Origin of the sequence: Limnohabitans sp. (assembly GCF_040400975.1) — a bacterium.
Lineage (GTDB): Bacteria > Pseudomonadota > Gammaproteobacteria > Burkholderiales > Burkholderiaceae_C > Limnohabitans_A.
In genome coordinates this window covers 1-56,982 of record NZ_JBBAPF010000010.1, presented here as the reverse complement: position 1 = coordinate 56,982, position 56,982 = coordinate 1, and the positions used below count along the sequence as shown (strand labels likewise).

Annotated in this window: 49 protein-coding genes, 1 tRNA gene and 1 pseudogene (1 of these 51 only partly in view); 30 read left to right on the top strand and 21 right to left on the bottom strand. The window is 58.7% G+C overall.

Annotated elements, in window-relative coordinates; genetic code table 11:
* Both ABWQ00_RS07995 and ABWQ00_RS07990 read left to right on the top strand, forming a co-directional pair.
* A protein-coding gene (locus ABWQ00_RS07995) for a flagellin N-terminal helical domain-containing protein (protein ID WP_353238141.1) crosses the window boundary here: on the top strand, nucleotides 1-690 show its 3' portion. 120 nt of this gene lie to the left of the window's left edge; only the last 690 of its 810 coding nucleotides appear in the window; the start codon falls outside the window, past its left edge; it ends in the stop codon at nucleotides 688-690.
* 129 nt (nucleotides 691-819) lie between these two features.
* Nucleotides 820-1,656, top strand: coding sequence for a flagellin N-terminal helical domain-containing protein (locus ABWQ00_RS07990; RefSeq protein ID WP_353238140.1), 837 nt, complete (start codon nucleotides 820-822; stop codon nucleotides 1,654-1,656).
* A gap of 43 nt (nucleotides 1,657-1,699) precedes the next feature.
* On the opposite strand, the gene fliB is transcribed toward ABWQ00_RS07990, so the two are convergent.
* Nucleotides 1,700-3,112 carry a flagellin lysine-N-methylase gene (fliB, locus tag ABWQ00_RS07985; protein ID WP_353238139.1) on the bottom strand — a complete coding sequence of 471 codons (1,413 nt, stop codon included), beginning with the start codon at nucleotides 3,110-3,112 and terminating at the stop codon, nucleotides 1,700-1,702.
* Between fliB and ABWQ00_RS07980 the strand changes: the two genes are divergently transcribed.
* On the top strand, nucleotides 3,104-3,562 hold the full coding sequence (locus ABWQ00_RS07980; protein WP_353238138.1) for a hypothetical protein: 459 nt from the start codon (nucleotides 3,104-3,106) through the stop codon (nucleotides 3,560-3,562). The genes fliB and ABWQ00_RS07980 overlap by 9 nt on opposite strands.
* Nucleotides 3,563-3,710: 148 nt before the next feature.
* Here ABWQ00_RS07980 and ABWQ00_RS07975 read toward each other — a convergent pair whose 3' ends face one another.
* On the bottom strand, nucleotides 3,711-4,043 hold the full coding sequence (locus tag ABWQ00_RS07975; RefSeq protein ID WP_353238192.1) for a helix-turn-helix domain-containing protein: 333 nt from the start codon (nucleotides 4,041-4,043) through the stop codon (nucleotides 3,711-3,713).
* Entirely contained in the window at nucleotides 4,040-4,375 is a 336-nt protein-coding gene (locus tag ABWQ00_RS07970; protein WP_353238137.1) for a type II toxin-antitoxin system RelE/ParE family toxin, read from the bottom strand. The genes ABWQ00_RS07975 and ABWQ00_RS07970 overlap by 4 nt, the downstream gene beginning before the upstream one ends.
* Before the next feature lie 185 nt (nucleotides 4,376-4,560).
* Between ABWQ00_RS07970 and ABWQ00_RS07965 the strand changes: the two genes are divergently transcribed.
* The 15 genes from ABWQ00_RS07965 (at nucleotide 4,561) to ABWQ00_RS07895 (ending at nucleotide 19,164) form a co-directional block, all read left to right on the top strand.
* Complete coding sequence (locus tag ABWQ00_RS07965) at nucleotides 4,561-5,037, top strand: tetratricopeptide repeat protein (RefSeq protein ID WP_353238136.1); 477 nt, start codon at nucleotides 4,561-4,563, stop codon at nucleotides 5,035-5,037.
* A 57-nt stretch (nucleotides 5,038-5,094) separates the two neighbouring features.
* Nucleotides 5,095-6,318, top strand: coding sequence for a flagellin N-terminal helical domain-containing protein (locus ABWQ00_RS07960; protein WP_353238135.1), 1,224 nt, complete (start codon nucleotides 5,095-5,097; stop codon nucleotides 6,316-6,318).
* 105 nt (nucleotides 6,319-6,423) lie between these two features.
* A complete protein-coding gene (locus ABWQ00_RS07955; RefSeq protein WP_353238134.1) occupies nucleotides 6,424-6,624 on the top strand; it encodes a hypothetical protein in 201 nt (66 codons plus the stop codon).
* 172 nt (nucleotides 6,625-6,796) lie between these two features.
* Nucleotides 6,797-8,272 carry a sigma-54 interaction domain-containing protein gene (locus ABWQ00_RS07950; protein WP_353238133.1) on the top strand — a complete coding sequence of 492 codons (1,476 nt, stop codon included), beginning with the start codon at nucleotides 6,797-6,799 and terminating at the stop codon, nucleotides 8,270-8,272.
* Between the two features lie 11 nt (nucleotides 8,273-8,283).
* Entirely contained in the window at nucleotides 8,284-8,628 is a 345-nt protein-coding gene (gene fliE / locus ABWQ00_RS07945) for a flagellar hook-basal body complex protein FliE (protein ID WP_353238132.1), read from the top strand.
* A gap of 21 nt (nucleotides 8,629-8,649) precedes the next feature.
* Nucleotides 8,650-10,509 (top strand): flagellar basal-body MS-ring/collar protein FliF, encoded by a 1,860-nt coding sequence (gene fliF, locus ABWQ00_RS07940; RefSeq protein WP_353238131.1) that lies wholly within the window; start codon nucleotides 8,650-8,652, stop codon nucleotides 10,507-10,509.
* A 20-nt stretch (nucleotides 10,510-10,529) separates the two neighbouring features.
* Entirely contained in the window at nucleotides 10,530-11,645 is a 1,116-nt protein-coding gene (fliG, locus tag ABWQ00_RS07935; protein WP_353238130.1) for a flagellar motor switch protein FliG, read from the top strand.
* Nucleotides 11,646-11,772: 127 nt separating this feature from the next.
* The gene (locus tag ABWQ00_RS07930) at nucleotides 11,773-12,564 is read left to right on the top strand and encodes a FliH/SctL family protein (RefSeq protein ID WP_353238129.1); all 792 of its coding nucleotides are present in this window, start codon (nucleotides 11,773-11,775) and stop codon (nucleotides 12,562-12,564) included.
* On the top strand, nucleotides 12,561-13,880 hold the full coding sequence (locus ABWQ00_RS07925) for a FliI/YscN family ATPase (protein ID WP_353238128.1): 1,320 nt from the start codon (nucleotides 12,561-12,563) through the stop codon (nucleotides 13,878-13,880). The genes ABWQ00_RS07930 and ABWQ00_RS07925 overlap by 4 nt, the downstream gene beginning before the upstream one ends.
* 19 nt (nucleotides 13,881-13,899) lie before the next feature.
* Nucleotides 13,900-14,349: a flagellar export protein FliJ gene (fliJ, locus tag ABWQ00_RS07920; RefSeq protein ID WP_353238127.1), complete on the top strand. Its 450-nt coding sequence runs from the start codon at nucleotides 13,900-13,902 to the stop codon at nucleotides 14,347-14,349.
* A gap of 132 nt (nucleotides 14,350-14,481) precedes the next feature.
* Nucleotides 14,482-15,675 (top strand): ABC transporter substrate-binding protein, encoded by a 1,194-nt coding sequence (locus ABWQ00_RS07915; protein WP_353238126.1) that lies wholly within the window; start codon nucleotides 14,482-14,484, stop codon nucleotides 15,673-15,675.
* A gap of 105 nt (nucleotides 15,676-15,780) precedes the next feature.
* Nucleotides 15,781-16,644: a branched-chain amino acid ABC transporter permease gene (locus ABWQ00_RS07910; protein ID WP_353238125.1), complete on the top strand. Its 864-nt coding sequence runs from the start codon at nucleotides 15,781-15,783 to the stop codon at nucleotides 16,642-16,644.
* A 16-nt stretch (nucleotides 16,645-16,660) separates the two neighbouring features.
* Nucleotides 16,661-17,689, top strand: a complete 1,029-nt coding sequence (locus ABWQ00_RS07905) for a branched-chain amino acid ABC transporter permease (protein ID WP_353238124.1) — start codon at nucleotides 16,661-16,663, stop codon at nucleotides 17,687-17,689.
* Nucleotides 17,682-18,449 (top strand): ABC transporter ATP-binding protein, encoded by a 768-nt coding sequence (locus ABWQ00_RS07900; RefSeq protein ID WP_353238123.1) that lies wholly within the window; start codon nucleotides 17,682-17,684, stop codon nucleotides 18,447-18,449. The genes ABWQ00_RS07905 and ABWQ00_RS07900 overlap by 8 nt, the downstream gene beginning before the upstream one ends.
* A 1-nt stretch (nucleotide 18,450) precedes the next feature.
* Nucleotides 18,451-19,164 carry an ABC transporter ATP-binding protein gene (locus ABWQ00_RS07895; RefSeq protein ID WP_353238122.1) on the top strand — a complete coding sequence of 238 codons (714 nt, stop codon included), beginning with the start codon at nucleotides 18,451-18,453 and terminating at the stop codon, nucleotides 19,162-19,164.
* A 6-nt stretch (nucleotides 19,165-19,170) separates the two neighbouring features.
* Here the strand turns inward: ABWQ00_RS07895 and ABWQ00_RS07890 are convergent, their stop codons facing one another.
* Nucleotides 19,171-19,941, bottom strand: a complete 771-nt coding sequence (locus tag ABWQ00_RS07890; protein ID WP_353238121.1) for an IclR family transcriptional regulator domain-containing protein — start codon at nucleotides 19,939-19,941, stop codon at nucleotides 19,171-19,173.
* A gap of 180 nt (nucleotides 19,942-20,121) precedes the next feature.
* On the opposite strand from ABWQ00_RS07890, the pseudogene pobA reads away from it, so the two are divergent.
* From pobA to ABWQ00_RS07875, 3 genes and pseudogenes are all read left to right on the top strand, one after another.
* Nucleotides 20,122-21,315 (top strand): annotated as a pseudogene (pobA, locus tag ABWQ00_RS07885) (4-hydroxybenzoate 3-monooxygenase).
* A 99-nt stretch (nucleotides 21,316-21,414) separates the two neighbouring features.
* The gene (locus tag ABWQ00_RS07880; RefSeq protein WP_353238120.1) at nucleotides 21,415-22,284 is read left to right on the top strand and encodes a CoA transferase; all 870 of its coding nucleotides are present in this window, start codon (nucleotides 21,415-21,417) and stop codon (nucleotides 22,282-22,284) included.
* Nucleotides 22,285-22,469: 185 nt separating this feature from the next.
* The gene (locus tag ABWQ00_RS07875) at nucleotides 22,470-23,048 is read left to right on the top strand and encodes an HPF/RaiA family ribosome-associated protein (RefSeq protein ID WP_353238119.1); all 579 of its coding nucleotides are present in this window, start codon (nucleotides 22,470-22,472) and stop codon (nucleotides 23,046-23,048) included.
* 62 nt (nucleotides 23,049-23,110) lie between these two features.
* Here ABWQ00_RS07875 and ABWQ00_RS07870 read toward each other — a convergent pair whose 3' ends face one another.
* The 3 genes from ABWQ00_RS07870 to hrpA form a co-directional block, all read right to left on the bottom strand.
* Nucleotides 23,111-23,545: an Hsp20/alpha crystallin family protein gene (locus ABWQ00_RS07870; protein ID WP_353238118.1), complete on the bottom strand. Its 435-nt coding sequence runs from the start codon at nucleotides 23,543-23,545 to the stop codon at nucleotides 23,111-23,113.
* Between the two features lie 168 nt (nucleotides 23,546-23,713).
* Nucleotides 23,714-25,924, bottom strand: a complete 2,211-nt coding sequence (locus ABWQ00_RS07865; protein WP_353238117.1) for an OsmC domain/YcaO domain-containing protein — start codon at nucleotides 25,922-25,924, stop codon at nucleotides 23,714-23,716.
* An 84-nt stretch (nucleotides 25,925-26,008) separates the two neighbouring features.
* Entirely contained in the window at nucleotides 26,009-29,926 is a 3,918-nt protein-coding gene (hrpA, locus tag ABWQ00_RS07860; RefSeq protein ID WP_502908101.1) for an ATP-dependent RNA helicase HrpA, read from the bottom strand.
* A gap of 154 nt (nucleotides 29,927-30,080) precedes the next feature.
* Between hrpA and ABWQ00_RS07855 the strand changes: the two genes are divergently transcribed.
* From ABWQ00_RS07855 to argA, 3 genes are read left to right on the top strand one after another with little or no spacing between them, the layout of a single operon-like run.
* Complete coding sequence (locus ABWQ00_RS07855) at nucleotides 30,081-30,341, top strand: ribbon-helix-helix protein, CopG family (protein WP_353238115.1); 261 nt, start codon at nucleotides 30,081-30,083, stop codon at nucleotides 30,339-30,341.
* A complete protein-coding gene (locus ABWQ00_RS07850) occupies nucleotides 30,338-30,781 on the top strand; it encodes a PIN domain-containing protein (protein ID WP_353238114.1) in 444 nt (147 codons plus the stop codon). The genes ABWQ00_RS07855 and ABWQ00_RS07850 overlap by 4 nt, the downstream gene beginning before the upstream one ends.
* Before the next feature lie 3 nt (nucleotides 30,782-30,784).
* Nucleotides 30,785-32,131, top strand: coding sequence for an amino-acid N-acetyltransferase (argA, locus tag ABWQ00_RS07845; RefSeq protein WP_353238113.1), 1,347 nt, complete (start codon nucleotides 30,785-30,787; stop codon nucleotides 32,129-32,131).
* A gap of 3 nt (nucleotides 32,132-32,134) precedes the next feature.
* On the opposite strand, the gene ABWQ00_RS07840 is transcribed toward argA, so the two are convergent.
* A complete protein-coding gene (locus ABWQ00_RS07840; RefSeq protein WP_353238112.1) occupies nucleotides 32,135-32,632 on the bottom strand; it encodes a disulfide bond formation protein B in 498 nt (165 codons plus the stop codon).
* Nucleotides 32,633-32,717: 85 nt separating this feature from the next.
* The gene (locus tag ABWQ00_RS07835; protein WP_353238111.1) at nucleotides 32,718-33,494 is read right to left on the bottom strand and encodes a ferredoxin--NADP reductase; all 777 of its coding nucleotides are present in this window, start codon (nucleotides 33,492-33,494) and stop codon (nucleotides 32,718-32,720) included.
* A 202-nt stretch (nucleotides 33,495-33,696) separates the two neighbouring features.
* Here ABWQ00_RS07835 and ABWQ00_RS07830 point away from each other — a divergent pair, with 202 nt between their 5' ends.
* The 3 genes from ABWQ00_RS07830 (at nucleotide 33,697) to ABWQ00_RS07820 (ending at nucleotide 36,859) form a co-directional block, all read left to right on the top strand.
* A complete protein-coding gene (locus ABWQ00_RS07830; RefSeq protein ID WP_019426046.1) occupies nucleotides 33,697-33,972 on the top strand; it encodes an oxidative damage protection protein in 276 nt (91 codons plus the stop codon).
* A 36-nt stretch (nucleotides 33,973-34,008) separates the two neighbouring features.
* Complete coding sequence (mnmC1, locus tag ABWQ00_RS07825; RefSeq protein WP_353238110.1) at nucleotides 34,009-35,181, top strand: FAD-dependent 5-carboxymethylaminomethyl-2-thiouridine(34) oxidoreductase MnmC1; 1,173 nt, start codon at nucleotides 34,009-34,011, stop codon at nucleotides 35,179-35,181.
* 76 nt (nucleotides 35,182-35,257) lie between these two features.
* A complete protein-coding gene (locus ABWQ00_RS07820) occupies nucleotides 35,258-36,859 on the top strand; it encodes an FMN-binding glutamate synthase family protein (protein WP_353238109.1) in 1,602 nt (533 codons plus the stop codon).
* 22 nt (nucleotides 36,860-36,881) lie between these two features.
* Here the strand turns inward: ABWQ00_RS07820 and ABWQ00_RS07815 are convergent, their stop codons facing one another.
* Both ABWQ00_RS07815 and ABWQ00_RS07810 read right to left on the bottom strand, forming a co-directional pair.
* Nucleotides 36,882-38,081 (bottom strand): ABC transporter substrate-binding protein, encoded by a 1,200-nt coding sequence (locus tag ABWQ00_RS07815; RefSeq protein ID WP_353238108.1) that lies wholly within the window; start codon nucleotides 38,079-38,081, stop codon nucleotides 36,882-36,884.
* Between the two features lie 101 nt (nucleotides 38,082-38,182).
* Nucleotides 38,183-39,388 (bottom strand): pyridoxal phosphate-dependent aminotransferase, encoded by a 1,206-nt coding sequence (locus ABWQ00_RS07810; RefSeq protein ID WP_353238107.1) that lies wholly within the window; start codon nucleotides 39,386-39,388, stop codon nucleotides 38,183-38,185.
* 134 nt (nucleotides 39,389-39,522) lie between these two features.
* On the opposite strand from ABWQ00_RS07810, the gene ABWQ00_RS07805 reads away from it, so the two are divergent.
* Complete coding sequence (locus ABWQ00_RS07805; RefSeq protein ID WP_353238106.1) at nucleotides 39,523-39,789, top strand: hypothetical protein; 267 nt, start codon at nucleotides 39,523-39,525, stop codon at nucleotides 39,787-39,789.
* A gap of 37 nt (nucleotides 39,790-39,826) precedes the next feature.
* Here ABWQ00_RS07805 and recD read toward each other — a convergent pair whose 3' ends face one another.
* Genes recD through recC form a run of 3 tightly spaced genes read right to left on the bottom strand, consistent with a single transcriptional unit; the run spans nucleotide 39,827 to nucleotide 49,085 of the window.
* Complete coding sequence (gene recD, locus ABWQ00_RS07800) at nucleotides 39,827-41,893, bottom strand: exodeoxyribonuclease V subunit alpha (RefSeq protein WP_353238105.1); 2,067 nt, start codon at nucleotides 41,891-41,893, stop codon at nucleotides 39,827-39,829.
* Nucleotides 41,893-45,576, bottom strand: a complete 3,684-nt coding sequence (gene recB, locus ABWQ00_RS07795; RefSeq protein ID WP_353238104.1) for an exodeoxyribonuclease V subunit beta — start codon at nucleotides 45,574-45,576, stop codon at nucleotides 41,893-41,895. The genes recD and recB overlap by 1 nt, the downstream gene beginning before the upstream one ends.
* The gene (gene recC, locus ABWQ00_RS07790; protein ID WP_353238103.1) at nucleotides 45,573-49,085 is read right to left on the bottom strand and encodes an exodeoxyribonuclease V subunit gamma; all 3,513 of its coding nucleotides are present in this window, start codon (nucleotides 49,083-49,085) and stop codon (nucleotides 45,573-45,575) included. The genes recB and recC overlap by 4 nt, the downstream gene beginning before the upstream one ends.
* Before the next feature lie 293 nt (nucleotides 49,086-49,378).
* Here recC and ABWQ00_RS07785 point away from each other — a divergent pair, with 293 nt between their 5' ends.
* Nucleotides 49,379-51,040, top strand: coding sequence for a long-chain fatty acid--CoA ligase (locus ABWQ00_RS07785; protein ID WP_353238102.1), 1,662 nt, complete (start codon nucleotides 49,379-49,381; stop codon nucleotides 51,038-51,040).
* Between the two features lie 106 nt (nucleotides 51,041-51,146).
* On the opposite strand, the gene ABWQ00_RS07780 is transcribed toward ABWQ00_RS07785, so the two are convergent.
* Both ABWQ00_RS07780 and ABWQ00_RS07775 read right to left on the bottom strand, forming a co-directional pair.
* A tRNA-Pro gene (locus ABWQ00_RS07780) sits at nucleotides 51,147-51,223 on the bottom strand.
* A 7-nt stretch (nucleotides 51,224-51,230) separates the two neighbouring features.
* A complete protein-coding gene (locus ABWQ00_RS07775; protein WP_353238191.1) occupies nucleotides 51,231-51,707 on the bottom strand; it encodes a MerR family transcriptional regulator in 477 nt (158 codons plus the stop codon).
* Nucleotides 51,708-52,059: 352 nt separating this feature from the next.
* Between ABWQ00_RS07775 and ABWQ00_RS07770 the strand changes: the two genes are divergently transcribed.
* Entirely contained in the window at nucleotides 52,060-53,286 is a 1,227-nt protein-coding gene (locus ABWQ00_RS07770; protein WP_353238101.1) for a tyrosine-type recombinase/integrase, read from the top strand.
* A gap of 147 nt (nucleotides 53,287-53,433) precedes the next feature.
* Here ABWQ00_RS07770 and ABWQ00_RS07765 read toward each other — a convergent pair whose 3' ends face one another.
* The 5 genes from ABWQ00_RS07765 to ABWQ00_RS07745 all read right to left on the bottom strand — a co-directional run bounded on the left by ABWQ00_RS07765 (nucleotide 53,434) and on the right by ABWQ00_RS07745 (nucleotide 56,698).
* Nucleotides 53,434-54,141 (bottom strand): hypothetical protein, encoded by a 708-nt coding sequence (locus tag ABWQ00_RS07765; protein ID WP_353238100.1) that lies wholly within the window; start codon nucleotides 54,139-54,141, stop codon nucleotides 53,434-53,436.
* A gap of 76 nt (nucleotides 54,142-54,217) precedes the next feature.
* On the bottom strand, nucleotides 54,218-54,601 hold the full coding sequence (locus ABWQ00_RS07760; RefSeq protein ID WP_353238099.1) for a hypothetical protein: 384 nt from the start codon (nucleotides 54,599-54,601) through the stop codon (nucleotides 54,218-54,220).
* A 394-nt stretch (nucleotides 54,602-54,995) separates the two neighbouring features.
* The gene (locus ABWQ00_RS07755) at nucleotides 54,996-55,202 is read right to left on the bottom strand and encodes a hypothetical protein (RefSeq protein WP_353238098.1); all 207 of its coding nucleotides are present in this window, start codon (nucleotides 55,200-55,202) and stop codon (nucleotides 54,996-54,998) included.
* A gap of 19 nt (nucleotides 55,203-55,221) precedes the next feature.
* Nucleotides 55,222-55,644 carry a hypothetical protein gene (locus tag ABWQ00_RS07750; RefSeq protein WP_353238097.1) on the bottom strand — a complete coding sequence of 141 codons (423 nt, stop codon included), beginning with the start codon at nucleotides 55,642-55,644 and terminating at the stop codon, nucleotides 55,222-55,224.
* Nucleotides 55,645-55,720: 76 nt separating this feature from the next.
* Entirely contained in the window at nucleotides 55,721-56,698 is a 978-nt protein-coding gene (locus ABWQ00_RS07745; protein ID WP_353238096.1) for a transcriptional regulator domain-containing protein, read from the bottom strand.
* Nucleotides 56,699-56,982: the final 284 nt, after the last annotated feature.

Below are 56,982 nucleotides of genomic sequence, written 5' to 3'. Positions count from 1 at the left end.
GGAGACGATGCTGCAGGCTTGGGTATTTCCAACAAAATGACCGCACAGATTCGTGGCCTGAACCAGGCCGTGCGCAACGCCAACGATGGCATTTCCATGCTGCAGACGGCAGAAGGCGCCACCAAAGAAATCACCAACATGCTGCAACGCATGCGTGAACTGGCTGTCCAGTCAGCCAACGGAACTTATAACGACTCTGCCGATCGCCTCTCCTTGGACGAGGAATACCAAGCGCTGGCGGATCAAATTACAGCCATTGCCGACAATACAAAATGGAATGGTCAAGGGGTTTTAAACACTACAACTGCTGTTAAGTTTCAGGTCGGTGCAAGCGCAGCTGAGGTATTGGAATGGACTCCAACAGATTTGAAAACTGATATTGCTACTACAGGAGATTTAAAGACTCTTGCTAAAGCTAGCACCGAGATTGGTGTAATCGATGGCTTAATTACCGATGTTGATACTGCACGATCAACCATGGGGGCAACAATCAACCGATTGTCTTACGTTGCCGATAACCTGGCCAATATTTCGCAAAACACCTCGGCATCCCGCAGCCGCATACAGGATACTGATTACGCCTCGGCCACCACCGAGCTGGCCCGTACCCAAATCATCGCTCAAGCGGCCACAGCGATGCTGGCACAAGCCAACCAGCAGCCACAAATGGTCCTGAAGTTGTTGAGCTGAACACGAAATGTGACTTGATGGCAAAAAGCCCATTCGGGCTTTTTGTCTTGGCGGGTTGAAGCTATTTTCCAACGCCCCTTTGGGGTCTGAGCCCACCTGCTCATTTCTTCAGCACCACAGGAGGCCGCCGTGGGTAACGTCGTCAACACCAATATCGCCGCCACTGCGTCGCAATACGCACTGGTACACAACCAGAAGTCGCTTGAAAAATCAATGGCCCAGTTGTCCACCGGACAGCGGATCAACACGGCAGCAGACGATGCAGCAGGCTTGACCATTGGCAACAAGATGACTACGCAAATCCGCAGCTTGAATCAAGCTGTACGCAATGCCAATGATGGTATTTCCATGCTGCAGACGGCTGATGCCGCAACCAGTCAGATCACGATGATGCTGGTAAGAATGCGCGAATTGGCCATACAGTCGGCAAACGGCACAAACGACACGCCTGATCGCGATGCACTGCAGCTAGAATTCAGCGGTTTGCAAACGCAACTGGGTGACACCATCAGCAACACGACATGGAATGGCATGAACTTACTGGCCGGTGGTGTGGGGGGGGGATCGGTCAGTTTCCAGGTGGGCTCTGGCAGTGCTGAATCAATCAGCCTGCCTTTGGCCTCACTCAACACTGCTGATGTCACGACAGTGCTCAACAGCGGCTCCACAAGTATTGCCGTCGCGGCGGATGCTCAAAGCAGTCTGGCTGCCATTGACGATGCCATCAGCCAAATAGACACTGAGCGTGGCAAATGGGGCGCCATGATGAACCGTTTGACCTACGCAGCTGACAACGCCACCAATGTGTCGATGAACAGTTCTGTCTCGCGCAGCCGGATCATGGACACGGACTATGCACAGGCCACGGCCGAAATGGCACGCGCCATGATCCTGAACCAAGCAGGGATGGCCATGCTCTCGCAGGCGAATCAGCAACCCATGTACGTCCTGGCGCTTTTGCGCTGATGGCCAGCGGATGTTCGATCGGCCGGTTGTACTTGTCAGATTCTCAGGTACGCAAGAAACGGTAAATTTTTTCGAGCGAATTCCAACCGGTGTTCTTCAGCGCTGTATCAACAAGTGATGCGAAATTCGAATCATGCTGGTAAAGGCGACTGAATACCTGAACAGTTCTTGCCATTTGAGCCGGCGAAGGCAAATCATTGATGTCAGTGCACTGTGCTGCCAGCATGAAACGCACCAAACCAAAACGGGTGACCAGTCGCAGGTAATGCGCGTCAGCCGAACTTTCGCGAAATGGGAACATCTCCCGAAACATCTCATTGATGAGGTAGTGTTCCAGAAAGAACGGGACCTCTTTGAGTGCCAATGGCAATTGGGTGACACCTTGTCGATAGCGCTCAACCAGTCGCTCTCGACTGACTTCGTGACTGATTGGATCGGCACCCAACCCATTGGCAATGGCTTTTTGTACCTGCTCCTGAACGGGCGTCAGTTGCCTCTTGATCTTGAGCTGCCAAAGATTTGAAAAAACTTCGACTTGGGTAACGTGATCCGGCGACAGGGGCGCCAGTGCCTCTCTTATGCCACCACTGCTCATCATGGCATCCATTTCTTCGAGCATGGCAGGGATTTTTGCATGACCAGATGTTTGAATGATCTGGGTCAAGTTCTCACAATAAATTGCCAACACAGCCAGACGCTCCCATAGCAACAGGCTCTCATTTTTAATCAGTTGCAGGGCAAATATACGAATCCCTCTCATCATTTCCGGTGACAGCCCGTGCTTGGGGCGCATATGTTCGACAACGTCTGGACGGACAGTGGTTGGACTCTCTACAAAATCGAAGGCGTCAGAATGCAGCAGCGCCAATCGAGCTGCCTCCGGACAAGACAAGGTCAAAGATTGCTCATGTACCTTATCGACCAAAACATGGTTTCTCGGGTAAGTTGCACACGTATCCGACAGCTTGTCCTCCCCCAATTCACGCTGCACACCACAAAGCTTTTCCTCCATGAACGGGCAAGCCCGTGTTCCAGGATTCATCTCAATGCGCGCATATTGTTTGTCACTCGACAGTGACCGAGTCCTTTTGACCTTGGTGTCAAATCGCTCTGCAAGCGCAGGATGTTGACTCTGACGGTAAGTGTTGTAAGTCTTTTTATCGATCGAGACCGCCCAGCCCGTGCAGCAATTGTCTTCGCAATCAGGTCCAATGCAAGAAAAGCGGCTGGTGTACTTGGGTTGGACAGATTGAACGGTCTTGGTCGGATGAATTGTGCTCATAATTTGTTTGCTGATTGATTTAATTTTTTTCAAGCAACTTTGATGCCATTTATAGATGACAAAATTTCTAGCCTTTTGCACAACAAAACGGGCACATGATTTGCTTAATGAACTCAGCAATTCATTTGGCAACCTCTTGCCGCTTTCATCACAAGGAGCAACGTTATGTTGCATGCTGCACCCGCATTTTTGGCCAAAACTGCTTATTCAGCGCTGCTCACCAGCGCCACCCAAGAGCTCAGCCCCACCAAGATCCGGCAATCCATTGCCGATCTGGTCGGCCAAGACCGCCTGGCCGAAGCAGACTTGTTGTCGCATGAGGCGTTGCAGCGATTTCCGCAAAGCGAAGACATCTTGGTCATCCGCGCCTTAGTCACTCAAGTGCGCCAAGACTGGCCCGCTGCCAGCGTCGCGCTGGAGAAGTTGATCAGCTTGCAAGGCCACGCCGCACAAGCTGTGACTTGGGGCCAGTGGGTGCGCGTCTTGCGTTGTCAGGGCGACGATGTCCGCGCCATGACCGTCACGGCCCAGGGTCTGGCCAACCACCCCCAAGACCCTCAGTTGCTGGCCGAGTTCAACGCGCTGCAGCAAGTCGGCGTCAAGCCGGCGCTCAAGGTGGCTTGATTTCCAGGGGGGTCATGGACTGCCGCGTCGCTGCGCTCCTCGCAGTGACTTTTGACCCGTGATGGCTAGGCACGAAGCGATCCATCGCCCTCCCTGTGATCGCGAGGCAAGACACGGTTGGGTCTCTCGTGGCAGATGATGTTAAATCTCAGCCGATGGCCAACCTGACAGGCTTTCCCACCCTATTGAGCATCTCGACCAAGGTATCGATCGTGAACTTGGCCGTTTTCTTGTTCACTACGTCGGACACACGCGGGCGCGACACCATCAGAATTTTCGCCGCTTCAGCCTGCTTGAGGTGATGCTGCTCAATCCAGTCGGCCAATTCCGACATCAATTGCTCCTTGAGCTGACGCGTGTCATTGATCTGCTTGTGCGAAGCGGTCTGCAGCCGCTTGGCTTCCTCGGCAGAAAATCCGAGTTCCAGGAACAGGTTCGCGCCCGGTTTCGTCACATGGCGGATTTCAGTATCAATCTTCAGTTTTTTGCCTTTCTCGCGTTGACCACAGCGCGGTAAAGCGCCTCGGCAATGTCCTTGTCTTGCTTGCCGGATGCCTGCGTCTTTTTTTGGAAGCAATGCAGTACGTAAACCGCTTCCTCGAACTTGGCGACAGACATTACCCAAAAGATTCCGCTGCTGTCCCTGATGCGGATTTCCTGGGTACCAGTGCTCACGACATCGAATGGTTTCCAGTCCTCCGGCTCCAGGCCCGCTTGATCCATCACCCTGTCATCGCGACACCCTAAGCCTTGCCGCCTGACGGCAACGCATTGCCGATTTGCCGTTTTTGACCGACTTTCAGCCGATACCAAAAAACAATTTTTTGCCGTTTTCGACCAGGAAGCACTTATTTTTTTGAATTTTCACGAATTTATATGCAAATAAATGTTGATTTAGGCTAAAGAAAAGCTGGCACGCGGTTTGCTTGAAAAGGTTCATCCTCGGTTTTGGCCATGTACCACCGAATTTTTGACACCCCTTTTCAGGAGACCTGTAAATGACATCCCTTTACCAAGCCATGCTGTCGCAAGCCGTTTCTGGTCAGATGCTGAGCCTGCGCGATGTGTCGCAGTTTTCTGCTGCCGAGATTCGCCAGACCATGGCCGATTTGGTAGCCGCCAACCGGATTGATCTGGCCAACGCCTTGGCCGCTGCGGGCCAAAGCCTGTACCCTGAGAGCGAAGACATCTTGGCCATCAGCGCCTTGCTGGCCGAGATCCAACAAGACTGGACCACCGCCGAAGACATGCTGCGCAAACTGGTCGACACCCAAGGCGCTGCCGCCACCCCTTTCACTTGGCGTCACCTTATCCGTGTACTGCGCTGCCAGTGCGAGCCCGGCAAAGCCTTGCAAGTGGCCCAGCAAGCCATGGCAGCCCACCCCACCGACCCCACTTTGCGTGACGAGTATTTGGCGTTGCAAGAATTGGTTTCAACCCAAGTGCCCGTGGCCGCTCCGGCCCATATGCACTGAACCACACCAACGACCCACAACCCTTTTCACTGAACCTCATTTGTAAAGAGAGCTGCCATGTCTGTCATCAACACCAACGTCAAATCCCTGGTCTCGCAAAACGCGATGGTCAAAAACAACCGCGATCTGTCAGATGCTATGCAGCAACTGTCGACCGGCAAGCGCATCAACAGCGCCGCCGACGACGCAGCAGGCTTGGCCATTTCATCGCGCATGACCTCGCAAATCACCGGACTGAACCAAGCCGTTCGCAATGGCAACGACTCGGTCTCGATGTTGCAGACCACCGAAGGCGCGATGATCGAGATGACCAATATGCTGCAGCGCATGCGCGAGCTGTCTGTGCAGTCCTCCAACGACACTTACACCGAAAGTGACCGCATTTACTTGGACTTGGAGTACCAACAACTCAAGGACGAGGTCAACCGCATCACCAAAGACACACAGTGGAACGGCATGAGCATTCTTGACGGCACACTCAAGGGTGAGGGTGGCGTCATGGGCAAGTTCAACTTCCAAGTGGGCGCCAACGAGAACCAAGTCATCACCCACACTGTGGCCAATATGGGTTATAGGGAAAATCCGGGCAAAGCCGCTTTACTGACCACAGTGCCCAATACGGTGGGCGTAGCCGCAAGTTCAGGCCCACCAGCTGTGACCGCTGTGACAGCCGTCAAACAGGTGACCACCCTGACCCTGAGCGGCGACTTTGCCGTTGGTGACAAAGTCTCCATCACCATTGGGAATGCTACAAAAACCTACGAGGTTACCGAGGCCGATGTGAAAGACAAGACCCAAGCCGAGGTCTTGGCTGCGGTGAGCACCGGGTTGTTGGCCCAAACCACGGCAAGTTTTGGTGGTACCGACGTGACCCGCTCAGGAGCCGTCATCACCTTCACAGCCGCCACCGCTGGCACCCCCTTCACCCCCACCAAGAGCGAGACCCTGGTGGACGGCGCCTTGGCCAACATCCGCGAGCTGAATGTCAAAGACCGCGCCGCATCCACGCTCTCGATTGAGCAGTTGGACAAAAGCATCAACCGCATCAACTCAGAGCGTGCGGGCTTGGGTGCGGTTATCAACCGTCTGACCCATGCGATGGACAACCTGACCAACGTGGCGCAAAACACCTCTGAGTCACGCAGCCGCATCATGGATGCCGACTACGCCAAGTCGAGCAGCGAGTTGGCCCGTACACAGATCATTTCGCAGGCGGCTACGGCCATGTTGGCCCAAGCCAACCAGCAACCCCAAACCGTCTTGAAGTTGCTGCAAGGTTAAGCCTTTGGGCTTGGGGCCAAGACCTGCACACCCGCGTGGTTTGCAGGTTTTTTTTCACCCCAAACGACCGCAGGCCAATAGCTCCTTTGCGCCCTCTTGTTTGCCATGACCACCCCCACCGAACCCACCAAAGGCCCCAACTGCTGGCAGTGCCAGCACTTTGCGGTCAGCCATGTGCCTTCTGCGCCCTACGCATGCCGGGCCATGGGTTTTCAGTCGCGGGTATTGCCCGCCCTCGAGGTGCTTCGGGCCGACGGGCAGTTTTGCAAACTTTTTTTAGCCAAGGCCACGCCAGCCCTGCGCTGATTGCTCGGCCCTGAGCTTGGGGCCTGTCAAAGTTCTGACAGCACGGCGTTTTTTGATGAATTTTTTAGAGTTATTAGGTTTACTTTTAAAATTAAAAATTTCATTTAAACCAACAAATAAAACTGGCACGAGGGTTGCTTAACAGTTTGTAACTGTACAAGAGGCCACTGCCGTGAAGTCACACCCCGTTTCCACCCCGCTTGTTCTCTGGCTAGACCCTGAATCGACCCTGGGTGCCGAGCACAGCCAAGCGCTGCATGCCACAGGCTGGGCGGTCATGGCCATCCACACCCTGGACGAGTTATTGGCCCACGCCACCGATGCCAGCTTGGTCGCCTTGCGTTTGACGTCTGATGTGTCGCGCCTGAGAGCCGTCCAACAATTGCTGCAAGAAGCCGGTCTCAACACGCCGGTGGTGTGCCGCGTCGACCGGCTCGACTTGGATTTGGCGGTTGAAGCCACCCAATCGGGTGCCTTGACGGTGCTGGCCGCCGACGATGTGCGCACAGCCGCTTGGCAGCGTGTGCACGCGCAACTCAAGCCGACAGCCCAGCGCACTGCGCAAACACCGGTACGCCAGGTGGTGTTTGTCGACCCTTCAAGCCAACACCTGTTGGCCTTGGCACGCAAAGTGGCTCAGGCCGATGTGACGGCTTTGTTGGTGGGCCCTACCGGCTCAGGCAAAGAGGTTTTGGCGCGCGTGCTGCACGAAGCATCTGGCCGCGCCATGGGCCCGTTTGTGGCGCTGAACTGCGCGGCCATGCCCGAAAACCTGATCGAAGACATGCTGTTTGGTCACGAGAAAGGTGCCTTTACCGGGGCGCACCGTGAGCAAAAGGGTTTGTTTGAACAAGCCCAAGGCGGCACTTTGTTTTTGGACGAAATCGGTGAAATGCCCATGCACCTGCAAAGCAAGTTGCTGCGCGTGCTGCAAGAGCGCCAACTGACGCGCCTGGGCGGACAGAGCGTGATTCAATTGAATGTGCGCATCGTGGCCGCCACCAACAAGGACTTGAAGCAAGCGATTGCAGAGCGCGAGTTTCGCGAAGATTTGTACTACCGCATTGCCACCTTCCGCATGCGTTTGCAGCCCTTGCGCGAGCGGCCCGGCGACATCATCCCGCTGGCCATGCAAAGCCTGATGCAACAAGCTGCACAGCCCTGGCGCTTGCACCCACTGGCGCAGCAGATGCTGCTGCAATACCCCTGGCCCGGCAATGTGCGCGAGCTGGAAAACGTGATGCGCCGCGCGGTGGTTTTGTGCACAGACCATCACATCACACCGGCGCACTTGATGTTTGACGATTGGCTGACACACAGCATGGCGACGCCGAAAGAAAAAGCCTCTTTGGATGCTCCGGATGTCGAAGCGAGTGCGCATGCATGGCCTGTGGCCGTGCCTGTGGCGGTGCAGGCCATCCCTGAAAGCATGGCGCCTTCAGTGCCCCATGCAGCCGCGCCTGCAGAACCCCCTGTCGACTTGCAAAGCGCAGTGCGCCTGAATGAACACCAGGTGATCATGGCCACGCTGGCCAGCACACCCAGCAAAACCGAAGCCGCCAAGCGCTTGGGCATCAGCCCGCGCACCCTGCGCTACAAGATGGCGCAACTGCGTGAACACGGCATGAACATGGCCGCAGCCTGCTGAAGGAACACACCATGATTGAAAAAGCCATCTCCCCCGCCAGTATCCAGTCGATGTTGCAAACCCTGCGCACCCACCAGGCGCAGGCTTCTTCGTTGCAGGGTGCCGAAGCCAAAAACCCGTCGAATGAAGTCGGCAAACCCGGCTTTGGAAGCTTCGTTACGGGCGCGCTCAACCAGGTCAACGAGGTGCAGGTGCAATCGTCCAACATGCGGGCGGCCTATGACCGGGGTGAGGACATCGCCTTGACCGATGTGGTGCTGGGCATGCAAAAGTCGTCTTTGGCCTTTGAAGCCACTTTGCAGGTGCGCAACAAAGTGCTAAAGGCCTACGAAGACATTTTGAACATGCCGGTCTGATAGAACACAAGAGAACACAACATGGCTACAGCGACCGCATCGATGAACACCGGCATGATGACCATGCCCACCGGGTCTGAAATCGCCCCGACCACGGCCAACAACCCTGGCAACACTGCCAGCGGCAGCATGGCCTTGACCACAGCCCCTGGCACAACGCCCAACGCAGGCGTCAGCAATGGCCTGAGTGTGTGGCAGAACATCGGCTTGTCCGACACCTTCAGCAAGGTGCTGAACCAGCCCTCTGTGCGCAAGGTGTTGCCACTGATCTTGATGTTGGCCGTGTTGGTGGTGTTTTTATTGGCTTATGCCTGGATGCAGTCCACCCCCTACCGCCCTGTGATGCCTGGCTTGCAAGAAGCCGACCAACAGGCCGCATATGAGTCGCTGAAAAACGCCGACTTCAAACCCAAAATTGACCCCGCCACAGGGCAGCTGACCGTCCCGACCAACCGCTTTCACGAGGCGCGCATTTTGCTGGCCTCGCAGGGCTTGCCCAAAGCCGGTACCACCGGCATGGAGGGCCTGAAGGACCAATCGTCCATGACGACCAGCCAATTGATGGAGCAGGTCAAGATCAACACGGCCTTGGAGCAAGAGCTGGCCCGCAGCATCATGCAAATTGGCACAGTGCAAAGCGCACGCGTGCACCTGGCCACGCCCAAACAAAGCGTTTTTGTGCGCGACCGCACGCCACCCAAGGCGTCGGTGGTGCTGGCACCCTACCCGGGCCGCGCGGTGTCGGCCTCGCAAGTGCAGGCGATTGTTCATTTGGTGTCCTCCAGCGTGCCCTACTTGGCGCCCGACCATGTGACCGTGGTGGACACGGTGGGCAAACTGATGACCGAGTCGTCAACCGAGCAAAAGCTGGGTTTGACTTCGGCACAAGAGCAGCACAAGCAGCACCTCGAAGAGGTTTACCGCAACCGGATCATGCAAATCCTGTCGCCCATGCTGGGTGAAGGCAATGTGCGCTCGCAAGTGAATCTGACGCTGGATTTCACGCAAACCGAGAGCACCACCGAAGACTTTGACAACCGCGAAAAAGGGCCACGAACCCGCTCGGAGGTCTTGGCCGAGGACCGCTCGGTCAGCAAGTCGGCCGAGGGGGGCGTTCCTGGCGCTTTGTCCAATTCACCACCGCCAGACCCGACCGCCACCAACAACACCCAAGCCGATGCAGCCAAAGGGCAAGCCGATTCAACGGGCAAGCTCAGCAGCCGCTCGACCCGCAATTTTGAAATTGACCGCACGGTGCGCCATGTGCGCAGTGCCAGTGGTGGGGTCATGAAGGTCAGCGTGGCCGTGCTGGTGAACGAGCGTCCGGTGACCGAAAAATCAACCGACCCCAAGGCCCCCAAGAGCGTGCCTTTCACCCCGCAAGAGCTGGAACAAATGCAGCAAGTGGTGCGCGGTGTGGTGGGTTTTGACCCGACCCGTGGCGACATCGTGACGGTGGTGCCCGCCAAGTTTGAGGCCCCTGCCCCATTGGAGACGATTCCTTGGTACCTGGAGGACATGGTCCAGTCCGGCATCACCAGCGCCTTGATCGCCATGAGTTTCATTGCGTTCATGTTGATCGTGGTGCGTCCGGTCATGCGCAACCTCTACGACACGAAAGCTGAAGCTGAAGCCAGCGCTAATGCCGCCCTGGCAGATGGCGAATTGAGCGCCGACGACATGCGGATGATCCAGATCGGTGAGGGCGAAAGTCTGGAAGAAATCAAGGCCAAGCTGAAACCGAAGAAATCGAGCATCTCCATGGACATGCTGGACACCGCCAACACCTATGATGACAAAGTGGCCCTCATTCGGATGCTGGTGGCCGAGGATTCGGGCCGTGTGGCCAATGTGCTCAAGAGCATGATCAAAGTCAATTGAACCCGTCGAGGTAAGAAACCATGGCCACCAAAAAACCCGACGACAAAGACGTCAAAGCCGACAAGGCCAAAGACGCCAAATCACCTGACCCAGCGGCTGCCACGCCTGAGATCTCGATGACCCAGGAGCTGGCGCAGGAGTTGTCTGAGCTGACCAGTACGCAACGCGCAGCGGTGTTGATGCTTTTGTTAGGCGAACAGCAGGCTTCTGAAATTATCCGATTCATGAACCCCAAAGAGGTTCAATCGCTGGGCGCTGCCATGGTGTCGGTGTCGGATTTGTCGCAAGAAGCGGTGAATATCGTGCTGGACGAATTTGTCACCATGCTCAAAAAGCAAACCAGTCTGGGTTTGGGCACGGGCGACTATGTTGAAAAAGTGCTTAAGCGCGCTTTAGGCGACGACAAAGCGGCCTCGGTGCTCAGCCGCATCATGCCGGGACAAGGCAGCAAGGGCTTGGAGATTTTGAAATGGATGGACGCTCGCTCCATCGCTGAAATGATCCGAGGCGAACACCCGCAGGTTGTGGCCATCATTTTGTCGGTCCTGGAATACACCGTGGCGGCCGATGTGATGAATTTCTTGCCAGCCGAGGCCAGGCCAGAAATCATGCAAAGGATTGCCAGCCTGGAGACGGTCCAGCCCTCGGCCATGGAGGAGCTGGAGCAAATCATGATGAAGCAATTTGCCACCAACTCTTCGTCCAAGTCCTCGAGCTTTGGGGGAGTCAAAGCGGCTGCAAAAATCATGAACTCGGTCAAAGTGGAATTGGAGTCGTCCATCATGGCCGGCTTGTCCCAAATTGATGCCGACCTGATGCAAAAGATTCAGGACAACATGTTCACCTTTGAAAATTTGGTGGGCGTGGACAACAAAGGCATTCAGGCCATCATGCGCACGGCCGAGCCCGATCTGTTGATGGTGGCCCTGAAGGGGGCACCCGATTTCGTCAAAGACAAATTTCTCGGCAACATGTCAGCCCGCGCAAGGGTCATGTTCGTGGACGATATGGAATCCAAAGGTCCGCTGCGCATCACCGAAGTGGAAGAGGCGCAAAAGAAAATCATGCGCTTGGCCCGCAAGTTGTCCGATGCCGGCGAACTGGTATTAGCGGGCGGTGGCGATGGCTTTGTCTAAGATGGGCAATTACAACAGCGTTTGGAATTCGGACGCATTGCTGAGCAAAGCCACTGTGGCGCCTACCTTTGCAAGGACCGAATGGGATGCGGTGCGATCCCGCTCATTCGGGTCTTGGACATTTCCTGTGCAAACCGCATGGCCAGCCAACACCGATGGGCCTTCCCCCTTGGATGGCGATACCCAATTGGCACCCGATTTGATCGATGCCGACGCCAATGCCGTGCCTGTGGAGCCCTCAGACACCGAGGAGGCGTCTGCTCAAACCACGGTCTCAGAAGAAGCCTTGGAGCAGCTGCGCGACGAGGCCTTTCAGGCCGGTGTGGCCAAAGGCCGTGCCCAACTTTTGGCAGAAACCGACACAGAGCGCGCACAAGAGCGTGAGTTGATCCAGCGTTTGGGCATGGAGTTGCAAAGCATCAGCCAAGACCCCCAGCGCTTTTTTGAACCCCTCAAGCGCTTGTCTTTGCATTTGGCCGAGCAACTGGTGCGTGCCGAGCTCAAGCTGTCGGGCCAGGCCATTCACGGCTTGGTGCAGTCTTGCATTGCCCAACTCGAACACCCAGTGCCACCGGTTCAGGTCAGCCTGAACCCGGACGATCTGAAGCAACTGCAGGCGATGGGTGAGGCGGTCACGGCCCATTTGCAACTGGAGCTCGATGTCAACTTGCGCCCAGGCAGCGTGCGGGTGCGGGTGCAAGACAGTGTGGTGCAAGACTTGATTGAAAACAGGCTGGAGCCTTTGGCCCGGCGTTTGTTGCCCGAGCCAGAAGCCTGGATGCAAAACTCCAGCTTGGTGCGAGACCGTGCAGAGCCACTGCCCGAGTCCACCCCCAAAAGGGACTGGAACCGTCAAGTGATTGACGTGCAGGATACCGACGTGAAAACGTCACCCCCTGAAAACGGCGACCCCGCATGAACTTTGAGCATGAAGTCAACCAGCTGATCGGCTCTTTGCATGCACCGGAGCCACAACGCAACGGGACGCTGGTGCGCTTGGTCGGCATGCGGCTGGAGACGCGTGGCCTGATGGCACCGCTGGGCGCTTGCTGCGAAATCATCGGACAGTTGGGCCACCGGGTTGAGGCCGAGGTGGTGGGCTTCAACGACGAGACTTTGTTTTTGTTGCCCTTCACCGAACCCCAGGGTATTGGCCCGGGCGCTCAGGTGCGGGTGATCAGCCACACCTCGCAAGTGGCTTTGGGCCCGGGTTTGCTGGGGCGCATCATCGACGGACGCGGCCAGCCTTTGGATGGCAAGCCTGCGCCCGATTGCCGCGATGTGCTGAGCCTGCAAGGTCGCCCCATCAACCCGATGGAGCGTGGCCCGATCAAGGAAATTCTGGACGTGGGCGTGAAAGCCATCAACGGCATGCTGACGATTGGCCGGGGCCAACGCTTGGGTCTGATCGCAGGTTCTGGTGTGGGCAAAAGTGTGTTGCTCGGCATGATGACCCGGTTCACAGAAGCCGACGTGGTCGTGATCGGGCTGATTGGCGAACGCGGGCGCGAGGTGCAGGCTTTCATTGAAGAGTCGCTGGGGCCTGTGGGCCTGGCCAAGTCGGTGCTGGTGGCGGCACCCGCCAACGAATCGCCGGTGCTGCGCCTCAAAGCCACGCACATGACCCATGTGATCGCCGAGTACTTCAGAGACCAAGGGAAAAACGTGCTGATGCTGGTGGACAGTCTGACCCGCGTGGCGCATGCGCAGCGCGAAATCGGTCTGGCCGTGGGCGAGCCGCCTACCGCCAAGGGTTATCCACCATCGGTGTTTGCCTTGCTGCCCAACCTGATTGAACGCGCTGGTGTAGGCCGCCATGGCGTGGGCTCGATCACCGCCATCTACACCGTGCTGGCCGAGGGCGACGACGCCAACGACCCGATTGTGGACATTGCCCGCGCCTCACTCGATGGCCAGGTGATGCTGTCGCGCAAGCTGGCCGATGCCGCGCACTACCCCGCCATTGATCTGAATGGTTCGGTGTCGCGGGTGATGCAAAACCTGATCTCGCCTGAAGACCAAAAAATGGCCAACCGGTTTCGGCGCTTGTGGTCCTTGTACCAACAAAACCAAGACCTGATTCAGGTCGGCGCCTATGAGGCTGGCAGCAACCCCGACCTGGACCAGGCCATCCGCTTGCGCTCGTCAATGGAGCTTTTTTTACAACAAGACATGCACAGCAGCCAAGACTCGGCGACCACCCGGCACGAAGTTCAAGCGCTGATGCAGAACTGACACCCCCAAGGAGCCCCCCATGCGACAAGCCCGAACTTGCTGGCCCGTCCTGGTGAAAAAAGCCCAGGATGTGGTGAACGACGCCCACAATGAAATCGCCCAGGCCATCGCCCGTGTTGACCAACTGCAGGCCAGCCATGAAAGGCTGTGCAGGCTCTACGACGAGTACAGGCTCAAAGAGCAAACGGCTCAAGTGCCTGTGATGGGCATGCAGGCCAGCATGAACCAACGCCAATTCATGGCCCAGTTGCTCAATTTGCAGCAGCGTGTGGTGCTGGACCTGAGCAGGGCCAGAGACCATGTGGCCATTGTCCGAAAAAAGCTGGCATTGGCGGAGATCGAGCTGCACAAGATGAAGTCGATGGAAGCCCAAGAAGCCAAGGCCGTCGCCCTTGAGCAGCAGCGCCATGAACAAAAGCTGATGGACGAGTTGGGCGTGCGGCAGTTCAACCTGAGCCTGCAGCGCTGAGGGCGCAGCTCAAAGGGTTTTCACGGGGTCCAAGGGGGCGAAAAGTCCAAATCAATTGACCCATAATGACCGGGATCGTGGAACGGCAAACACCTGTTTGGCGTTCTTTCTTCTTTGTCACTGGAGACAACCATGAGCCAACCCTCTTCACGCCGCCAAGTCTTGGCACAAGGCGCCGCCCTGTTGGGCGCTACTTCTTCGGGCCTGCTGGTGCCGCAAAGTGCGCTGGCCCAGACCGGCAAAATCCGCGTCGGCCTGATGCTGCCCTATACCGGCACCTTTGCCCAGCTGGGTGTGGCCATTGAAAACGGCTTGCGCATGGCCATCAACGAGCAAGGCGGCAAACTGGGCGGCCGCGAGATCGAGTGGTTCAAGGTGGACGACGAGTCTGAACCTTCCAAAGCCATCGAAAACGCCAACAAACTGGTTCAGCGCGACAAGGTTGATGTGCTGGTCGGCACGGTGCACTCGGGTGTACAAATGGGCATCCATCGCGTGGCCCGCGAAAGCGGCGTGATCAACCTGATCCCTAACGCGGGCGTGCACATGGCCACCCGCGCCCAGTGCGCCCCCAATGTGTTCCGCACCAGTTTTTCCAACAGCCAGCCCACCATGGCTTTGGGCGAAACCATGGTCAAGCGTGGCCACAAAAAGGCCGTGTGGATCACTTGGAAGTACGCCGCTGGCGACGAAGCCTTTGAAGGCTTCCGTGACAGTTACACCAAAGCCGGTGGCACGATCGTCAAGGAACTGGGCCTGCCCTTTCCCAACGTCGAGTTCCAGGCTTTGCTCACCGAAATCGCTGCGCTGAAACCCGATGCTGTGGCTTGCTTCTTTGCGGGTGGCGGTGCGGCCAAGTTCTTGCGCGACTATGCCGCTGCGGGCCTCAAGGGCAAGATTCCGCTGTACGGCTCGGGCTTTTTGACCGAAGGCGTGCTGGATGCCGCCGGCCCTGCGGCCGATGGCGTACTGACCACCCTGCACTATGGCGACGGCATCGAGACCAAGCGCAACAACACGTTCCGACTGAACTACGCCAAGACCTTCAAACTGCAGCCCGATGTGTACGCGGTACAAGGCTACGACACCGGCTTGCTGCTGATTCAGGGCGCCAACGCCGTCAAGGGCGATGTGAGCCAGAAAGCCGCCATGATCAAGGCCATGGAATCGGCTGTGATCGACAGCCCACGCGGCAAGTGGACCATGAGCAAGTCGCACAACCCAGTGCAAGACATCTACCTGCGCGAAGTCTCGAACAAAGAGAACAAAGTGATCGGCGTTGCGGCCAAGGCTTTGGCCGACTCGGGCGCTGGCTGCCGCATGTAAACAGCGCGAGCCCTGCGTGCCACGGCGGATTCAGGTCCGCCGTTTTCATTGGCATTTGGCCACCAAAAACCCTGCCGTTCCCCTTCATTCAAAGCGTGATTCTTGATGGACTTTGTGAATTTTTTGATCCAGCTGCTCAACAGCGTCCAGTACGGGCTGCTGCTGTTCATGCTGGCTGCGGGCCTGACGCTGATCTTCGGCATCATGGGCGTGGTGAATTTGGCCCACGGCAGCTTTTACATGCTGGGTGCTTACTTGGCCTGGTCTCTGGCCGCGCAGCTGGGCAGTTTCACACTGGCCATAATCGTGGGCACAGCTTTGTCGGTGGCTTTTGGTTTGGTCATTGAGCGTTTGCTGTTTCGGCACTTTTATCACCGCGATCACTTGGACCAAGTGCTTTTGACTTTTGGCCTGATCTATGTGTTTGAGGAACTGCGCTCCATCATCTGGGGTGACGATGTGCATGGCCTGCCTGTCCCTCAGCTCTTGGCTGCGTCCATTCCCCTGACCGAGAACCTGTCTTACCCGGTGTACCGTCTGTTCATGTCGGGTGTGTGCTTGGTGTTGGCTCTGGGCTTGTATTTGCTGATCTCCAAAACCCGTTTGGGCATGAAGATCCGCGCAGGCGCCTTCAACCGCGAGATGACCGAGTCGCTGGGCGTCAACATCCAGCTCATCCACTCGGTGGTCTTTGCTTTGGGTATTGGATTGGCCTCGATCGCAGGCATGATCGCCGCGCCTGTGTCGAGTGTTTACCCCAACATGGGCAGCCAAGTGCTGATCATGTGCTTTGTGGTGGTGGTGATTGGCGGCATTGGCTCGGTGCGCGGCGCCCTGATTGCCGCACTGCTGGTCGGCTTGGTCGACACTTTTGGCAAAGTGCTGCTGCCGCAAGCCTCGGGCATGCTGGTGTATGTGCTGATGGCGGCTGTGCTGCTGTACAAGCCCGAAGGTCTGTTCAAGCAATGAGAACGAGAAGAACCACATGAGCATGCCGCAAATTCACCTCGAAACCCTGCCGCGCAGCATCCAGTTGGTGATGGTGCTGGGCTTTTTGGCACTCGCCGCCTTCCCCTTTGTGGGGTCTGACTTTTACACGGCCATGGTCGTGCGCATGATGATCTTGGCCATCTTCGCCATGAGCCTCGATCTGCTGCAAGGCGTGACCGGTCTCGTCTCTTTGGGTCATGCCGCTTACTTTGGCTTGGCGGGTTATGTGCTGGCTTTCATCACCCCCCAGAACGAAGCCATCAGCCTGTACACCAGCTTGCCGCTGGCGGTAGGCGGCGCAGCCTTGGCGGCGCTGGTGATTGGCTTTTTGGTGGTGCGCACACATGGCATTTACTTCATCATGGTCACCATGGCTTTTGCGCAGATGATTTTCTTCATCTTCTTTGACAACAAGTCGCTGGGTGGCTCGGACGGTTTGTTCCTCAACTTCCGGCCCGACGCGGGCATCATCGACCTGGAAAACAAGCGGGTGTTTTATTACTTCACGCTGGCCTGCTTGGTGGCGGTTTATGTATTTTTGCGCCGCCTGCTCTGGAGTCCGTTTGGCCGAGCGCTGTCGGGCATTCGGGTGAACGAGCACCGCATGCGGGCGCTGGGTTTCAACACCTTCAACCACAAATTGGCGGCCTTCACCTTGGCCGGGGCTTTGGCGGGCTTGGCGGGGTATTTGTTTGCGGCGCAAACCGGCTTTGTGAACCCCGAGCTGATGGGCTTTCACCTGAGTGCGCACGCGATCATGATGGTGATTTTGGGGGGCATGGGCAATTTTGCGGGGGCCATTGTCGGGGCCTTCAGCTTTGAGTATTTGCTGCATGTCTTCAAGGACTTGCCCGAAATAGGCGGCTTCAAAACCGGCAAACACTGGCAGATGTGGATGGGCCTGTTCATCGTGGCACTGATCATTTTTGCGCCCAAGGGCATTTTGGGGCTGGTCAACCGTTTCATCGGTGACAAAGCCTCTTCAGGTCAATCGGCTACAGGCCAGGGGGCTGGCCATGAGTGAGCGCAACACCTTGATGTCGGCCAGCGGCCTGACCAAGCGCTTTGGCGGCTTGGCGGCGGTGAACGATGTGTCGCTTGAGTTGTGGCGTGGCCATATCCACGCCGTCATTGGCCCCAACGGCGCAGGCAAATCCACGCTGGCCAATTTGCTCTCGGGCGATTTGCCCCCCACCAGTGGGCGCATGACGCTGTCGGGCACCGACATCACCGGCTGGACACCCGAAAAAATCTCGCGCCACGGGCTGGGGCGCAGCTACCAAAAAACCAACATCTTCGGTACCTTCACGGTGTGGGACAACGTGCGCTTGTCTGCCCAGTCGCGTGCACAGCCCTCGCCATTCAACCCTTTGGGTTGGATCCAGGCTGCGGCCAACATGCAAGCGGTCAACCAAAGGGCCGAACGCGCCATCGAACTGGCCGGGCTGCAAGACCGCCGCCACGCCCAAGCGGGGGCCACCAGCCACGGCGAACAACGCCAACTTGAAATCGCCATGACCCTGGCCACCGAACCCCAAGTCTTGTTGCTGGATGAACCCCTGGCGGGCATGGGCCAAGCCGAAGCCGAGCGCATGGTGCAGCTGCTGCTGCGCCTTAAAAATGACCATGCCATTTTGCTGGTCGAGCACGACATGGACGCGGTGTTCACCTTGGCCGACCACCTCACGGTCATGGTCAACGGGCAAGTGATCGCCAGCGACACGCCAGCAGATGTGCGGGCCGATGCGGGGGTGCAGGCAGCTTACTTGGGTGAGGAGCACTGACTTGAGCGATTTTTTGATCCAGGCCCAAGACCTGAACACTTTTTACGGCGCGAGCCACATCTTGCGCGGCATCAACTTCACGGTGGGACGGGGCGAGACCATTGGCCTGATGGGCCGCAACGGCATGGGCAAAAGCACCTTGCTCAAAACCCTCATGGGCATCGTGCCGCCGCGCTCGGGCACGGTGGACATCAAGGGCCAACGCATGAATGGCCGCCCCACCTTTGAGGTGGCGCAGCTGGGTATTGCCTATGTACCTGAGGGCCGAGGCATCTTTGGCAACCTGAGCGTGGTGGAGAACCTGAAAATGGCCGCCCGCCCTGGCACCAACGGGCAACGCGAGTGGACCTACGATCGCGTGCTGGAGACCTTCCCGCGCCTGAAAGAACGTCTGAGCCACGGCGGCCAGCAACTGTCGGGCGGTGAGCAACAAATGCTGACCATCGGCCGGGCACTGATGACCAACCCCGATGTGCTCATCCTCGACGAAGCCACCGAAGGCTTGGCGCCGCTGATTGCGCGAGAGATCTGGCGCATCTGCAGCCTCATCAAACAAAGCGGCATCAGCTCCATCATCGTGGACAAGAACTGGAAGCACGTCACCCAGATCACCGACCGCAATGTCATCTTGGTCAAAGGCCAGGTGGTGTTCGAAGGCTCGTCCCCCGTCTTGCTGGCTGACCCCAGCGTGCTGGAACAACACCTGGGGGTCTGAGTTCCTTCACAGCAAGGGGCGAAGCTCCCTGGCCGCATCCAGCAACAACGGCAGCCATTTGTGCTGCACAGCCCCATCGCTCAATTGGTCTGCGGTGCCCACCACATTCAGGGCGGCCAGCGTTCGGCCTTGCATGTTGCGCAGCGGCACGGCCAGCGCGTGAATGCCCAACTCATGACCATCGCGGGCCAGGCAGTGGTCGTCATGTCGCACCCGATCCACCAGCGCCTTGAACTTGGCCGCACCCACCTCGGTTTGTGGGGTGATGCGGGCCAACTCTCGGCCCTGGAGCCAGTCCGCAAAGTCGGCCTGGGGCAAGCTGGCCAGCAGCACGCGCCCGGTGGAGGTGGCATGCGCGGGTAAGCGTGCGCCCAAGTGCAAGCCATAAGCCAAGTGGCGCACCGGCTCGGCCACCCCGGCACTTCGGGCCACGATCACGCACTCGTCGCCATCCAGCACCACCGCACTGAAGGCTGCCTGTGTTTGTGCCGCCAATCGGTTGAGCGTGGGTTGCAGTGTGCGCGGCAGGCGCGATGTGGCCATGTAACTGCCCGCCAAGCGCAACACCCGCGCCGACAGCCAGTAGTGGGAACCATCGGTTTCCAGATAACCCAATTCGGCCAGCGTGAGCAAATGCCGCCGTGCCGCAGCCCGTGTGATGCCTGTGCGCTGCGCGGCCTGTGTGGCATTCAGGCGTTGGCGCTCGGTGTCAAAAGCTTCGAGCACCGCCAAACCTTTGGCCAGGCCCTCGATGAAGTCTGCTTTGGAGATCGTCATGGGGTGCGTCCTCTTTTGTGAGTGTTCGTGGCCAAATCCGTCACGAATTGAGCCATATCAATTTGCGCGATGATCGCACAAATAAACCAATCAACGCACAAACTCGCTGTCCATCTCCCTGAATTCAAGTCAGAGACATCTAAGCTGGCAGGCCATTCAACCCACCATGACAGACGCACCATGAGCACCACCCGCACCCAAGTCGCCATCGTCGGCGCAGGCCCCTCAGGCCTGCTGCTGGGCCAACTGCTTTTCAAGGCAGGCATCGACGCCATCATCGTCTAGCGCCAAAGCGGCGACTATGTGCTGTCGCGCATCCGTGCGGGCGTGCTGGAACAAGTCACGATGGACCTGCTGGACGAGGCCGGCGTGGGCCAACGCATGCACAAAGAGGGTTTGGTGCACACCGGCTTTGACCTGCTGTTCAAAGGGGCACGCCACCGTGTGGACATGGACAAACTCACGGGTGGCAAAAAAGTCATCGTGTACGGCCAAACCGAAGTCACCCGCGACCTGATGCATACCCGCCAGGCTGAGGGCTTGCCGACGGTGTACGAGGCGAACAACGTGCAGGTGCACGACTTCGACAGCCCAAAGCCGCGCGTGACCTATGAAAAGGATGGTCAAACCCACACCATCGAATGCGACTTCATCGCAGGCTGTGACGGCTTTCACGGCGTGTGCCGCGCCAGCGCACCCAAAAGAGCCATCCAAGAATACGAGAAGGTTTACCCCTTTGGCTGGCTGGGCGTGCTGTCAGACACACCGCCTGTGCACCACGAACTCATTTACGCCAACAGCACCCGTGGTTTTGCCCTGTGCTCACAGCGCAGCGCCACGCGCAGCCGCTACTACTTGCAAGTGCCCACCACCGACAAAGTGGAGCAATGGTCGGACGACGCCTTTTGGGCCGAGCTGCGCCGTCGCCTGGACCCCGAAGCCCGTGAGCATCTGGTCACGGGCCACAGCATCGAAAAAAGCATCGCTCCGCTGCGCAGCTTTGTCACCGAACCCATGCGCTTTGGCCGCATGTTTTTGGCGGGTGACGCCGCCCACATCGTGCCGCCCACCGGGGCGAAGGGCCTGAACTTGGCGGCCACCGATGTGAAGTATTTGTCCACCGCCATCATCGAGTTTTACGCCGACAAAACCGAAGCGGGCATTGACGCGTATTCAGAGCGTTGCTTGCGCCGTGTTTGGCGTGCAGAGCGCTTCAGCTGGTGGTTCACCAGTTTGATGCACCACTTTCCTGAGAACGGCGACATGGGGCAAAAGTTCCAAGACGCCGAGTTGGACTACTTGATCCACAGTGAAGCCGGCTCGCGCACCATGGCCGAAAACTATGTGGGCTTGCCGCTGAACTTTGGCGAATAAAGCCCCGCACAGGCGACAGACGCAGGGAGACGGTCATCCGATAATGTGAGCCTTCACAAGCCGCCGGAACGGCTTTGTGTCCATTCAAAGGTGCCCACCATGTCTACGACCCAACCCCTGCGCGGTCTGCGCGTTTTGAGCCTGGCCCTCAACTTGCCGGGCCCTGCTGCCCTGATGCGCTTGGCCCAAATGGGCGCACGCTGCACCAAGGTCAACCCGCCCGCAGGCGACCCGATGCAGCACTACACCACCCGTGGCTATGACCTGTTGCACGCGGGCGTGAAGCACAAAACTCTGGACCTCAAGACTGAGGCGGGTCAAGCCGCGCTGCACAAGTTGTTGCCCAAGACCGATGTGCTGCTCACCTCGTTTCGCCCGTCTGCCCTTGCCAAACTGGGCTTGGGCTGGAAGGCTCTGCACAAGCAGTACCCTGCACTGAGCTTGATTGAGGTGGTGGGCGCACCCGGCCCATTGGCCGAGATTCCGGGCCACGACTTGACCTACCAAGCCGAGGTGGGCTTGGTCAACGGCATGGAACTGCCGCCGAGTTTGTTTGCCGACATGGGCGGCGCCGTCATGGCCAGCGAAGCCACGCTCAAAGCCGTCATCACCCTCAAAACCACAGGCCAGGGCACGCACCATGAAGTGGCGCTGTCTGAAGCGGCTGCTTGGCTCGCCCTGCCCCGCCAACTGGGCCTGACCACGTCCGATGGGGCGGTGGGCGGCGCACATGCGGGCTACCGTGTGTATGCCTGTAAAAACGGCCGCGTGGCTGTGGCCGCACTCGAGCCACACTTTGCCACCCGCCTGTGCGAAGCCGCTGGCGTCACGCTGGCGCACCCGGTCAAAGACTTGTTCAAGCCGGCCACGCGCCAAGCGATCGAAGCCTTCTTTGCGAGCCAGAACCGCGCACAGCTCGATAAACTGGCCACGGCCAAAGACATTCCACTCATGACGCTGCCGCTGTAAAACAGAATCGGCCAGCAGATCAGCTCAGTTCAGACCCACAAAGCCGCCCGTGCGCAGTGAAGCTGCGCCATGGGTAGCTCAGCGCACAGACACCGCGGTATTTGCCCTGCAGCATTCGCCTGTGGGCAGCTCCATCACGCATGCCCTTTGGAATTTTCCGAATTTTTCAAACAAGGACACAGCAGATGAGCACCCACAAACCCATTTCCCTGCAAGTGATTTTTCGCCACTTGGATGTCTCTCCAGCGCTAGAGGCCAAGGTCAGGGAAAAAATCGACAAACTGGGGCAGTTCTACCCCAGCATTGAGAGCTGTCGCGTGGTGATCGAGCAACTCCACAAACACCACCAGCGGGGTAAGCACTTTCGTGTTTTGATCGATCTGAAAGTGCCTGGACAAGAATTGGTTGCAGGGCGAGAACCGGATCAAAACCCAGCCTATACCGATGTGTATGTGGCCTTGCGAGACGCCTTCAGGGCCATGCGTCGACAGCTGGAAGACTTGGTGCACCGCCAGCAAGGGCATACCAAGCACCATGAAGAAAAGCCCCATGGCCACATCACCGAAATTTCACCCGACAAAACATTCGGGCGCATCGAATCGACGGAAGGCCGATGGCTGTACTTTCACCGCAACAGCCTAGTCGGCGATGACCTGGACAAACTGCAGCTGGGCACACCGGTGTATTTTGTGGAAGACGTGGGCGAGCAAGGTCCACAGGCCAGCAGCGTGTCCCCGGTCGGCAAGCACCACATTCTGGTCTAGAGGGGCCCGCAAAAAAGGCGGGGTCTTGCAAGCCACTGCTGCAAGACCCCGCCGCGCATTTCTCAGGAAATTTTGAGGATATGGCTTTGCCCGTTGTGCTTTTTGGGCAAGGTCAACTGCAACACACCATCTTCGTATTTGGCCAATGCCGCCGCCTGGTCCACGCTTTCGTCCAAAGTGAAAGTGCGTGAGACGCTGCCAAAAAAGCGTTCGGAGCGGATGATTTTGGAACCTTGCTTTTCCTCTTTCTCCTTTTTGACTTCGGCACTCAGGCACACCTGGTTGCCGTCCACCGACACTTTGATGTCTTCTTTTTTGACGCCAGGGATTTCGGCTTTGACGAAGAAATTCTTCTCATCTTCCGTCAGATCCAAGCGCATCTGGGGTTCACCCTCCATCAAGCGGTACATGGGTCGCATGGCGAAGCCTTTGAAAAAGTCGTCGCTGAAAGGATCGCGGAGTTCGTGAAAGGGATTGAATCGTGCAAGGTTGCTCATGGTGTGTTCTCCAACAAGTGAATTGGCAGCGGTCAAGCTGCAAACAGCTGAGCATGGTGGAATGACGCATCGCTCAGGGAGCCGCTGGCAAGCAACAGCTCCAAGAACACTTTAATTTTTCAAGTTGCCAACGTCTGTTGATCAATTCACACAGCCTGCGCGCTGGGCTCAAACCAAGCTTGGCTTCGCTGCCGCACGCGACCGCGCCGCGTGCAGTTTTTTGTAGCTGTCTAGCAAGCGCTGGTGGCGGTCCAGCGTTTCCATCTTGAGGCTGGTGGGCGTGAGCCCATGGAAGCGCACGCTGCCGTCCACCGAGCCAGTGGCAGCAATCATGCGCTCGTCGCCAAACATGCGCCTGAAGTTCACCACGTAGTCTTCTAGCGCCAAGTCCTCGCCCAACGTGACTTCCAGCACCACGTTCAGGGCTTGGTAAAACAAGCGGCGCTCCACGGTGTTGTCGTTGTATTGCAAGAAAGCGCCTACCAGTTCGTGGGCTTCTTCCAGCTGATGCAACGCCAGGTGAATGAGCAGCTTGAGCTCCATCACCGTGAGCTGCCCCCACACCGTGTTGTCGTCAAACTCAATGCCGATCAGGGTGGCGATGTCGAGGTAGTCGTCGAGCTCGTTGTTCTCCAAGCGGCCCTGCAATGCCGCCAAGGCTTCGTCGTCCAGACGGTGCAGGTTGAGCACATCGGCGCGGAACAAGAGCGCTTTGTTGGTGTTGTCCCAGATCAAGTCGTCCACCGGGTAGACCTCAGAATACCCCGGCACCAAGATGCGGCAGGCGGTGGCGCCCAGTTGGTCGTGCACCGTCACATAGGCTTCTTTGCCCATGGCCTGCAAGATGCCAAACAACGTGGTGGCCTCTTGCGCGGTGGCGTCAACGCCCTCCCCCGCAAAGTCCCACTCCACAAAATCGTGGTCGGCCTGGGCGCTGAAAAATCGCCACGACACCACCCCGCTGGAGTCGATGAAGTGCTCCACAAAGTTGTTCGGCTCGGTCACCGCGTTGCTGATGAAAGTGGGCGCGGGCAAGTCGTTCAGGCCCTCAAAACTGCGGCCCTGCAGCAGCTCGGTCAGGCTGCGCTCCAGCGCCACCTCCAAGCGGGGGTGCGCGCCAAATGAAGCGAACACACCGCCCGTGCGCGGGTTCATCAGCGTCACGCACATCACAGGGTACACCCCGCCCAGCGACGCGTCTTTGACCAAGACCGGGAAACCCTGAGCCTCCAAGGCCTCGATGCCCGCCACGATGCCAGGGTATTGGGCCAACACGGCCTGCGGCACATCGGGCAAGGCCATTTCTCTTTCGATGATCTCGCGCTTGACGGCCCGCTCAAAAATTTCCGACAGGCACTGCACCTGCGCTTCGGCCAGCGTGTTGCCTGCGCTCATGCCGTTGCTCACAAACAGGTTTTCCACCAAGTTGGAGGGGAAGTACACCACTTCCCCGTCGGATTGGCGCACATAGGGCAGCGCACAAATGCCGCGCGAGGGATTGCCGGAGTTGGTGTCGAACAGGTGCGAGGCGCGCAACTCGCCGTCTGGGTTGTAAATGCGCAAGCAGTGCGCGTCCAACAAGCCTTTGGGCAGCGCGTCGCGTTTGCCGGGCTGGAACCAGCGCTCCTGGGGGTCGTGCACAAAATCCGCTTGTGCGATGTCTTCGCCAAAAAAAACGCCCGCATAAAAGTGGTTGTTGTTCAGCCGCTCGATGTATTCGCCCAGCGCCGAGGCCAAGGCGCTTTCTTTGGTGGAGCCCTTGCCGTTGGTGAAGCACATCGGCGAATGCGCGTCGCGGATGTGCAGCGACCAGACGTTGGGCACCAGGTTGCGCCACGACGCGATCTCGATCTTGATGCCCAAATTGGCCAACACCGCCGTCATGTTGGCGATGGTCTGCTCCAGCGGCAAGTCCTTGCCCGCGATGCGGGTCTGCGTTTGCGCATCGGGGTTGAGGGTGAGCAAGGCCTGCGCGTCGGCATCCACGTTGTCCACCGCCTCAACGATGAAGGTGGGTCCCGCTTGGATCGCCTTTTTGACCGTGCAGCGGTCAATGGACCGCAAGATGCCCAGGCGGTCTTTGTCGGACATGTCGGCTGGCAACTCCACCTGGATCTTGATGGTCTGCAGGTAGCGGTTGTCGGGGTCCACGATGTTGTTTTGCGAGAGGCGAATGTGCTCGGTGGAGATGCCGCGCGTCTCGCAATACAGCTTCACAAAATACGCCGCGCACAAAGCCGACGAGGCCAAAAAATAATCAAACGGCCCCGGCGCCGAGCCATCGCCCTTGTAACGGATGGGCTGATCGGCGAGCACGGTGAAGTCGTCAAACTTGGCCTCCAGGCGCAGCTTGTCGAGAAAGTTGACTTTGATTTCCATGGGAAATTCCCAAATATGGTTTGTACATTGATGAATAGGTGTGTTGGTCGGCATCTGTACCCCACCCGTGTGCGCATCATGCCCTCAATGGTTCAACTGCCCCCAAGCTTTCTCCAGCCGCTTGATGCTGACCGGCTGCGGGGTGCGCAGCTCTTGCGCGAAGAAGCTCACGCGCAGTTCTTCGAGTAACCAGCGAAACTCCAGCATGCGGGCGTCTTGGGCGCCTTTGCGTTCGGCTACCAGGCGCCAGTAGCGTTGTTCTTGCGGTTTCAGCTCGGTCAGGCGCTGGGCGTCGCGGGCAGGGTCGGCGCGGTGTTTATCGAGGCGCAGGGTGATGGCCTTGAGGTAGCGGGCGCAGTGCTGCAGCTGCGGCCAAGGGGTGGCGGCCATGAAGTTTTTGGGCATCAGGCGCTGCAGTTGCTGGGTGCAGTCTGCCGTCGCGTCGGGCGCGTTTTTGGTGTCCTTGATCTTGCGGGTGGCCGCGCCAAACTCCAGCAAGATGCTGCCCGCGAGTCGGGCCACTTCATTGGCGATCAAGGTCAAGCGGCCCCGACCTTCTTCGATGCGGCGCTTGAACGTGGTCTCGTCGTTGGGCAGAGGGTCGAGCAAGAAGGCACGGTCCAGCGCCACGTCGATGATCTGGCTTTTCAGCTCGTCGGCGGTACCCAGCGGCATGTAGGCCACGGCCATTTTTTGCAGGTCGGGGATGTTTTTTTCCAAGTACTTGAGGGCGTCTTTGATTTGCAGCGCAAACAGGCGGCGCAGACCCGCGCGATTTTTGCTGGCGGCCGCGTCGGGCTCGTCAAACACCTCGATGGTCACGGCGTCTTGCATGTCCACCAAGGCTGGGAAGCCGATCAGGGTCTGCCCGCCTTTGCTGATTTCCATCAGCTCGGGCAGTTCGCCAAAGGTCCAGGTGGTGTAGCGCTGGGGGGCGATGGGGGCTTGTTGGGCCTGGGCGTTTTGACGTTTGGGTTCTGGCTTGGCATCCATGGAGGGCAGAGCCCGATTGCCTTCGGACAATCGAGATCTAATCCCATTGGATTCAGGCAAGGAATTGGGGTCAGACCCCAATTTATGAGTCTTCAGCTGCGCCAGCGCCTGAAACGCACCACGCGCCTTGGCACCCAACTCGGCTTTGAGCGCGCCCAAGTTGCGGCCCATGCCGAGTTGGCGACCGTGCTCGTCCACCACCAGCAGGTTCATGAACAAATGCGGGCTGAGCATCTCGTGTTTGAAGTCGGTGCGCTTGATGTCCAGGCTGGTTTCGTCGCGGGTTTTTTTGAGCAGCACGTCGGTGAGTGATCCGGCACCAAACAACTCCGGCTCTGACAGTTCGGCGGCCAAGCGCGTGGCCGACTCGGGCAGGGGCACAAAGCGACTGCGAGGGCGCTGCGGCAGGCTTTTGAGCAAGGCCTGGATCTTGTCTTTGAGCAGGCCGGGCACCAGCCATTCGCAGCGGTCTTCGCTCACTTGGTTCAGCACGAACAACGGCACCGTCACCGTCACGCCATCGCGGGCATCGCCCGGCTCATGCAGATAGCTCGCCGTGCAATCGGTCCCACCCAAACGGATCTGTTTGGGAAAAGCCTGCGTGGTGATGCCCGCGGCTTCGTGGCGCATCAGCTCTTCGCGGGTCAACAGCAAAAGGCGTGGTTGCTTGGTGCTCTCGTTGCGGTACCAGTCTTCCAGCAGGCGGCCGCTGCACACCTCGGGCGGAATTTGCTGGTCATAGAAGGCGTAGATCAGCTCGTCGTCCACCAACACGTCTTGGCGGCGCGACTTGTGTTCCAACTCTTCGACCTTGGCGATCATCTTGTGGTTCGCCGCCAAAAACGGCAGCTTGGTTTCCCACTGGCTGCCCACCAGCGCTTCGCGGATGAAGATCTCCCGTGCGCCGTGCAGATCCACCCGGCTGTAAGCCGTGCGCCGCCCGCTGTAGACCACCAAGCCATAGAGGGTGGCGCGTTCCAGCGCCACCACTTCGGCCGATTTCTTTTCCCAATGCGGGTCGAGCACTTGTTTGCGCAGCAGGTGCGCGCCGACTTGCTCCAGCCACTGCGGCTCAATCGCCGCGATGCCCCGGCCAAACAGGCGCGTGGTTTCCACCAATTCGGCCACCACGATCCAACGCCCCGGCTTCTTGCGCAGGTGCGCGCCGGGATGTTTGTGGAACTTGATGCCGCGTGCGCCCAAATAGGCTTCTTCGTCTTCGAGCTTGTAGCCTACATTGCCCAGCAAACCCGACAGCATGGACAGGTGCAGTTGCTCATAACTGGCAGGCTGCGTGTTGATGCGCCATTGGTGCTCGGTCACCACGGTGAGCAGTTGGGTGTGTGTGTCGCGCCACTCGCGCACGCGGCGCACATTGATGAAGTTCTGGCGCAGCAGTTGCTCGTATTGGCGGTTGCTCAGCTTGTGCTGCGAGGCATCTTTAATTGGGGTCAGATCCCGATTGTTTTGCCCCGGCTGGCCTGAGGAATTGAATTGAGATCTGACCCCCATTGATTTGGAGGGGCCGCCTCGGGCGTCGTGGATCCATTTCCACAGCTTCAGGTAGCCGGTGAACTCGCTTTTGTCGTCGTCGAACTTGGCGTGTTGTTGGTCGGCCTGGGCTTGGGCGTCCATGGGGCGGTCGCGCACGTCTTGCACGCTCATGGCGCTGGCAATCACCAACACTTCGTCCAGGGCGTTGCGATGACGTGCTTCCAAAATCATGCGGCCCACACGCGGGTCCAGCGGCAGCCGGGCCAGTTCTTGGCCAATGGGGGTGAGTTCGTTGTCGTCGTTCACCGCGCCCAGCTCGGCCAGCAGTTGGTAGCCGTCGGTGATCGCGCGTTTGGACGGTGCTTCGATGAAGGGGAAGTCTTCCACCACACCCAGATGCAGCGACTTCATGCGCAAGATCACGCCCGCCAAGGATGAGCGCAAGATTTCCGGGTCGGTGAAGCGCGGGCGGTCTGCAAAGTCTTTGTCGTCGTACAGGCGGATGCAGATGCCGTTGGCCACACGGCCGCAGCGGCCGGCACGCTGGTTGGCCGCCGCCTGGCTGATGGGCTCGACCAGAAGCTGCTCGACCTTGCTGCGCAGGCTGTAGCGCTTGACACGGGCAGTGCCTGCGTCGATCACATAGCGGATACCGGGTACCGTCAGTGAGGTCTCAGCCACGTTGGTGGCCAGCACGATTCGGCGGCCGTTCGATGCTTCAAAAATTTGGTCTTGCTCGGCCTGCGACAGGCGGGCAAACAGGGGCAGCACTTCGGCATGGCGTGTGAGCGGCTGGTGCGCCAAGTGTTTGCGCAGGTGGTCGGCGGCCTCGCGGATTTCGCGCTCGCCGGGCAAAAAGATCAGGATGTCGCCCCCTGCCCCGCCCTGCCAGAGTTCGTCCACCGCATCGGCCATGGCCTCATTCAGGCCGTTGTCACGCGATTCTTCAAAAGGGCGGTAGCGCTGCTCCACCGGGAAGGTGCGGCCCGAGACCATGATCACCGGGGCCGGGCCCTGGCGAGACGCAAAGTGCTTGGCAAAGCGGTCGGCATCGATGGTGGCCGAGGTGACGACGATCTTCAGGTCCGGCCTGCGCGGCAGGATTTGGCGCAGGTAACCGAGCAAAAAGTCGATGTTCAGGCTGCGTTCGTGCGCCTCGTCGATGATGAGGGTGTCATAGGCCTGCAGCAGCGGGTCGGTCTGGGTTTCGGCCAGCAAGATGCCGTCGGTCATGAGCTTGACCGAGGCGTTTTTGCTCAAACGGTCTTGGAATCGCACCTTGAAACCCACCACCTCGCCCAGCGGGGTCCTGAGTTCTTCGGCAATGCGCTTGGCCACCGAACTGGCCGCAATGCGGCGTGGCTGGGTGTGGCCGATCAGGCGGGCCCGCTCGCCTGGCTTGGCGTTGAGCTTGCCACGCCCCAGCATCAGCGCAATCTTGGGCAGCTGCGTGGTCTTGCCCGAGCCGGTTTCGCCGCAGACGATGATGACCTGGTGCTGGTCCATGGCGGCCATGATTTCTTCACGGCGGGCCGAGACCGGCAGGCCTTCGGGGAAGTCGATTTGGAGGGAAATGGGGTTTGCAGACTCGGTCACAGGCTGGATTATCCCACGGCACGTGTTCACGTGCTACACTGATTTACGTGAACTTTCAACTTGGAGGTTTTGGATGACCAACCTGACCATTTCTCTCGACGAAAACCTCGTCAAACAAGCCCGCATCAAGGCCATACAAGAAGGCACATCCTTAAGCGCCAAGGTGCGCGAGATGCTGGCTGCTTACGTCAGACAAGACATGCCAGCCGCACCTGCGGTGATTCCCAAGCTGCCCACCGGCGGCAGCGGCGGTTTGCAGCCTGGCATTGACCCTTGCAGCAATCGGTCCATGTTTGATGCCATGGACGCCGCTGAATACAAATTTCGGGCATGACCCCCGACGTCAATCTGCTGGTCGCCGCCATGCGGTTGGATCACCCACACCACGCCCTGGCTTTTAACCATTTACAAGTGCAATTGGAAATGGCTTCAAAGCATCCAACAATGCCGACCATTATCCTGTTGGGACCGGTCGTCGCAGGATTTATTCGCATCGTGACCAACGCGCAAATTTTCATCCTCCCCAGTTCCTTGCAGCAGGTCATGGATTTTGTAGACGCGCTGCTGACTTCACCCGGTGTGGTTTTTCAGGCCGCAGGTAGCCAGTGGCCAGGCTTCAGAGATTTGTGTCTGCAGGCCGCTGTGACGACCAATCTGGTCTCCGATGCGTGGATCGCTGCTTCTGCTTTGCAATTGGGCGAGGTTGTTCACACGTTTGACCGTGACTTCAAAAAACTCCTCCCTTCTGACAACCTCTATTTGTTAAGCCGCTAGCCCATGTCCACAGTTTTTAACTTCACCTTCGTGCCCTGGTTCCGGTCGGTGGCGCCTTACATCCACATGCACCGTGGCAAGACCTTTGTGGTCGGCATCGCGGGCGAGGCCATCGCGGCGGGCAAGCTGCAAAACCTGGCGCAAGACCTGGCGCTGATCCAGAGCATGGGCGTCAAGATTGTGCTGGTGCATGGCTTTCGCCCTCAGGTCAACGAACAACTGGCCGCCAAGGGTCACACGCCCAAGTATTCGCATGGCATCCGCATCACCGACAGCGTGGCTTTGGACTGCGCGCAAGAGGCTGCAGGCCAGCTGCGCTACGAGATTGAAGCCGCTTTCAGCCAGGGCCTGCCCAACACGCCCATGGCAGGCTCCACCGTGCGGGTGTTATCGGGCAACTTCATCACGGCCAGGCCTGTGGGCATTGTGGACGGCGTGGATTTCATCCATTCGGGTCTGGTACGCAAGGTGGATGTGGACGGCATCATGCGCACGCTGGACATGGGCGCGATGGTGCTGCTGTCGCCCTTTGGTTTTTCTCCCACGGGCGAGGCCTTCAACCTGGCCATGGAAGAAGTGGCCACCAGCGTAGCCACCGAGCTGCAGGCCGACAAGCTGATTTTTGTGACCGAAATCCCGGGTATCCGCATGCAGCCAAACGAGCCTGCAAGCGACGACAACCCCATCGACACCGAGCTGCCTTTGGCCGCGGCCAAACAGTTGCTGGCCTCGCTGCCCCGGCCTAACGAGCCGACCGACATCGGCTTTTACTTGCAGCATTGCGTCAAAGCCTGCGAAGAAGGCGTGGAGCGCTCGCATATCCTACCCTTTGCGGTAGACGGCTCGCTGCTTTTAGAGGTTTATGTGCACGACGGCATCGGCACCATGGTGATCGATGAAAAGCTCGAAGAGCTGCGCGAAGCCACGGCCGATGACGTGGGTGGCATTTTGCAATTGATCGAGCCTTTCGAGAAAGACGGCACGCTGGTCAAACGCGACCGCACCGAGATCGAGCGCGACATCGACCACTACACCATCATCGACCACGACGGCGTGATCTTTGCCTGCGCTGCGCTTTACCCCTACCCCGAAGCCAAGACGGCAGAGATGGCGGCGCTCACCGTGTCGCCCCAGTCGCAAGGTCAGGGCGATGGCGAAAAAGTGCTCAAGCGCATCGAACAACGCGCCCGCGCCATGGGGATCAAAAGCATCTTTGTGCTGACCACGCGCACCATGCACTGGTTCATCAAGCGCGGCTTTGTGCAGGTGGACCCCGACTGGCTGCCCGAAGCGCGCAAACGCAAATACAACTGGGATCGCAAGAGCCAGGTGCTGGTCAAGAAACTCTGAGTTTCAGCGCTGGCGCCAAACCTGAACGGCGATGGTCAAGCCCATGAGGGCGAAAACGACAAAGGCCGCAAACGACCAATTGGCGAGTGATCCGCCCAAAAAGACCCAGTCGATCTTGCTGCAGTCACCGCTGCCTTTGAAGATCATGGGAATGGCGCGGTTGAGGGGAAAGTTTTCGACCATGCCATAAAAGTCGCGTCCGCAGTTGACCACCTCGGGCGGGTACCACTGCAGCCAGCTTTGGCGAGCGGCGGTGAAGGCGCCAAAGCCCGCTGTGAGTGTCAAAAGCAGGCTGGATACGACCAAGCCTTTTCCACGCAAACGCCAGCCTATCAAGGCCAACACCGCCACGCCAATCAAGGCGTAGCGCTGCACAATGCACATGGGGCAAGGGTTCAGCCCCACCACATGCTGCAAATACAGGCCGAACACCAGCATGCCGATGCCTGACAAGGCAATCCAAAGCATCCAGCGTTGGGGTGAAACAGAAGACAGGTTCATGGGTACTTTTTGAATCACAACAAGGGCATTTTGCCCCCGTGGTCATGAATGGTTTGGGGCGCTGGCAGACAAAGTCCCAAGGGGCTCAGGATTCTGCAAATGCCCGCTCAATGACGAAAGCACCGGGCGTGCTGGTGTTGCCCTCTTTCAAACCGCGCTCTTCGCAAATGCGTTTGAGGTCTTTCAGCATTTCGGGCGAGCCGCAAATCATCACGCGGTCGGCCTCGGGGTTGAGCGGGGGAAGACCCAGATCGGCAAACAATTTGCCGTTTTCAATCAGCTCGGTCACGCGGCCTTGGTTTTTATAAGGCTCGCGGGTCACGGTGGGGTAGTACAGCAGCTGCTGGCTGACCATCTCGCCCAAAAACTCGTGGGCGGGCAGCTCTTGCGTGATGTAGTCGTGGTAAGCCAGTTCATTGACTTGGCGAACGCCATGCACCAGGATCACTTTTTCAAAGCGCTCGTAGGTTTCGGGGTCGCGGATGATGCTCATGAACGGCGCCAAGCCGGTGCCTGTACCCATCAGGTACAGGTTTTTACCAGGCAATAAATAGTCGCACAGCAAGGTGCCAGTAGGCTTGCGGCCCACGATGATGGTGTCGCCCACTTGGATGTGCTGCAACTTGGAGGTCAATGGACCATCAGGCACCTTGATGCTCAAGAACTCCAGGTACTCTTCGTAGTTTGCGCTGGCAATGGAGTAAGCGCGCAGCAGCGGTTTGCCGTTGTCGCCACGCAAGCCAATCATGGTGAAGTGACCGTTTGAAAAGCGCAGGGCCTGGTCGCGGGTGGTGGTGAAACTGAACAGACGGTCGGTCCAATGGTGGACGCTCAAAACGCGTTCTTCAAGAAAAGCACTCATTTGATATTGGTGTGTGTTGGGAGGCCGGAGAGACCCAATGCCCTTGGGGGATGCTGAAAGCTTGCTACATTTAAGGCCTGCAAGACCACACGAAAATCGCAACAAACCGCATTGTCGTGTGATCGGCTTTCAACTGGAAATACTGAAATTCTATATCCGTATAACCAGCGCTTCTTAAGACAGATCAAGGCAAGACAACACCATGGCACGCACCGTTCAATGCATCAAACTCGGCAAAGAAGCTGAAGGTTTGGATTTTCCGCCCTACCCCGGCGATTTGGGCAAGCGCATCTGGGAAGGCGTGAGCAAGCAAGCCTGGGGGGATTGGCTCAAACACCAAACCATGCTGGTCAACGAAAACCGCCTCAACCTGGCCGATCTGCGTGCTCGCCAGTACTTGGCCCGTCAGATGGAAAACCACTTTTTTGGCGATGGTGCCGATGCCGCTCAAGGCTACGTGCCCCCAGCCGCCAGCTGATCGTTTGCTGATCTTCTGACCTCCCACTTTGAACCTTTGAGCCTCTTTGCCGACCCTCGCGATGCTTTGGTCATTGGCGCGGGCTTGTCAGGGTCTGCGGTCGCTTTCAGTTTGGCCCACCGGGGCTGGTCGGTCACGGTACTCGACCGGGCCCGAGGCCTGGGTGCCGGCGCTTCGGGCTTGCCTGTGGGTTTGGCTGCGCCCCACGTCTCACCCGATGACAACGTGCTGTCACGCATCACGCGCGCGGGAGTCGAGGCCACATTGCACCGCGCCCAAGCTTTGCTGAAAACCGGCACCGACTGGGCCTTGACGGGTGTTTTGGAGCACAACATGGCGGGCAAACGCCGCTTGCCTGCAGACGCCGCTGATCACCACAGCAGCCCGGCAAGCGACGCCCAAATTGCCGCGGCGGGACTGCCCCCCGGCACCCCAGCCATTTGGCATGCACAAGCGGGCTGGATTCGGCCCCGGCAACTGGTGGCCGCGCAACTGCAAACACCGGGTGTGCGTGTTCACTGGAGCCAAGATGTGCAGGCCATCGAGCGTCAAGGCGATTTGTGGACCGTGACCGATGCCCAAGGCCAGACCTTGGCCCAATCCCGTTTTTTGGTGGTGGCCAGCGCCTTCGACAGTTTGGCTTTGCTGCGGCCTCTGCCCGGCTTTGCGGTGCCCCTCAACCCCTTGCGCGGACAGGTCAGCTACGGGCTGATGTCCGATTTAAAGGCTGATTGGAGCCCCCACACCCCACCCGCCTTACCGCCTTTCCCAGTCAACGGCCACGGCAGCTTCATCAGTGGCGTGCCCACGCCAGAGGGCCCGCTGGGCTGGTACATCGGTTCAAGCTTTGAGCGCAACTGCGAACAAGCTCCTGTGCGCACCGAAGACCACGCCGCCAACCAGGTGCGCTTGGCCACGCTGCTGCCCCACTTAGGCCAAGCCATGGCCAGTCAATTTGGGCCTGATCGGGTGATGGGCTGGGCCGGTCTGCGCTGCACCTTGCCCAACCGTCTGCCTGCGGTGGGGCCCGTTGACCCACAGCGGCTGCCGGGCCTTTGGATCAGCGCTGGCATGGGCGCGCGGGGCATCAGCTTGGCGGTGCTTTGCGGAGAACTCACAGCTGCGTGGATGAGCCGCGAACCCTTGCCATTGACCTCGGCTTTGGTCAAGCATTTGGCAGCGCAGCGCTATGCGACCGCCTCAATTTAACAAAATCACCAAAAACTACTAGGATTGGTCTTCCCACTACCAGTTGTGGTGATGGTTTCAACCAGGAGATCCGCTCATGGCCCGTCAATCCCTGTACCGCTACTTGCCATGGTTACTCACTGCCCCGCTGGCCCTGGTGTTTTGGCCTTTATCGCCTTGGGCCAGCGCAGTCTTCGGCGTGTTGTTTGTTTTGGGCTGGCTGGACTTCAGGCAAATCAAACAGGCCGTGCGCCGCAACTACCCCCTGACAGGCCGCCTGCGTTACGCACTGGAATACATCCGGCCGGAGTTGCGGCAGTACTTTTTGGAAAACGATGAGGAAAAGCTCCCGTTTTCGCGCAACCAAAGGGCCATGGTGTACGCCCGCTCCAAAGTCGAAAACGACAAACGCGGTTTTGGCAGCATCAAAGACATGTACAGCCCGGACACTGAATGGATTGCCCATTCATTGCAGCCCGTGCAACCCGATCCGGCCACATTCAAGGTGAGGGTGGGCGAAGGCCAATGCGCCCAAAGCTATGACTTGTCTCTGCTCAACATTTCAGGCATGAGCTTTGGAGCCCTTTCGCCCAACGCCGTGAAAGCCTTGAACCGGGGTGCCGCCATGGGCGGCTTTGCGCACGACACGGGCGAAGGCAGCATCTCTCGCCACCACCGCGAACACGGCGGCGACCTGATCTGGCAAATCGCCTCCGGTTACTTTGGTTGCCGCACGCCTGAAGGCCACTTTGACCCCGAGCGCTTTGCGCTGCAAGCCCTGTCGTCGCAGGTCAAGATGATCGAGGTCAAGCTGTCTCAAGGGGCCAAGCCCGGCCACGGTGGCGTGCTGCCCAAAGCCAAGGTGAGTCCAGAGATTGCCGAAGCACGGGGCGTACCCATGGGGCAAGATTGCGTCTCGCCGGCCCGACACTCGGCCTTTTCGACCCCCATCGAGTTGTTGAATTTCATCACCCAATTGCGCCAACTGTCTGGCGGCAAACCGGTCGGCATCAAGCTGTGTGTGGGGCATCCGGCCGAATGGTTTTCCATCGTCAAAGCCATGCTGGTCACGGGTCAAACACCCGACTTCATCGTGGTGGATGGCTCAGAAGGCGGCACTGGCGCGGCCCCGATCGAGTTTGCCGACCATGTGGGCATGCCGCTGCGCGACGGGCTGCGCTTGGTGCACAACAGTTTGGTGGGCGCGGGTCTGCGCGAGCGCATCAAGATTGGCGCTTCGGGCAAGGTGATCTCGGCTTTTGACATCGCACGCTGCTTGGCACTGGGCGCCGATTGGTGCAATTCGGCGCGGGGCTTCATGTTTGCGCTGGGCTGTATTCAGTCACGCAGCTGCCACACCGACCATTGCCCCACGGGCGTGGCCACGCAAGACCCGGTGCGTCAGCGCGCCATTGTGGTCACCGACAAAGCCGAGCGGGTGTACTACTTCCATGCCAACACCTTGCATGCTCTGGCCGATCTGGTGGGCTCAGCCGGCCTGCAAAAGCCTGGCGACATCACTGCGCATCACTTGATGATGCGCAACCCCAAGGGGCAGGCCTGCAGTTTGGCCTCTTGCATTGACACCTTGCGCCCGGAGCAATTGTTGGCCGATGGCGCAGGACTGGGGTTGCCGAGTCCATTTGCCGAATTCTGGCCACAGAGTCAGGCCCAGCATTGGGGGATGCCCCCGAGTTGAACCCGCACCGGGTTGTGTCCCGTCACTTCATCGCATCGGCAGGTCGACGTGCCCTGACATAGGCATCGGTGGGCAGATGGTTTTTGCCATCGGCATAGCGCCATTGCACCATGGTGCCCTTGCCACCGCGCAAATCGAGTTTGCCCACATACGCGCCCATGGTGGATTGCTGGTCAATGGCGCGGAATTCTGCCGGTCCAAACGGCGTGTTGAACTTCAGGCCACGCATGGCCATGACCAGTTTTTCGTTGTCCACGCTGCCCGCTTTTTTGATGCCTGCAAAAATGGACTGCATGGTGGCATAGCCCACCACCGAGCCGAGTTTGGGGTTTTCACCAAACTTTCGGTAGTAGTTGGCCGCAAAGCTGGCGTGCTCTCGGGTGTCGATCTGGTCCCAGGGATAACCGGTCACGATCCAGCCCTTAGGGGTTTCGTCTTTCAGGACTTCCAGGTACTCCGGCTCGCCCGACAGCATGGACACGACCGGTGTCTTGGGGAAAATATTGCGCTGGTTGCCCTCGCGCACCAGCTTGGCCAAGTCGGCACCAAAGGTCACGTTGAAGACGGCATCGGGCTTGGCGGCCATGGTCGCGGTGAGGGTACTGCCCGCATCGATCTTGCCCAGTGCCGGCCATTGCTCGCTCACAAACTCGACATCCGGGCGCTTGGCCTTGAGCAACTCCTTGAAGCTGGCCACCGAGCTTTGGCCATATTCGTAGTTGGGCGCGATCGTGGCCCAGCGCTTGGCGGGCATCTTGGCCGCTTCATCGACCAACATGGACGCTTGCATGTAGGTGCTGGCACGCAGGCGAAAGGTGTAACGGTTGCCTTTGTCCCAAACGATGGCATCGGTCAGAGGCTCGCTGGCAATGAACAAGCGCTTGTTTTTGACTGCATGGTCGGCCAAGGCCAAGCCCACATTGGACAAAAAGCCCCCCGCCAAAATGTCGACCTTCTCCTTGGAAGTCAGCTCAATCGCGTGGCGCAGTGCTTCGTCGGGCTTGCCGGCATCGTCACGGGCGATCACTTCAATCTTGCGCCCCAACAAGCCGCCCTGAGCGTTGATTTCCTCGACCGCCAACTGCCAGCCTTGCCGATAGGGCTGGGTGAATTGGGGCATAGACGAGTAACTGTTGATTTCACCAATCTTGATGGGTGTTTGGGCGACAACGGGCGCAGCAGCGGCGGCGAACAACAAACCGACGGCAATGAGGCGATTCATGGGATTTTTCCAAGGCTCAAAAGCAAAAACGCCGACTGTACCAGCGCATCAAAAACTTGTCGCTTTGGGGACATAAGCCCCCGCCTTGGATCACGGCCTCTTCATGGGTTAGCTTGGTTCTTGGCCAGCCAAGTCGTCAAACGCTCAACGCCCTGCTGTAAACGCGCCAAGTCTTTGGACGCAAAACACCAGCGCAGCCATCCTGCCGCCTCGGGGGCAAAGGCCTCGCCGGGAGCCAGACCCAGACCGGCTTCGGCCACTAGGCGTTTGGCCGTCTGCACCGAATCGGGGTGCCCTTCGAGTCTGAAAAACGCGTACATGCCGCCACGTGCTGGGGCCAGTTGCACGCCCGGCACGGCTTGCAGCAGGGGCACCAAAGTGTCGCGGCAAGCTTTGAGGTGGGCCACCACGCGTGGCGTGATGTCGGCGGTGTGTTGCAGCGCCACCACCCCCGCCTTTTGGGTGAACACCGAAGCGCAAGAGGTGTTGAACTCGATCAGCTTGCCCATGTGCGGCGTCATGGCGGCGGGCATGACCAACCAACCCAAGCGCCAGCCGGTCATCAAAAAGCTCTTGGAAAAACTGTGTACCACCACCAGGCGGTCGTCGGGCTGAGACACATCCAAAAACGACGGGGCGCAGCCGTTGGCGGTGTCGGTTTCGTAATAGAGGCGCTCGTAAACCTCGTCGGCCAGCACCCAGGTGCCGGTGCTGCGGCAGTGGGCCAGAATGTCGGCCTGCTCATTGCGGCTGAGTGTCCAGCCCGTGGGATTGTTGGGCGAGTTGACGATGAGCACTCGGGTGTCGGGCGTGATAGCGGCTTTGAGCGCGGCCATGTCGAGCTGCCACTGGCCATTCTCAGGCCGCAGCGACACGCACTTCAAATTCGCGCCCATCACCAAAGCCTGTGCCGTCAGGTTGGGCCACACGGGCGTGACGGCAACCACTTCGTCACCGGCATCGATCAGGGCTTGCGCGGCCAGCATCAGCGCATTCACGCCGCCCGAGGTGATGGCCAGCCGGTCCACGCCTATCACTTGGCTTTGGCCATGCAGGGTCGACATGTACGCAGAGACGGCCTGTCGCAGTTCTGGCAGGCCCAGGTTGTGCGAATAAAAAGTCTCGCCTTGTTGCAGCGAATCGATGGCCGCCTGGCGCACGACGTCGGGCGTCACTTCGTCAGATTCACCAAACCAAAAAGCCAGCACATCGGGACGGTCCATGCCCGCGTTGGCAACTTCGCGGATGCGGGACTCTTCCAGGTCCATGACGGCCTGGCGCATGAAAGGGACGGTGTTTTTGTTCATACCTGCATCCTAATGGTTGACGCGTTCTGAACGAGTCACCTCCTGCACAGGATTTCACCTCGACAGCGCAGGTGCTTGCGAATATGCCAGGCTTGCCTATGATGCTCAGCACAACAAAAGACAGGGAGAACGCCATGAAAACCAGGCATTGGTCCTTGACGCTGGCCAGCGTGGGTTTGGGACTGGGATTGTTGGCGGCGACGCCCGCCAGCGGGGCAACGGACAACTTCAACGCCGTGACCGCCCCCGACAAACCAGCCAAAAAATCCAAACAGCCCAAAAAACCCAAGTCGCCCAACGACAAAGGCTCGGCAGAAAGCAAGTCGGAGCGCGACAAACGCCTGATTCGCGAATGCCGGGGCCGACCCAATGCAGGCGCTTGTGAAGGCTATGCCAACTGATGGCGTCAGACCCTTGCTCAGGGCTGCCCGCAAGGGACTAGAACCACCAATGCGCCAAGCCACTGGCGCGCACACTGGGGCGATCGATGGCCGCTTCGAGCAAACCCGCCTCGGCCTCAACCAAGGTGAACTGCTCGCGGGCTCGGGTGATGCCGGTGTAGACGAGCTCACGGCTGAGCACCTCGGCACCGCCCGGGGGCAGCACCAGCGCGGTGTGCTCAAACTCCGAGCCCTGGCTCTTGTGCACCGTCATGACAAATGCGGTGTCGACCTGGGCCAAGCGCATGACGTTCACCGAGCGCAGGGCTTCACCGTCCAAAAACCAGACCTTGGGCTTGCCTTCGGTGCCCGGCAACACCACGCCCACGTCGCCGTTGAAGACACCGAGCTGCGGGTCGTTGCGCGTGACCATGACGGGCCGCCCTTCGTACCACTCGCCCTGGATGTGCAGCAGGCCCGCATCGGCCAGGGCTTTTTGCACCGCCACATTCTGAGCTTGCGTGCCCCAGTCGCCCTGGTGCACGGCACACAAAATGCGAAACCGCTCGAAGGCTTTGAGCACGCTGCTGACCCAGCTGGTGTGGGCTTCAGCGCCCTGCCCTGCCGGGCCGGTTCGCATGAGGTGCAAATAGTTCGCGTAAGAAGGCTTGCCCGATGTGCCCAGCGCCAGGGCGCTAACGGCCTGAGGGCTGCTCGGCTGGAGTGCCTGTACAGGGCAGGCCTGCGTGTCGTCTGCGCCATCCAAGCAGGCGCGAGCCGCCGCCGAGTCGCCCCTGTTCACCGCCAGCGCCAGCTGGCCAATAGCGCTTTTGAAGCGGCGGCTTTGGCGCAGCATCACGGTTTGCTGGGCCAGCACGGGAGCCGGATCGGTCACCACAAATTCGGGTGCCAGTGTCTGCCCGGTCACAGCCTGCACAAATTGCGCCGTGGCCGCGCTGTAGCGGCCCGATGCAGCGTCTTGGCACAAATCGCCCAGCACCGCACCGGCTTCGACCGAAGCCAGTTGGTCCTTATCGCCCAACAGCACCAAGCGCGCCGTGGGCGGTAAGGCCTGCAGCAACGCGTCCATCATTTCCAGATGCACCATCGAGGCTTCGTCCACGATCAGCACATCCACATCGAGCGGGTTGGCGGCATGGTGGCGAAACTGGCGGGTATCGGGTCGCGCCCCGAGCAGCGAATGCAGCGTGCGCGCCGGGCCCATGCGGACGATCAGCGCATTCAGGTCCAGCCCCGCTTCAACGGGCACCGGCAAGCGGGTCAAGGCGTCGTCGATCGACTGCTTCAGGCGCGCAGCCGCCTTGCCGGTGGGCGCAGCCAAGGCCACGCGCAGAGGGCTGCCATCTGGGTGCAGCGCCAGCAGCAGCGCCAGCAAACGGGCAGCGGTGAAGGTCTTGCCCGTGCCGGGCCCACCCGTGATGACCGACAACCGTGCACGCAGCGCCGCTGCGCAGGCCACTTTCTGCCAATCGGTGGTTGCGGGCTCTTGTGCGTTGGGCGCAAAGAAGCGGTCCAGCCATTCGCGCGCTGACGCTTCGGGCACGGTCAGTGGCTCACTGGCACGTTGCAGCAGGCTCTGGCCCACGCGCTGCTCATAGCCGGCATAACGGCGCAAATACAAGAGGGGCGCATCGGCCGATCCGCCCAAAACCATTGGCTGGCCCTGGTCGGGGGCATCGACCAATCGCACACAAGTGCTGGTCCTGTGGCCTTGCAAAGCCCGCTGCCAATCGGCCAGCGTGGTGGGCAGGTGCGCCCACAAGGCCTTGAGGCCCTGCACACCGTCCACGGCCACCGCAGGCCAGCCCAGCAAGACCACGGGTGGCTGGCACAGCTCAGCCAGCAGCAGGCAGGTGTGGCCGCGCCCTTCCATGTGCGCCAGCACGGCCGAGGCCACCAGCAAAGGTACATCGGCCCCGGCATCCAGGCGCAGCACTTGCGCGGCGAAAGCGCTGTCGATGTGGCGCAACAGGCCTTGGTCGGTCCAGAGATTCAACCATTGCACAGTCTGCGCAGCGGTTAAGCCCTGGGCGGGCAGGTCCTGGAGCCAATCCATTTGCGAGGTGGGCACGGGCGCAGTGCGTGAGGTTCTTTTCAAGTTCATCACGCCACCTCTTCTTTCAGCATGGCGTCCAGGCCATCGAGCAGCGCCAAAGGCGCAGGCAAGGTGCAGCAGCCGCCCGCAGGCCCATCGATACCGCGCAAAAACAAGTACACCGCGCCGCCCAGCTGCTGCGCCGGGTCGTAGGCATCGCCCAAGCGAGCCCGCAACAGGCGGTGCAGCGCCAGCAAGTAGAGCGCCGCTTGGACTTCGTAACGGTGATGGGCCATGGCCGCATCCAGCGCCTGTGCCGTATAGGCAGCGTCATCTACCCCCAAGTGATTGGATTTGTAGTCGAGCACCCAGTAACGGCCCTCGTGCTCGAACACCAGGTCGGCAAAGCCCATCAACATGCCGTGCAGCTGCGCGTCGGGCAGCTGCGGACGGTTCACGCCGGGCAACAGGTGTTGTTGGCACAGGGCATCGACCTGGCGTGCATGCAGACGCTCAGCGGGCAACCAGAATTCCATCTCGGGCAGCAGCTCACCCAGTGCGTTCAGCGGCGCGTTCGGCCCGCGCAAAGGCTGGGTCACCACACGGCTGATCCACTGCAGCACGTCGTCGGCCTGGGCCGTGTAGCCTGCGTTTTCGCAGCGGTATTTCAGGCGTTCGGCTTTGGACGCGTCCAAGGTGAAGCCGTCAGCGGCCAGCCATTCGAGTTGCTCATGCAGAAAATTGCCCGCTGTGGGGCCTTTGGCAAAGCCGTGCCACGGAGCCAAAGTACGCGGGTTGCTCCCCCAGGCCGTGGGCATGGCCGCATCCTCAGGCGGTTCATCGTCGGCGGGGCGCGGCGGGTTCAGGTGCAACACCAAGGGCGCCAGGGTTTGCGAAGACAGGTCACGGGTCAAGCGGGAAAAACTCGCGATGGTCCATGACTTGTCGATCCGGGCGGTACAAACCAGTGCTTCTCGCAGTGCGGTCGTCTTCATGGGCTTTTGCCACAGCGTCAGTGGCACCACTTTAGGGGCAAGCTCTAGTTGCACAGACAAGGCCTTACCGGCCTCATCGGTTTTCAGCGCTTGCAGCTTCGCCAGCCAATCGGCGGCTTCGAGCGGCTGACCGTTTGCGAGCAAATGACCAGCCGCACTGAAGTGGTTGCGGCACTTGTCGCTGTTTCCTGACTTGACCGCACTCCAGCCTAGCCACAGCGCGTGGCGCGCCCGCGTGAGCGCCACGTACCACAGGCGCAGGTCTTCACGCAGGCGGTCGTGGTCAGCGATCTGCGAGTCTTCCTTGTCAAAGTCCAGCCTCCAGTGGCGCTCGCCCTCGCCGCTGTCCAACTGCAGCACGGCAGCTTTGTCGGCGGTGACCACGCGGTGACTGTGCGCAAAAGGCAGGCACACCACCGGGTACTCCAATCCCTTGCTGGCATGGATGGTGATGACCTTGACCAGATCCTCGTCACTTTCGAGCCGCACGGTCTGCTCTTCGCTACCACTGGCATTGCCGGACTGCGCTTCATCCATCTGCTGGGCGAGCCAACGGATCAAGGCCTGCTCGCCATCGATCTGGCTGCTGGCCGCTTGTAAAAGTTCGGCCAGGTGCAGCACATTGGTCAGTCGCCGCTCGCCATCCGCCTCCCCGCGCCAGCGCCCCGCCAGCTGCAGCACATGCAGCGACTGGCGCAGCATGGCCAGCACGCCCTGGCTTTGCCAAGTCTGGTGCAGCTCGCGCATTTGCACAGCGCGGGTGTCCAACCATTCGTCTTGCGTGGCCAAGTCATACAACTCGGCCAGCGACAAACCCACCGTGCGGGTGCCCAATGCGGCGCGCAGGCGGCGCATGTCTTGTGGCTCGGCCACGCCGCGCAGCCAGAGGCACAGGTCTTGCGCTTCGCTGCTGGCAAACACCGAGTCGCGGTCAGACAAATACACAGAGGCCAGACCGCGCACACGCAGCGCATCGCGGACGGCAGAGGCCTCTTTGCCGGTGCGCACCAGCACAACAATGTCTTTGGGCTGCAAGGGTTTGTCGCCCTTTTGTGCATCTGCAAAACGGGCTTGCGGGTCACTCAACCAGGCCACGATTTGCTCGGCGCACAGGGCCGACAGATGCGTCTGCGCATCGCGTTGGCTGCGCAAAATGGCGTCGTGCACCACGGTCATGGCTTGCACATCGCCTTCGCTAGTTTTGAAGATTTCATCGCGCCCCTTCGCGTCCACGGGCTGGAAGGGCAGCGGATCTTGATCGCCTTGTTTGTAGCCAAAGGCGTCTGGTGCTATGTCGAACCAGCGGTTGACCACATCGACCACCGCTTCGGTGGAGCGGAAGTTGGTGCCCAGCACATGGTGGCGGCCGGCGGTGGCGCGGCGTGCGGCCAAGTAGCTGTGAATGTCCGCACCCCGAAATCCATAGATGGACTGCTTGGGGTCGCCAATGAGCAGCAGCGCGGTGTCAGGCAGGTTCTCGGCAGTGCGGTAGATGCGGTCAAAGATGCGGAACTGCAACGGCGAGGTGTCCTGGAACTCGTCGATCATCGCCACCGGAAACTGATCACGCAGACGCTGCGCCAGGCGCTCGCCCGAGTCGGGGTCGGCCAGCGCAACATCTAGGCGCTGCAGCATGTCGGCAAAGCCAAACGAGCCGCTTCGCCGCTTGAGCTCGGCCATGCGCTGCAAGACATGGGTGCGGGCGTGCAGGCGGGCGACTTGGGTCGGTTTGGGCAAGGCCTCAAGTCCTGCCAACAGCTGCCCATAAGTTTGGCTTTCGGGCGGCAAAACCACCACATCGCTATCTTTGCGGCACTCTAAAAGACCTTCGGGCGTGAAACGGTTCCAGCCTTTGCCCATCGCGTCTTTCAGTGCCTTGAAGTCTCCATCGCTTTGAGCCCAGGACTTGAGAGCTTCGAGCCACTTTTGGGAACGACCCGCCTGCAACAAGCTGCCGTTCCAACCATGCTTTTTGACTGCCAACTGCGCCTCGATCCAGCCCAGCAAGTTGTCAGCCTTGTCGACCCAGCCCTTTTTGAGTGCCTGCAGTTGCGCATCGCGTTTGGCCATGGCCGCGCCGAACACCTGCGCCAGCGTGCCAGGTTCGGCGTCGGCCAGGGGCACGGCCATCAGGGCGCGCATGTCTTGGTCGAGCGTAGGCACATCGCGCCAAACGCCCAGCAACTCTTTCACCAGGGCCATATCCATTGGATAGAGCTGCTGACGCCAGTAGTCCTGCACCGCTTCGAGGCGCAGAGCGGCTTCGTCGCCGACCAGATTTTCTTCAAACAGACTGCCGCTGTCGAACGCGTGCTCGCGCAGCATGCGCTGGCACCAAGCATCGATGGTGTACACGGCCGCGTCGTCCATGGCCTGCGCCGCCAGCGCCAAGCGGTGGGCGGCTTGCTCGCGGTGCTGGCCTTCGGGGTATTCGTCCTTCAGTTGTTGAAGGAATTCATCGTCGGTTTTGGCCATGCCCCGGAACACCTGCGCGGCCTCGGTCAAACGGGCACGGATGCGGTCTGACAGCTCACGGGTGGCAGCGCGGGTGAAGGTCATCACCAGCACGTCTTGCGGCAGCATGGGGCGAACCGGTGCGGAGCCATCTTGGCCGTGGCCCAGCACCAGGCGCACATAAAGCGCGGCAATCGTCCAGGTCTTGCCCGTGCCTGCACTGGCCTCGATCAGGTGGCTACCGCGCAGGGGGAAGGTGTGCGCATGGAGGGCATGGGGGGTGGGTGCGTGGGGGGTGCTCATGCCAGTTCTCCCTCTTCGCTGTCTTGGGGCGCATCAGGCAAAGCCTCGATCTCGGCTTGCTCGGCCCAGGCCTTCAAGGGCGCGTAAACGGTTTGGGCCAAGCGCTTGAACTCGCCCGTGGCCAGCAAGTCTTCCACCGTGGCATAAGTTCGGGCCAGTGCAGGGTCTTTGTCTTTTTCGGCGCGTTTGAAGTCACTGCCTTCATACGCATCGGCCAGCGCGTTGGTGTTTTCTTTGTCTCTGAGCCACTGCAGCGCCACACCGGGCGGCAGCGGCAGCGGCCAACGCATGCCCTCTGCCCAAACGCCCAACAGCTCGGTCAATTGGGCGCGGGCCGCTTCTGGATCTTGTTCAGCCATGCGCAACACAGCGTTGCGGCCCACCACCACACACCTCAAGGGCTGGTCCATGGCAGCAGCGGCCAGCGACAGCAGCCAAATGTCGATCAGCTTGTCCGGTTGGGCCTGCGGCTTTTGGGTCTTGTAGCTGGCCAGATCGCTGGCGCGCAGGTGCAAGGACATCAGTCCCCCTTCATTCACACCTGTGCCTACCAACGCATCGCCCAGCGCGTCTTGGAGGGCGACTTGGGGATGCGCCCAATCCACCAAAAGGCGCTCGGCCGCATTGGGATAAGCCCTCCGCTCGCGCAGCGCTGCGCTCAGCATGGCCTGCAATCGGGCTTTGAGATTTTCTGCGGCGAGCCTGCCTACGCCCGCCAGTGGTAAGGCACCGGCCTGGCGCAGGCGTTGCACCACCTGCTGCACATGCGCGGGAAGTGTGTCTGCGTTCAGCGCGGTGGGGACATGCTCCAGTTCGTGGTCGATCAACTGGTACAGATCCAGACCCGCCAAGCCAAAGAGTTCCTCGTCGTGCAGTTCGCTGCGCTCGCCCTCCAGGTGCACCTGCAGGCGTTCACGGAAAAAAGCGCTCACAGGTTTGCGTAAAAAGCGGGTGAGTTGGGCGAGCGTGATGACGGGCACGCCATGAGCGGATTCCAGAGGGGGCAACAATGAGGCCGAGTGAGGCCATGACGCATGCTCTGTCCTGGTCTCTGAGGCAAAGGAGGCTTGCGCCGAACGCCACTCCTTGGCATAGGTCTGCAACGCACTGCCCTCTTCAAAATAAGTGCGGCTGAAGGCCTGCAGCGGGTGCACGGTGGTCAGACGCTCGGCCGTGCCCTTGCCCCACAGCAGGTCGATCTCGTCGCGCAGTTGCGACACCAGCACCGAGGGCGGTTGCTCGCTGTTGTCGCGCACGCTGCGACCGCTCCAGCTGACGTAAAGCACTTGTCGCGCCGACAGCAAGGCTTCGAGCATGAGCTGACGGTCGTCGTCACGGCGCGAGCGGTCGCCGGGGCGACTCATGCCAGGCAGGCCCATCAGGTCGAAGTCAGCTCGCGGACTGCGGCGCGGGTAATCGCCGTCGTTCATGCCCAGCAGGCACACCGCCTTGAACGGGATCGCCCGCATCGGCATGAGCGTGCAAAAGGTCACGCCCCCAGCCCGAAAGCGTTGCTCAAGCCGGGGCGTCTTGAGCGCTTCGAGCCAGGCCAAGCGGGCCACGGCCAGCGGCACCGCATCGGCAAAACCAGCCTGGGCGCAGGCGCGCACCCAGTCGGTCAGTGCTTGGTCGAGCGCAGCGATCGCGTTGCGGTCGTTGTCGTCGCGCGGCTTGAACATCGCGGCCAGCATGACGCGGCCACGCTCGGCCCATTGCGTGGGCGTGGCGTCTTGCGTGGCGATTTGCCACCAGTCGATCAAAGCTTGCAGCAGGTGCGCCAAAGACCCGGCCAGCTCGGCATCGAGCCCACCCACTTCAGGGTAAGGTGTGGCCCCGGGCGCATCGATGTTCACCGGATCGGCCCCACAGGCAAAGCCCATGAGCATGCGTTGCACGCCGAACAACGCCGAGTTGTCCTCGCCGCACACGCCCAGGCCTAGGCCGGCGCGGTGCTCGGCCGAAAGGCCCCAGCGGATGCCCGAGCCCGCCATCCAGCGGGTGAGCGTCGGCAATCCCTCTTCGCTCAGGCCAAAGCGGGCTGCCAAGGCGGGCACTTCGAGCAACTCGACCAGCTCGCTCATGCGGCTGCGCTGCTGCGGCAAGGCCAGCAACCACTCCACCGCATGAATCAGCGGGCTGATGGCCTGCGCGCCCAAGTCGGCAATGTCAAACGGGATGAACCGCGCATCTGAGCGCTTGAACTGGCCAAACACGGCGCGAATCGCCGGGGCCATGACTTCGATGTCGGGCACCATGACCACAACGTCGCGGGGTGATACAGGCTGATTGCCCGGCGGGGCGTTAAACCATTGCAGAAGTTGGTCGTGCAGCACTTCCAGCTCGCGCACTGGGCTGTGGGCGATTTTGAAAACAAGCGATTGATCACCCGCTGCCAGTGGCTCTGGCGGTGTGCCGCCGCTGGACGGCTCCAGATCGCGAATACGCCGCTGCAACTGCGCCAGCATGCGCTTGACGTCTTCACCGGGCACGTCCTCAAAAAAGTCCAGGCGCGGCCACTGCGTGAGTTGCTTGGCCGCTTGCAGGTCGTCAAAGGCGTCCAGCTGCCGAATGAAGTCGCGCCCCTGCCGCCCCCAAGCGGCCAGCAGGGTGGGCGCGTGCAGGTGCATCTGCGCCATCGGCAAACTGGCCAAGTCCTCGCCCCGTCGATAGCCATGGCGGCGGCGTTCGGCCTGCAGCCATTCGCGCCCATCGATGATGTCGCCCCAGTGGTACTGGCACGGGTTGGGCACCGCCAGCATGACCTGGCTGTGCTTGGCAAGCGCCGCCAGCATCTCCAGCAGTTGCCCCGGCATGTGGCTCATGCCAAACACCGACACGCGCCGCGCTACGGCGCTGGCCAGGGGCTGGCCCGACTGCAAATGCGCCAGAGCACGCGCATGCAAGGCCGGGCGCGTGGCTTGGCGCTGGCCGTCATCCAATGTGACCAACACGCGCCGCCACAGCTCGGCCTGCCAGAGTTGCTCTTCTGCCAAAGCCTCCGAACCCACAGCCTTGCGCAACACATCGCGCCCGGCGGCCCAGTCTTGGAGCCAATCGGGGCGGTAGATCTGGTACTGGTCAAAAAAATCCGCCAAGCGGGTGGCCAGTTGCAGCAGACGGTCGGGCTCATCGCCTCTCATAAAACCCGCCACAGGCTTGAACACCGGTTCGTTGACGCAAGTGGGCAGCAAAGCCATCAGTCGCCAGGTCATGGGCAGTTTGTCGAGCGGCGATTCGGGCGGCACATTGTGCGCGCCCAGCACCTGCCGGTAAGTGCGCCACAAAAAGCGCGAAGGCAGCTCCACCCGAGTGGCCGCGCACACCCCACCCTGCCGGGCCAATTCGATCTTGATCCACTCGGCCATGCCGTTGCTTTGCACCAGCACCACCTCGCTCTCCAAGGGGTCCAGCGGGTGCGCACGCAACCAGCCCGTTAGGGTGTCGGCCAACACCTCAGAGCGGTGGCTGTGCAGGGCAATGAAACCGGGAGAGATGGAAGAAATTGGCATGAGGCGAAGGAGACTGACGAGAAAGTATGGAACAAGAATAGCCGCAATCATGCCCCCCGCCAGGCTCATGGCAAGAGCCCAGCACTGCCTATTTTTTAAGCACTCACTGCCACACCAATCAGGATGCGGCTTGGCGCAGTTGTTCAAGGACTTATCCACACCTTTGGGCACTTGCTTTGGGGGCAACTGTGTGGGGTCATGACCCCTGTGTCTCCACACTTGGGTTTTCCCTAGCCTGCACGGTGTGCAGTGGGCCGCATGATTTGGGCAGACAAGTACAACCCACGCCCTTCATGACCACCCCTTCTTCTGCATCCCCCGCCCAGTCACCCATTTGCAGCACCATGATGCAGATGCCCCTGTCGCTGAACCATTTACTCGAACGGGCGGGCACTTTGTTTGCCAGCAACGAGATCGTCTCGCGCTTGCCCGACAAATCGCTGCGCCGGCACAGTTATGGCGCGTTCTACCAGCGCACTCGGCATTTGGCGCAAGCTTTGCAAAACCTGGGCCTGCAAAAAGGCGAACGCGTGGCCACCCTTTGCTGGAACCACCATGCACACCTGGAGTGTTATTTCGGCATCCCGGCCGCGGGCGGCGTCATGCACACCCTCAACCTGCGCTTGTCACCCGAAGAAATCGCCTGGATCGCCAACGACGCGCAGGACAAGGTGCTGATCATCGACGATGTGTTGCTCCCGCTTTACCAGCAGTTTGCGCACCTGTACCACTTCGAGCGTGTGATCGTGTTTCCGTTTTCCGGTGCGCCTGTGCCCGCGCCGTTCACCGACTACGAGCAGTTGCTGGCGGGCACCGACACACAGGGCTTTCAATACGCCCCGCACGCCGAAGACGACGCCGTGTCCATGTGCTACACCTCGGGCACCACGGGTCGGCCCAAGGGCGTGGTGTACTCGCACCGCTCCACCATCTTGCACACGCTGGTGGGCTGTCTGGGAGATTTTTGGGGCTTGAAAGGCAGCGATGTCATCTTGCCCGTCACCCCCATGTTCCACGCCAACAGCTGGGGCATTCCTTATGGTGCGGTGATGATGGGCGTGAAGCTCATCTTCCCCGGCCCGCACCTGCACCCCGAGGATTTGCTGGACCTGATGACGGCCGAGCCCCCCACCTTGTCGCTGGGCGTGCCCACCATCTGGATGGGCCTGATCCAGGCTTTTGAGGCCGCGCAGACCACCCAACCCGGCCGCTGGAAACTGCCCACTGGCATGCGCTCTTTGGTGGGCGGCGCGGCGGTGCCCGAGGCATTGATCCGCGCATTTGACCGGCACGGCATCTGGATTTTGCAAGGCTGGGGCATGACCGAGACCTCGCCTTTGTGCACCGTGTCTTACCCCAAGTCGGAGCTGAAAAACGCGTCCATGGACGAGCGTTATAGACGCGCTGCCATGGCGGGCGTGCCCGTGCCCTTGACCGAACTGCGCATACGGGGTGAAGACGGACTCGATGCCCCCTGGGACGGACAACATGTGGGTGAAATTCAGGTGCGCGGCCCCTTCATCACCGGCAGCTATCACCAGGTGCCGATCAGCCAGGACAAGTTCAGCGCCGACGGCTGGCTTCGCACGGGCGATGTGGCCAGCGTGGACGACTTGGGTTTTGTGCGCATCAGCGACCGGACCAAGGACCTGATCAAGTCCGGCGGCGAATGGATCAGCTCAGTCGATCTGGAGAACGCCCTTATGGCCCACCCGGACGTGGCCGAAGCGGCGGTGATCGCCATCCCCGACCCCAAGTGGAGCGAGCGCCCTCTGGCCTGCATCGTGCTTAAGCCCGGCAAGCAAGCGCAGACCGAAGCATTTGCAGCGCACTTGCTTCAGCACGGCTTTGCCAAGTGGCAATTGCCCGACCGCTACGAGTTCATTGACGCCGTGCCCCGTACCTCGACGGGCAAGTTTTACAAACTCAAACTGCGCGAGCGTTTTCCGGCATGACAGGCGTCACATGGCATTTTTCTGTGTGCCAAAATCAGGCGCCTGCAGGAAGAAAAACGGGTCACAGCCTTTTGGGCTGTAACCCGTTGATTTCATTAGGAATAAATGGTCGGCGTGGCGGGATTCGAACTCGCGACCCCTTGCACCCCATGCAAGTGCGCTACCAGGCTGCGCTACACGCCGACAAGACTCAAATTATAGCTGGATTATGAGGGCCATTGACTGTGAGCAGGTCGCGAATCTGCAGCAACTCTTGCTGAAGCGACAAATCAGCAGACAAGCCCTTCCAAGCCAAGGCATCGTTCGATACAGCAGATGAACCGGAGTGGATATCGGAAGCTTCAAAGCCGCTGACGTCCTCTGTCAATGGGTCCTGCGCTCCACTTGTTCTGCTTAATTCACGATCCACCTGCACCAATTCTTGAAGCTTGTTGCGTGCGCCACTGATGGTGAAGCCTTGGTCGTACAAGAGACCCCGAATCCTGCGGATCATCATGACTTCATGGCGTTGGTAGTAACGGCGGTTACCTCGCCGCTTGACCGGACGGAGCTGGGTGAACTCCTGCTCCCAATAACGCAGCACATGGGGTTTGACACCACACAGCTCGCCCACCTCACCGATGGTGAAATAGCGCTTGGCTGGAATGGGTGGGAGCAAACTGTCCATGGCTGACAACAAGTTAAACGGGAAACCTTGTAGCTTACTGCAACTGAGATTCCACAGTCCAGACTTTTTGAAAAGAAAAATATGGAGGAAAAACTCAGGCAACAAAAAAGCCCAAACAGCGAACTGCTTGGGCTTCTTGAATTGGCGGAGTGGACGACCGTTTTGGGCTGAATCCAAGGCGGGCTCGTACCGCCTCACACCATCTCAGAAAGCGGCGCTAAGCCAGAGCAGAAGCGCGTTCCTGCCGAAATATCTTATCTATTGCTGTCTCGCCTGATATAGTGCCATCAACTTTCCAAATATGGTTAGGAATATGGTTAGGAAATAGGTGTCACATTATGGTTAGAGCATCATGAGCAGAGCGAGAGACAGACTCACTGCACTGGCAGTTAAGAATTCAGCCAAGCCGGGGTTTTATCACGACGGCGGAGGCTTGTATTTACAAGTCAGTCGCTTCGGTACGAAGTCTTGGATATTGCGTTACACCATCGACAAAAAAACACGCGACATGGGTTTAGGCCCTGTTTCAGACTGGACTTTGGCCGAGGCCAGAGAGCGCGCAAAACAATATCGTCAACTGATAGATGACAAGCGCGACCCTATCGAACACCGTCAAGCCGAGCAAAAGGCACGGGCAGCTGAGCGAGATAACCGCAAGACGTTTGAGCAATGCGCCACTGCTTGCCATGATGACAAGGGCACTTTGTGGAAAAACGCAAAGCACAAAGCTCAGTGGATTAGCACCCTAACCAGTTATGCCTTTCCGGTGATCGGTTCCTTTAATGTTGCAGATGTCGGCAAGAAAGAAGTTGCCAAGGTGTTGGAGCCTATCTGGCTGACCAAGCAAGAAACCGCGAATCGTCTGCTACAGCGCATTCGTCTTGTTTTGGGATGGGCTTCGGCACATGACTACTACCCCAACTACGACCTCAAGATGTGGGATGAGTTGCCCAACCTTTTGCCTGGTCGCCCGAAGCGCAAAGAGAACCACCATTCATCTTGCCCCTACATCGAGGCAGGCAGCCTGATGGCAAAACTACGGCAATCAAAAGTATCCGACACCTTGAAACTATGCTTTGAATTCACTGTGCTAACGGCAGCACGATCTGGTGAGGCTCGGGGGGCGCTGAAAGCAGAAATCGACTTTGATACCAAGATGTGGGTCATCCCAGACAATCGAATGAAGATGGACAAAGCTCACTCTGTTCCCTTGTCTGACCGTGCCATTGAAGTCTTGAAACAAGCTTTCGCATTGGCACCGGATAGCAAGCTGGTTTTTCCTAACCTGAACAGCGACCAAGCATTGAGCGATCAAGCTTTCACCAAAGTGGTTCTACGTGAAAACCTGAACGTGACTTACACAGCACACGGGTTTCGTTCCACATTCCGAACGTGGGCTGGCGAGCAAACGAAATACCCGCGTGAAGTTTGCGAACATGCGCTGGCGCACAACATCATGGACAGCGTAGAAGCGGCATATGCTCGTACTACTTTTGTAGAGCAACGCCGCCACTTGATGCAAGACTGGGCTGATTATTTGGGGTATCCGGATTTTGATGTTGGTTTGACTCCTTCGTAACCGCTCAGCATGTATACCCAAAATCGGATTTTGACGTTGCGTGCGCAAGTTTGAGAACGCTTGATCTGTCGCAAAAGTATGTTGGCGTAGCTTTTGTGTTTTTACAAAAGGTGTGACGACATACTTTTGTCGCTCAGCTTCGGTTGGTTATTGCGTCACACTATTTCGATCCTCCGTAGGAGTAGTAATGGTCCTGCACAACTCAAAGAACTCAGGAATTAGATCATCATGACAGTCGCCAATAAATTTTATAGCATCCTGTCTGGGGATAATTTCATCTTTGCGCTGAATTTCTCCATTTTCATCTTCAAAGGGCAACCTTGCATTAAATTCATCAAATTCCAGCCCCCTCTGATTGATCGCTATTAAAATTAGGTGTTTGTGCTTTGTAGTATTGACGTATGATTTAACGACATTGAAGGTTTTTCCAAGCATGAACTTTTTGAGTGACCCATAGAATGCGTCCACTGAATACTTCTCAACAAAATTTTCACTCCATCCAATAACTCTGTTATCAGGATCACTGAATCTAGGGAAAACCAAATTCAGAAGGTATGGAAACGAGTCTAGAAGAGCATGAAGACAATTCAAGAATCCAATAATGTTGGCTTCACACACATAACGATAATCAACCGACTCACCTCTCCGTCGATATTCCGTAGCACATCCAGCAAGCATTAAATGCCCTAGATTCTGCACATCTGGCAAGTTGGAGTAATGGTATTCGCAATACTTTAGCCACTTATGTATTGACTGGCAAGCCACTTCAATTCTTTGCGTCGTATCGGAATCAACGGTCCCTGTCATCGAAGTTTTCAACTTAATGAACGAAGTTAAGTCCAACTGATCTGTCATGCTGCTCTCATTTTCGACTGTCTGAATAACGTTGGAGTTAAGCGGTTGCCGGAAGGAAATCCGCTTGGACGATGGGTTAGAACTCCGTATCAAAAACGCAAAACTCACAACGCAAAGGATTTAAATTTTTTAGATCAATGCTTTCTAAGGTCAGGTTATCGGGAATGGCAAAGCCTAGGTTACGAAAATGACTGGCATGTGCTTTTGGAATAACTCTACCGGATGAACCATCATGACCAGAGCCGTCAACATTAACAGAATAAAGTTGCTCACCTTTACCTTCCAACTTTGCGTACACGTGCGCGTGTCGCTGCGTCATGGTATTTGTATTCTGAGAATCTATACGGAACGAATTTTTCGTGCCGGGAATCGACTTGTAAGTGTTGTGTTCAAGGGCAAGGATAAGCGTATTTACAGGCTCAGCTTGGTTTTTTTTCAGAAATCCTTTGAATAACAACATATTTCTCCCGTGGGGTTCTAACGGATGTAGACAGCAAAACCCGGTGGATACATCCGGGCAGGATCGATACATCTTTTGAATGAAATGGCTGCAAGCCACTTGCAGTTTGAATTACAGATGCATTACTGTTATTTTGCACAGGTATAAATTTACCATGAAACCTGCTGCACCTTCCTTGTATTACACCCGCTTGCTCGTTCAGTAGCGGAAGTGCTTGCGTTATTAGCACTATAGCCTCAATAACGAGTACATATGCGAGCAACGCAGAAGAACGCAACTTCGGAGCCCGCACTCCAACATTCGTTGCGCTCATCGAGGCTAGGAAGATTTAGGCTTGATCAACATCACAATCCGAATACCAATTATTTGAAGACAACAACCAACATTGAACCAGCTATCTTGCACGGATAAATTCAATCGCGTCTTTGACGGATTCGGCTTGCACTTCACGGGCATTGCCACCGCCACGGCTGCCGGGAACTGTTCCGTTTTCAAGGCAGGCCCTTGCACTGCTGTCAAAGTCTTGGAACGTCTTGATCGGGCGGTTCTGCTTGAAGTCCATACCGTTCTTGCCGGGTGTGCCGTCGCGTACTGTGGTCATGAACACTTCCATGTCGCACTTACGGCCTGACGAGGTGCGGGGGTTGGCGCTGCGCAAACTCAGTGCCTGCAAGCTGCACTGATGCTGCTGTTGATGTTTGACCAACTGCGTTTGACCGCGTCAAGGGCTTCGGGGTAAGCTTTTTGAACTGTCCCACGACGCGGCAGCTTTTGGCCGTTACCGTGCACCAGGCGAAAACTTTTTTATCGCTATCGGCTGACGGCTTGTAGCCGGGCGTGCTCACGAGTTGGGTGTATGCAAATTTCTTCTTGCCACTTGCGCTAACGAGCATTGAACGCTGTGCGAGCGTTCCAGTGACCAAGTAGTTTTGACCGCGAACCTTGACACGGATTCGACCATCGGGGCTTTGCCCGTGGACAGTGTTGCTTTGATGATTGACCAGATCAAGTTGACGTGGACTGACTTCTACCTTCTTAGCCATGATTGGGCTCCTTGAGTTAATGAAGCCCGTACTTCAACACCACCAATAAGGATGATGCTTATCCCTGCAAATGTCGTTACGAGGTCTTTTTCCCTCCAGACATGGCAAACATCAAATGGTCAAGTATCGATAGTTGACTATGCTCAGCCAGATCCTTGGGTTCGAAGCCATTGAGCAAAGTGAGAAACTTCATTCCGTTGATATAGCTGTCGGCTGCATCATGCCAACCAACGACCAGTCCACGCTCAAATGATTTCTTTTGTTCACCGTGTGCTGTCGTTATCTCACGGGTAAAAAATGTACGAATCTCCGCTTCACCAGACTCGAAAGCTCGTCTTCGTTTTTCATCCCCAAGTAACACTTGGCCGGAGGTAAGTGCGTCATAGCTCCGCAGCCAATAGTGAGCGAGACGCATCACCTCGCGCTCTCGGGTTGCACGCAATGAGACGAATGGCGGTGCATCTTTTGAAGTAGGTTGCGCCAATTTTTCTAGTGCCGCGTCGAAATCAGCAGCAGCGGCATCAAGCCTGCGTCTTGCGGACTCCAATTGAGGCTTCAAACGCATGTCCAACCGAAACCGAATGGCCACCTCGTTGGGGTACAAGAATAAGTTGAAGTTCTTCGTCTGCAAATCGCTATGACGCTTGAGGGCGACCTTGTGCGGCACAAAGCGGATGACACTCGCGTCGTAGTCCGTCGTTACCGGAATCGGCGCGGTCAACGACCACTTGTTGACGAACGTGTTGCAGGGTTTGTCGATGCGTCCCCGCTTACCTTTGCTGCCTTTGGACTTTGTTGAAGTTCGGGCGTAGTAATCAGCTGCTGTCTCGTCATGCTCGGCAGGTGGCCAACACTCCAGCCCGATCAGTTTTGACAAAGAGCCTTTTTTCAAGCCGCCTTGAAATTCGTCTTCGGCGAGCGCCTCCATTTGTGCGACGTGTGCCGCGTAATGTCGATTTCGGCGCAAGAATTCCCAAGCCAAGCGTTGAGCATCATCACAGCCAAGGGGTGGATACTGTTCTGCTTTTCGCCAATCGGCTTTGTACGGCTTCATCGGACACTCCTGCTTATGCGTTGTAAAACTCATCTTCGAGCGCACGGACTCCTCGTCGTTGAGCTAGAAAGCATTTGTTCGTAGTCGCATTTTGGCTCAGTTCGTCTCACTACAGCGCAACTTCAATTATGGTTAGAAGTATGGCCCGGAAACAAAAAAGCCACCTCACGGTGGCTTTTTTCTATATAAATCAACGACTTACATAGGATTACTGGCGGAGTGGACGGGACTCGAACCCGCGACCCCCGGCGTGACAGGCCGGTATTCTAACCAACTGAACTACC

Excerpts from the sequence above, each read along its gene's own strand:
- ABWQ00_RS07980 (WP_353238138.1), top strand. The coding sequence starts at position 3,104 with ATGTTGCATGCTGCACCCGCATTTTTGGCCAAAACTGCTTATTCAGCG.
- fliB (WP_353238139.1), bottom strand. The coding sequence starts at position 3,112 with ATGCAACATAACGTTGCTCCTTGTGATGAAAGCGGCAAGAGGTTGCCA.
- ABWQ00_RS07965 (WP_353238136.1), top strand. The coding sequence starts at position 4,561 with ATGACATCCCTTTACCAAGCCATGCTGTCGCAAGCCGTTTCTGGTCAG.
- ABWQ00_RS07960 (WP_353238135.1), top strand. The coding sequence starts at position 5,095 with ATGTCTGTCATCAACACCAACGTCAAATCCCTGGTCTCGCAAAACGCG.
- ABWQ00_RS07955 (WP_353238134.1), top strand. The coding sequence starts at position 6,424 with ATGACCACCCCCACCGAACCCACCAAAGGCCCCAACTGCTGGCAGTGC.
- fliE (WP_353238132.1), top strand. The coding sequence starts at position 8,284 with ATGATTGAAAAAGCCATCTCCCCCGCCAGTATCCAGTCGATGTTGCAA.
- fliF (WP_353238131.1), top strand. The coding sequence starts at position 8,650 with ATGGCTACAGCGACCGCATCGATGAACACCGGCATGATGACCATGCCC.
- fliG (WP_353238130.1), top strand. The coding sequence starts at position 10,530 with ATGGCCACCAAAAAACCCGACGACAAAGACGTCAAAGCCGACAAGGCC.
- ABWQ00_RS07925 (WP_353238128.1), top strand. The coding sequence starts at position 12,561 with ATGAACTTTGAGCATGAAGTCAACCAGCTGATCGGCTCTTTGCATGCA.
- fliJ (WP_353238127.1), top strand. The coding sequence starts at position 13,900 with ATGCGACAAGCCCGAACTTGCTGGCCCGTCCTGGTGAAAAAAGCCCAG.
- ABWQ00_RS07915 (WP_353238126.1), top strand. The coding sequence starts at position 14,482 with ATGAGCCAACCCTCTTCACGCCGCCAAGTCTTGGCACAAGGCGCCGCC.
- ABWQ00_RS07910 (WP_353238125.1), top strand. The coding sequence starts at position 15,781 with ATGGACTTTGTGAATTTTTTGATCCAGCTGCTCAACAGCGTCCAGTAC.
- ABWQ00_RS07905 (WP_353238124.1), top strand. The coding sequence starts at position 16,661 with ATGAGCATGCCGCAAATTCACCTCGAAACCCTGCCGCGCAGCATCCAG.
- ABWQ00_RS07900 (WP_353238123.1), top strand. The coding sequence starts at position 17,682 with ATGAGTGAGCGCAACACCTTGATGTCGGCCAGCGGCCTGACCAAGCGC.
- ABWQ00_RS07890 (WP_353238121.1), bottom strand. The coding sequence starts at position 19,941 with ATGACGATCTCCAAAGCAGACTTCATCGAGGGCCTGGCCAAAGGTTTG.
- ABWQ00_RS07880 (WP_353238120.1), top strand. The coding sequence starts at position 21,415 with ATGTCTACGACCCAACCCCTGCGCGGTCTGCGCGTTTTGAGCCTGGCC.
- ABWQ00_RS07875 (WP_353238119.1), top strand. The coding sequence starts at position 22,470 with ATGAGCACCCACAAACCCATTTCCCTGCAAGTGATTTTTCGCCACTTG.
- ABWQ00_RS07870 (WP_353238118.1), bottom strand. The coding sequence starts at position 23,545 with ATGAGCAACCTTGCACGATTCAATCCCTTTCACGAACTCCGCGATCCT.
- ABWQ00_RS07865 (WP_353238117.1), bottom strand. The coding sequence starts at position 25,924 with ATGGAAATCAAAGTCAACTTTCTCGACAAGCTGCGCCTGGAGGCCAAG.
- hrpA (WP_502908101.1), bottom strand. The coding sequence starts at position 29,926 with ATGGCCGCCATGGACCAGCACCAGGTCATCATCGTCTGCGGCGAAACC.
- ABWQ00_RS07855 (WP_353238115.1), top strand. The coding sequence starts at position 30,081 with ATGACCAACCTGACCATTTCTCTCGACGAAAACCTCGTCAAACAAGCC.
- ABWQ00_RS07850 (WP_353238114.1), top strand. The coding sequence starts at position 30,338 with ATGACCCCCGACGTCAATCTGCTGGTCGCCGCCATGCGGTTGGATCAC.
- argA (WP_353238113.1), top strand. The coding sequence starts at position 30,785 with ATGTCCACAGTTTTTAACTTCACCTTCGTGCCCTGGTTCCGGTCGGTG.
- ABWQ00_RS07840 (WP_353238112.1), bottom strand. The coding sequence starts at position 32,632 with ATGAACCTGTCTTCTGTTTCACCCCAACGCTGGATGCTTTGGATTGCC.
- ABWQ00_RS07835 (WP_353238111.1), bottom strand. The coding sequence starts at position 33,494 with ATGAGTGCTTTTCTTGAAGAACGCGTTTTGAGCGTCCACCATTGGACC.
- ABWQ00_RS07830 (WP_019426046.1), top strand. The coding sequence starts at position 33,697 with ATGGCACGCACCGTTCAATGCATCAAACTCGGCAAAGAAGCTGAAGGT.
- ABWQ00_RS07820 (WP_353238109.1), top strand. The coding sequence starts at position 35,258 with ATGGCCCGTCAATCCCTGTACCGCTACTTGCCATGGTTACTCACTGCC.
- ABWQ00_RS07815 (WP_353238108.1), bottom strand. The coding sequence starts at position 38,081 with ATGAATCGCCTCATTGCCGTCGGTTTGTTGTTCGCCGCCGCTGCTGCG.
- ABWQ00_RS07810 (WP_353238107.1), bottom strand. The coding sequence starts at position 39,388 with ATGAACAAAAACACCGTCCCTTTCATGCGCCAGGCCGTCATGGACCTG.
- ABWQ00_RS07805 (WP_353238106.1), top strand. The coding sequence starts at position 39,523 with ATGAAAACCAGGCATTGGTCCTTGACGCTGGCCAGCGTGGGTTTGGGA.
- recD (WP_353238105.1), bottom strand. The coding sequence starts at position 41,893 with ATGAACTTGAAAAGAACCTCACGCACTGCGCCCGTGCCCACCTCGCAA.
- recB (WP_353238104.1), bottom strand. The coding sequence starts at position 45,576 with ATGAGCACCCCCCACGCACCCACCCCCCATGCCCTCCATGCGCACACC.
- recC (WP_353238103.1), bottom strand. The coding sequence starts at position 49,085 with ATGCCAATTTCTTCCATCTCTCCCGGTTTCATTGCCCTGCACAGCCAC.
- ABWQ00_RS07785 (WP_353238102.1), top strand. The coding sequence starts at position 49,379 with ATGACCACCCCTTCTTCTGCATCCCCCGCCCAGTCACCCATTTGCAGC.
- ABWQ00_RS07775 (WP_353238191.1), bottom strand. The coding sequence starts at position 51,707 with ATGGACAGTTTGCTCCCACCCATTCCAGCCAAGCGCTATTTCACCATC.
- ABWQ00_RS07770 (WP_353238101.1), top strand. The coding sequence starts at position 52,060 with ATGAGCAGAGCGAGAGACAGACTCACTGCACTGGCAGTTAAGAATTCA.
- ABWQ00_RS07765 (WP_353238100.1), bottom strand. The coding sequence starts at position 54,141 with ATGACAGATCAGTTGGACTTAACTTCGTTCATTAAGTTGAAAACTTCG.
- ABWQ00_RS07760 (WP_353238099.1), bottom strand. The coding sequence starts at position 54,601 with ATGTTGTTATTCAAAGGATTTCTGAAAAAAAACCAAGCTGAGCCTGTA.
- ABWQ00_RS07755 (WP_353238098.1), bottom strand. The coding sequence starts at position 55,202 with ATGACCACAGTACGCGACGGCACACCCGGCAAGAACGGTATGGACTTC.
- ABWQ00_RS07750 (WP_353238097.1), bottom strand. The coding sequence starts at position 55,644 with ATGGCTAAGAAGGTAGAAGTCAGTCCACGTCAACTTGATCTGGTCAAT.
- ABWQ00_RS07745 (WP_353238096.1), bottom strand. The coding sequence starts at position 56,698 with ATGAAGCCGTACAAAGCCGATTGGCGAAAAGCAGAACAGTATCCACCC.